Genomic DNA, 57,671 nt, shown 5'->3' with positions numbered 1-57,671 from the left:
GCTTTTTCACCGCATCATAATCTTCTACACTGAATTGATATTCCTCCAAATCCTCTTCATAAAGATAATCTACTAAACTGCGCTGAGCGCGCGCCCAGAAGCGATATAGCTTGAGTTCATCCGCTTGAGAGTCTTCGAGCCACTCATTAAACCAATGTTCCAGTATTTGCTGACGTGCTTTAGGATCATTAAAACCAAATAAATCTAAGTGGCTAAAAGGATGAATTTGCATCTCTGGACGCTCAGAAATAAATTTAAGTGTCCGAAGTGTACTCTCTGGAATTTGGGGTAACGCTTCAATTTGCTTCGATAATCGTTGAACCGATGGTGGAATAACCTTATTAACCGTTTCAGTGATACGTCTTACTGGCTCAGGAATAGGGCTATTAACAGCATCGATAGACTGCTGTAATCTATCAAAAGAAGATAACTCAATCTCTTCTTCCTCCAGTTTAATGCCAAATAGATCCAACTCTCCACTAAAGGCTTTTTGGCTTAACGCGTTATAAAGCTCTTCTAAGTCTGAAAGGCTACTTTGGTATTGATTTTTTATGTTGTCTACTTTCTTATAAATCTCAGAAAAACTATTTTGTAATTCTATTGGAGGGCGCTTTAACTTCGTTTCTTTGATAATCCCAAGGTTCAATCCACTCATAATTGCTCCTCTATTCTTACTCTTAAATTGATTTAAAATATAAGGGCTAGAATGAATCGAATATGAAAGAAAAATTGGATTGGCAAGAGTCTTATCAAGTGTTATTGCTGCTAAATGCTTAGTGTTTATAGCTAATGGAATATCATTTGGAATAACTGCAGAACGACCTATTGTTCCCATAATGGTAACAATGACGTCCCCTGGATAAATACGATAATTCTGAAGCTCTTTATACTTTTCTTCGGTGATGTAACGTCGTTCATCCCATGAAAAAGTATTTTTAACAGCATTATCAATACCTAATACAGCCACAGAGCCATCTTGTGTAAATTCGCTGTGTAATAAGTTTGATCCAAAAGGACCTGTACGCATAGATCCTTTACGCTTTTCAGCAAGATCTTTTATGTCTACAAGCAACCAATCCTCATAACCTTCTGCTTGAGGGCCAAACCTATCTAGAAAAACACTTTTTAGTAGTTCATCCAGCTGCTTAAGATTCTGTTTACGTTCATTTATTAAACTTTCAACTTTACCAAGAAGATAAGCAATTCTTTTTTGCTTTTCAATTGAAGGAGGATTTATTTCTAAATTTCTAATAAATGTTGCGGATAAGTTTTTTAGAGCAGCACCACGACCTTGATTAAGAAGAGACTCTTTTTTGCTCTGAAACCAAAACTTTAAATAATTTATATCAATCTTTTCGTCTTTAGTCCTAATCCCAAGTATTGCCTGATTTGTCGATAACTCAACTCCTGAAATAGCAATTTTCCCAATTGAACCATACATCGCAAATAACAATGTTCCCTTAGGGAACAATTTATTACGGATATTTGCTAAACCATCTTCAGAAATTTTTTCCTCTGTACTGAAAATAATACCATTCTCAGCATTCTCTATATCAGATATTTTTGCCCAAGGAATTTCCCCAGAAAAAAAAGAAGAGTTTTTTCTGGAAGGCGTACCACCACTAGAAATATCACAATAATCTGATAGCTTTTTCACCCTATCATCCCCTTAAGCTCTAATAGCTCTTTGAGAATGCCGCCTTGAATAGTACTCAACTCTGCTTCAGATGTGTCGCCCACTTCCGCAGCAATCAAGCGTTCTAAAATATCGCTGGGATCAGCGTATTCTACATGGTCAAATACGTCTTTTTTATAACTTGAGATAGAAAGGTCATATTGGCTATCCTCGCCGACGATCTCTGCATAAGGCACCATGAAGCATTTACGTTCATCGGTAATGATGCGGTCAGCACTGTCTGTTTCAGGGTTGCGAGCATGGTATTGAGCAATGATATCTTGCAAATCACCATGGTTCTCTTGCTTTTGGCGCTTATCGTCTAGTGAATAGCCATCCGCCGTCATGTTATAAAACCAAGTATGCTTAGTCGCTGGCTCTAGCACCTTGTCTTGACGATCCCAAACCTTGGTGAAAATAAGTATCGCGGTACTGACGCCAGCGTAAGGTTTAAATACACCGCTGGGCATGGTGATCACAGCTTTTAGGTCACAACGATCTACTAGAATTTGACGTAACTCTTTAAAGGCTTTACCTGAGCCAAATAACACACCTTGAGGAATGACGACCCCTGCAGTGCCGCCTTTGCGTAACATGCGATAAATATTTTCCACAAACAGGAGTTCAGATTTCGTTGTGCCTAGCTTTAGACTTTCGTTGATATCGCCTTTATCTATGCTGCCAGTAAAAGGCGGATTCGCCATGATGATGTCATAGTCACCTTCTTGGTTGTAACTTTTGCTTAAGGTGTCTTTGTAATCAATATTAGGTTCATCAATGCCATGCATCATGAGGTTCATTAAGCCTAAACGCACCATAGTGCTGTCGATGTCGTAACCCCATAGGGATTTTTGCAACGTTTGCTTGGCACTTTCCGTTAATGAGCTCGAGACCGAGGTGCGGAAAAATCCATCCTCATCTGTTACTAATTTTCCTGAGTCTGACTGTTTGGCTAAATCGGTCACTATGTATTGATAGGCGCCTAGTAAAAAACCAGCGGAACCACAGGCTGGATCGGCAATTCTATGGCCCAACTTTGGCTGTAATAAATCTGCTATCAGCTTGATGATATGACGCGGCGTTCGGAATTGGCCATTCTTACCTGCGGAGGCTATGGCATTCAGTAGGAACTCATAAACATCCCCCTGAATATCCTGAAAGGCTTGACCGTTTTCCGCTGAGTCCTTTTCCATCACCTCGTATATTTCATCAATGGTTTTGACGGCTTCAACCAATAGCGATGATTTTGAAATAATGAGGGCAGCATTGCGCATATGATGAGTAAATTTGGATTCAGAACCGTTGAGGTCTTTTAAAAAAGGGAAGACCTTGTCACGAACATGAACCAACATGTCTTCCGCTGGCCTATGTTTAAATTCGCTCCAACGTAGTGTGCTTTTCTCGATCTCGTATTTCTTTTCATCTTCAAGCTTTTTTTGCCAGTCTGCTTCGGTGTCTGATTCGGCTTTTCTTGCTCGATACTCTGGCGGAATCCAAGTGCCAACGAATTTAGAAGTATAAGATTCTTCACTCCATTCCGCATTGGCTTGTTGCTGAAGGTCCAAATCATCCATCCGTTTCATAAACAGCAAGTAGGTAATTTGCTCTATGGCGGTTAGCGGATTAGAAATACCACCACTCCAGAACTTGTTCCAAAGTTGGTCTATTTTACTTTTCAGTTCTTGGTTATTTTGTAGCATGAGGTTCTCTTATTTATTCGTTTACATCTTTCAGTAAAATAAAGTGTTCAGCCAAACGAATCATGATATCTTTTTGTTCTGGTTTGCTTTCGGCGATAAGTAACGCCAAGGCAACTAAGGTATTGTCATTAATCAGTTGTTCTACGGATTTCCCTAATAGGTGCTCATTTACCCGTAGGTACCATAGAAACAAGAATGAGCCAGTACGTTTGTTACCATCCGCGAACGGATGATTTTTAATCACAAAATAGAGTAAATTGGCAGCACGGCTGGCGATGTTAGGATAAAACCATTCACCACCAAAACCTTGCTCTATGGTATCTAATGCCGATGCTAAGCCATTGCCACGTAATTGCCCAAATAGTGGCGTGGCTTCATCTTTGTTAATGAGGTCTCGTTTTAATTCCTCTATGGCTTTTAGCACATCTTCCATAGCCAAGGTCTGCATATGATCTTGCTGGCTTGTTCGAGACAACAGACTTTGCTCATCATAAGCTTGTAAAAGACTCCAGCTGCGCGCGTAATCATGAATCACCTTAACGACCGCCTCGCCTTGTTGTGTAACCAGCTGCTGATTGGTTAACGTTTGTGATAATAGATCTAATACGCGCTCAACTTCGATACCTCGTTCCTTAAGCCTTTGCTGATTTAAGGTATAGCCTTTTACAAGGTGCTCTTTTAAGGTACTGGTTGCCCATTGCCGGAATTGTACGCCTCTTTGGGATTTCACACGATAACCAACCGAAATAATCACATCCAATGAATACAAAACAACAGGCTTATCCGAGAAAGCAATTTGCATTTTTTGCAAATTGCTTTCTTTTGGTAACTCACCTTCTTTGAATACGTTGCTTATATGACGCGATATAACCGATCTATCTCGTTCAAATAAATCCACCATTTGACTTTGAGTCAACCAAGCTGTGTCTTTGTCTAGTGAGACCTCTAAGCTGACAACACCGTCATTTGAGCTATAAAGCTTTATTGTCATATCAATTTCCTTCTGATTAAGCCACCAGCTGTTCCGTCAGCTGGAGTATTTCGTTTATTTCAGCTGTATTAAATACGCCACGTATTCCTTGCGGGTGAATCACAGTAAAAGGCGCATAAATAAGATCTTTCTTAGCAACCGTTTCTCGCTCTAAAATGAAACCTTTTAGAAGACCTAAAAATTCCATTTGGCGGCTATTTAAATAGGTATGTTGTTGGATAAACTGCTCAAACGCTTCGCTTACTTTTTCTGGGAAGCTTGCCAATGACTCAAGACCTAAAATATGACGAATAAACTCAATAAATCTTGCTTTACGGTTTTTATAAACCAAACGCAGCAAATCCTCAGTGATATGCGGATGCTCGGCATAAAGCATATCGGCCAATGATTGGGTTTCCTCTTCGCTGATGTCTTTACCATTTTTTAGTTGCTTCAAAATCGAGTTAGATTCAGTCAGCTCTATAATCAGAGACTCCACCATTTCTCGGTAACGACTGATGCTTACAGATTCATTCTCTGGGCCAAATTCAACTTTTTCTTTATGAATCACTTCGTCTTTAAAGTTAAATGCTGTGGTTGAGGTTTTCGTTATATCAGCATCCCGAAATTTCATTAATGGGCCAAGCTTATTCATCAACGTGTCTAGTGCATCATTGAGGCTCAACTGGCTCGAATGTTGCCAAAATTGAGGTGTTTTTACATTATCAATCAGGACTTTTTCTGCATTAACAAAATGAATCGTCAAAGGCAGATCAGACACTTGCTCTATTAGGCTATTTTTAATCACATCCGCTTGGCTTTTTTCACCTGATAAAACAGCAATCGAATACGTGAGTACATCACGCTCAAAACGCATTGCTTTGAAATCAACATCAGATATTGTGCGGAATAACGGTTTTATTTCAGATCTTAGTAGCTCTATTTTTGCACTATCAACACTCTGCCAAAAGATATCATTTAGACTTGCAAGTACAGCAGACGCTTCTTTAATAACGATAGATTGAATTGGTAATTGCTGAATACTGAGACGTATTTTTTCAAACTCAAGACGAGCAATCTCTTCTTCATTTACCTCAAGCGCCTTCTCTATTTTGTCTAATCGTAACCCCGCTACTTTAACTGGTAAGGCAATTTGTGGCTTCGTTTCTTTTCCTTTCGGCGTGAGCTTGAAATACTCAAAATTATCCCAGCAATCGAGTATCAAGAACTCACTTTTCTCCATACACCAAGGTTTTATTTTACTTGGTTCAAGCAAACGAGTACCACGACCAATCATTTGCCAAAATTTGGTATACGAATAAACTGGTTTCGCAAATACCAAATTCACAATTTCTCTTACATCAATACCTGTATCGAGCATATCAACACTAATAGCAATACGAGGAAAATCATTATTGGTAAATTGCTCTAAAAGCCCACCTTTTCCATACACTCTGGGATCATCAGATACGATAACTTTCGCCAGCTCACCTTTATGATGAGGATAAAGCTCATCAAACAATGTTTCTATGCGGCGGGCATGAGATTTTGAAAGGCAAAAGAAGATAGTTTTTCCAGGAAGACCATTTTGATCTTTAATCGATTCTTCCATGAACTCTCTTACGATCAAAGAGTTAGTATCTTTATTCGTTACCTGCTTTTCAAGCTGAGTCCCTTCAAAGTTAATTTCTTCTATTTCTTTGCCTTCAAATATGAGCTTTTTCTGATCTTCTAGTGAGATGGTACGTTTACTAATGCCTTCTTTCTGAAATTTGGTTTGAATTTTCATCACCTGAAAATCACACAAATACGGAGGCGTATTATTAATAGCTTCTTCATAAGAATAAGCAAAGGATGGAATCCCATCAGCACAATGAAAAAGCTGAAATGTATTATGGTCTATAATATCTGTGGGTGTTGCTGTTAAACCCAATGTTGTGGTTTTAAAGTAATCCAACACCTCTTTATAAGTGTTGTAAATTGAACGATGGCTTTCATCAACAATAATGAAATCAAAGAAATGTGGTGATAACGACTGCGACTCTTCTCGAATAATGTTCAACATGCTTGGATAGGTTGAAACATAAACCCTTCTATCTTTGGCTATGATCTTTTCCGCTACATTTGGCCAGCGAGGTTCATTCGGTAAATATTCTTTAAATGCATCTAAAGCCTGCTCTCTTAAGGCAATTCGATCAACTAAGAATAGAACTTTCTCAGCATGGCCTGATCGCATAAGTGCATCCACCAAAGCAATACAAGTTCGAGTTTTACCAGTCCCTGTTGCCATTACTAAAAGGAAGTCACGCTGTTTTTTTGTGATGCCATCCAATACAGATCTTATCGCGCGAATTTGATAATCACGTCCTGCAATATTGGTGTTTATTAATTCATTTGTTAATGCTTTACGGTTACGACGAATATATTGAAATCGCTCTAAATCATCTCGCGTTGGAAACCCCATTACTTTACGAGGCGGGTAATTTTCCAAATCCCAAAAATAGAGATCATGACCGTTTGTGTAAAAACAAAAAGGCAACTCTCCCTTTGTTTGTTCTCGAATTCGGTAATAATATTGCTTGGCTTGCTCTCGCCCAATTTCTGCATCACTACTGGATTTTTTTGCTTCAACAACAGCAAGTGGTTTTCCATCTTTACCAAGCAAAACATAATCACTGTATTGTTGAGTTTGATAATTAGCAGAAGACTCTGAAACACGGTCGGTAAGATTGGAGGCTATAAAGTATTCTTTGGCTACTTTTGTTTGGTCATCAACATTCCAACCAGAATTAAAAAGCTGCTTATCAATAAGCTCTATTCGTGTTTCTTCTTCCGGTTTCATCAACTCATCCCTACTTTAAAATGAACAACTCTATATCCCATACTATTTTTGGTTTTAACTTAAGTCCACTATCTATTTAGCCAACTTCTCCAAGACTCTAGAAACCGCAACAAACCCAAAAGTAGCGGTCACCGCTGTACTGGCGCCAAAGCCTGTATCACAGTTCATTTTTGTTTCTGTATCTCCTTTTAATCGCTGTTTAGATACAGTTCCATCTCCTTGTGGGTAGCTAAGCTGTTCCATGGAATAAACACATTCAATATCAAAACGACGTTTCGTATTACGGCTAAAGTTATAATAACGACGAAGAAAATTACGGAGCTTTGACGCCAGTGGGTCTTTTTCTGTTCGAGATAAATCGGCGATTTGAATTTGGGTTGGATCCGTTTGACCACCAGCACCGCCGACTGTGATGAGTTTGCGCTTGTTACGCTTACACCAAGCCACCAGAGCCGCTTTTGGTTTAATACTGTCAATGCAATCAATAATGTAGTCAAACGGCTCAGACAGAAGATCAGATAGGTTATCCGGGGTGATAAAGTCTTCTATGCAATCAACCTGACAATGTGGATTGATTAACTGAATGCGCTCTTTCATTGCATCCACTTTAGCCTTACCAATATTGCCATCCAAAGCATGGATTTGGCGGTTGGTATTGGTAATGCACACATCGTCCATATCCACTAAGGTAATGGTGCCAATACCAGAACGAGCGAGCGCTTCGGCAGCCCATGAACCGACGCCACCAATACCAATCACACAGACATTTGCTTGAGAAAAAAGCTCATAAGCAGCGTCTCCGTATAACCTACGAATGCCACCAAATCGTTGTTCATCTGTCACTTTTCTCTCCTCATGAGCCGTTTTGCGATTTTTTCTTTCAATAAGTGTATTCTTTAACATCATTAATATGACCCGACATCTGAATATGTGAGCCTTATGATTCAACAAGCCTTCGAACAACTTGGTTTAACGCCACGAGAAGCTCAGCTTTACCAAACTTTGTTAAAACTTGGCCCTTCTTCCATTCGAGACATTGCTGAACACAGTGGTATTAACCGAGGAACGGCTTATGAGTCGCTTAAGCAACTGCAAAGTAAAGGCGTTGTTAGTTACTTCCCAAAAGGGAAACGTCGTTTTTTTACAGCGGAAAACCCTGATATTTTACTCAACCTAGCAGAAGAAAAACGCACTCGCCTTGATAAGACCATTGAATCATTAAAGAACACAATCATTCCCAACCTACACCAGCAGCAGCCAGATTATCACCACACAAATGTGCGTTACTATGAAGGCGATGACGGTATTGAATGGGTATTGCGGGATATTTTAAACGTGGTTTCAGCGCAAGACCATAAAGAATATTGCGTGTTCTCTTCTAAGCCCATTCGACCTTACTTGTATCGCCCTTTTCCAAACTATACAAAGCAGCGAGTGAAGCTCGGCATCAATGTAAAAGTCATTGCCTTGGGTGATGGTGGTGAAGAAGCGGAATTATCTGAGCGTAAGTGGATTAAAACCGAAGGCTCTGTTGATGCCAGCTACATTGCGATTTACCCACCAAAGTGTGCCATCATTTCCTTGGCCAGTAATAACTTCCCTTCGGCGGTTGTATTAGAGTCAAAAGACATCGCCAAAGCCCAACAGATTATTTTCGATACTCTATGGAAGATGCTTTAAGCCTTTTTATCTAAAACCCTCAAATAACAGACAATAAAAAAGCAGCCATCAGGCTGCTTTTTTTAACTCTTCATTCTAAGTAACCGTTAGTTATGCTCACGGAACTGTTGAATAGTACGCAAGCGGGCCATAGCTTCGGCTAATTCCGCTGTCGCACGCGTGTAGTCGACGTCAGGTTTTTGCTCAGCTAAAAGCTCAAGAGCATGCTTTTTCGCTTGTTGCGCTGCGTCTTCGTCCAGATCTCTTGCACGAATAGCTGTATTAGCTAAAACAGTGATACGGTGAGGTTGAACTTCTAGGAAGCCACCTGACACGAAGATATTCTCTTCATCACCATTTTCTTTAATCACACGAACAGGACCTGGTTGCAGAGTTGTTAACAACTGAGCGTGGCCAGGCATAATACCTAGGTCACCATAGCTGCCTGCAGCCACAAGAGATTGAACTGCACCAGAAAAAATCTCTTGTTCAGCGCTTACGATATCGCAGTGTACTGTGATAGCCATAAGTTGCCTCTCTTAAGTCATACTTAGCAAAGCGTTTTTCAACGCCTTGCTATGCGTGATGGTTAAAGTTTCTTAGCTTTCTCGACAGCTTCGTCGATGCTACCAATCATGTAGAACGCTTGCTCTGGAAGATCGTCATACTCGCCATCCAAGATGCCTTTAAAGCCACGAATGGTTTCTTTTAAAGGAACATATTTACCTGGAGCGCCTGTGAAGACTTCAGCTACGAAGAAAGGTTGAGACAAGAAACGCTGGATTTTACGAGAACGGTTAACCGTTTGCTTATCTTCTTCAGATAACTCGTCCATACCCAAGATTGCGATGATGTCTTTCAATTCTTTGTAACGCTGCAATACCATTTGTACGCCACGTGCTACGTCGTAGTGCTCTTGACCGATAACAAGAGGGTCAAGCTGACGTGAAGTAGAGTCAAGCGGGTCGATCGCTGGGTAGATACCCAAAGATGCGATGTCACGAGACAATACAACGGTTGCGTCCAAGTGGGAGAAAGTCGTTGCTGGAGAAGGGTCAGTCAAGTCATCTGCTGGTACGTATACCGCTTGTACAGATGTGATAGAACCTGTCTTAGTAGAGGTGATACGTTCTTGAAGAACACCCATCTCTTCAGCAAGTGTAGGCTGGTAACCTACCGCAGATGGCATACGACCTAGCAATGCAGATACTTCTGTACCCGCAAGCGTGTAACGGTAGATGTTATCTACGAAGAAAAGTACGTCACGACCTTCGTCACGGAATTTTTCTGCCATAGTCAAACCAGTCAAAGCAACACGTAGACGGTTACCTGGTGGCTCATTCATCTGACCGTATACAAGAGATACTTTGTCGATTACGTTCGAGTCAGTCATCTCATGGTAGAAGTCATTACCTTCACGAGTACGCTCACCAACACCAGCGAATACAGAGTAACCACTGTGTTCGATAGCGATGTTACGGATAAGCTCCATCATGTTTACGGTTTTACCTACACCAGCACCACCAAACAGACCTACTTTACCACCCTTAGCGAAAGGACAAACAAGGTCGATTACCTTAATGCCTGTTTCTAGCAATTCATTACTAGAAGACTGCTCAGAGTAAGAAGGTGCTGAACGGTGAATAGACCAGCTTTCTTCAGCGCCGATTGGGCCTTTTTCATCAATTGGGTTACCTAGAACGTCCATAATACGTCCTAGAGTTTTAGTACCAACTGGTACAGAAACTGGGTTGTTTGTGTTTTCTACAGCCAAACCACGCTTCATACCATCAGTAGAACCCATGGCGATGGTACGAACGATACCGTCACCTAGTTGCTGTTGAACTTCCAACACCAACTCTTTACCCTCGATGGTCAGGGCATCATATACTTTTGGCACATTATCACGTGGGAATTCCACGTCGATAACAGCGCCGATAATTTGTACGATGTGTCCGCTACTCATGTTCGGATCCTCTTAAAAACCTAAATACCTTAAACCGCTGCCGCGCCGCTTACTATCTCAGAAATTTCCTGAGTAATCGCTGCTTGACGAGCCTTGTTGTACACCAACTGCAATTCATCAATGATATCACCAGCGTTGTCCGTTGCGTTCTTCATAGCAAGCATACGAGCTGCTTGTTCACACGCAATGTTCTCAACAACTGCTTGATATACTTGAGATTCAATATAACGAACCAATAACTCGTCTAAAATTTCGACAGGTTCAGGCTCATAAATGTAATCCCAGTGGTGCTTTAATTTTGCATTCTCTTCTGCTTTTAATGGCAAAAGTTGCTCAATCGCTGGTTTCTGAGTCATGGTGTTCACGAACTCATTTGAAACCACAAAAAGACGATCGATACGACCTTCGTCAAACGCATCTAGCATCACCTTTACACTACCGACTAAGTCGTCTGCTTGAGGTGCATCACCTAAACCAGTAAAAGCTGATGTTACATTTCCGCCGTAGTTTTTGAAGAAAGAAACCGCTTTAGAACCGATAGTACAGATGTCGATTTCAACACCATCATCAGCAAACTGCTTCATTTCTTTGATGGCTTTTTTGAACACGTTAACGTTCAAACCACCACATAAACCACGATCAGAAGAGATCACGATATAACCAACACGCTTCGCCTCACGCTCGGTAAGGTAACGGTGTTTATACTCAGGATTCGCGTTGGCCAAATGGCCAACTACTTGGCGAATTCGTTCCGCATACGGACGAGAAGCGGCCATACGATCCTGAGCTTTACGCGTCTTACTTGCGGCTACTTTTTCCATAGCACGAGTAATTTTACGCGTATTGTTAATGCTCGAAATCTGAGTACGTATCTCTTTTCCGACTGCCATAATAGAACTGCCCTTGTGAGAATGTTATTTCACAAACTGCAAGAAAATAATGACAAACTAGGTAACCCTAGTCTGTCATCAAACTCATTACCAAGTTTGCGTCGCTTTGAACTTCTCGATTGCCGCTTTAAATGTCGCTTCAATCTCGCCGTTAAAATTACCAGTTTTGTTAATGTCGGCCATTAGATCAGTGTGTTCACTGTTCATATAGCTCAACAAAGACGTTTCAAAACTGCCAATTTTGCTTGTTTCAACATCTTCAAGGAAGCCATCATTAGCAGCGTAAAGAACTACGCCCATATCAGCTACAGACATAGGAGAGAACTGCTTCTGTTTCATCAGTTCAGTAACCTGTTTACCGTGCTCTAGCTGTTTACGAGTCGCTTCGTCTAGGTCAGATGCGAACTGAGCGAAAGCCGCCAATTCACGATACTGAGCCAATGCAAGACGAATACCACCGCCAAGTTTTTTGACAATCTTAGTTTGTGCTGCACCACCAACACGAGAAACGGAAATACCCGCATTCATCGCTGGACGAATACCAGAGTTAAATGCGCTCGTTTCTAGGAATATCTGACCATCTGTGATGGAGATAACGTTAGTTGGTACGAATGCAGATACATCGCCACCTTGAGTTTCGATGATAGGTAGAGCAGTCAAAGAACCAGTCTTACCTTTCACTTCACCGTTAGTGAATTTTTCTACATAGTCAACGTTTACACGAGACGCACGCTCTAGAAGACGAGAGTGAAGGTAGAAAACGTCACCTGGGTAAGCTTCACGACCTGGTGGACGACGAAGAAGCAAAGAGATCTGACGGTAAGCCCAAGCTTGTTTCGTCAAATCATCATAAATGATCAAAGCGTCTTCACCGCGGTCACGGAAATATTCACCCATAGTACAACCAGTGTATGGCGCTAGGTAAAGCATAGACGCTGGATCAGATGCACCCGCAACAACAACTGTGGTGTATTCCATCGCGCCAGCTTCTTCAAGCTTACGTACTACGTTTGCAATTGTAGATTGCTTCTGGCCAATCGCTACGTATACACACTTAATACCACTGCTTTTTTGAGCAATGATAGTGTCTATCGCCAACGCCGTTTTACCAATCTGACGGTCACCGATGATCAACTCACGCTGACCACGACCGATTGGAACCATGGAGTCGATTGCTTTATAACCAGTTTGAATCGGCTGATCAACTGACTGACGTTCGATAACGCCTGGAGCCACTTTCTCAACTTTATCAGTTAGTTTTGCGTTGATGTCGCCTTTGCCGTCAACTGGGTTACCCAATGCGTCAACAACACGACCAAGCAATTCAGGACCGATTGGAACTTCCAAAATACGGCCTGTACATTTTACTTTTTGACCTTCTACAAGGTCTTGGTAGTTACCTAATACAACCGCACCAACAGAGTCACGCTCTAGGTTAAGGGCCATACCGTAAACACCACCAGGGAATTCAATCATTTCCCCGTACATAACATCTGCCAAGCCATGGATCAGAACGATACCGTCTGCCACGCTGACAATTGTGCCCTCATTCTGGGCATCAGAAGTAACATCGAGGTTGTCGATGCGCTTCTTAATAATCTCGCTGATCTCAGATGGATTCAGTTGCTGCATGCTAAATTCCTCAACCCTGGTTTCGATTTAACGAAACGCTAGGAGTTTATCGCCTCGGACAGTTTCGCTAATTTACCGCGTACCGAACCGTCGATGATTAAGTCACCTGTACGTATAACCACGCCACCAATCAGGCTCGCGTCAGTTTCATTGGTCAAGTTAACCTTGCGGTCCAACTTTTTACTCAATGAATCGGCTAATGCTTGTGCTTGCTCAGCTGATAATTCGAATGCAGACGTAAAGTTTACATTTACGGCTTTTTCAAAGTTCAGTTTAAACTGTAAAAACAAATCAGAGATTGCTGGAATAAGTGATAAACGCTTATTTTCAGCAAGGGTCAGCAAAAAAGCTTTCCCTTGTTCTGTTGTTGTTTCTGCACAGACATCAGCCAGAGCGTTTGCCTTCTCTTCCGCACTAAAAGCTGGGTTCTCAAGCGCTTTCTTAAGTTTAGGTTCTAAAGTAACAGCGGCTAATGTGCTTAACATCTCAGCCCATTCTGCTATTTGACCTTTATCTCGAGCAACTTCGAAAACCGCTTTCGCATACGGTCGCGCGACTGTTTTTAATTCAGCCATTAGACCCTCGCTTAAAGCTCTTTGGCGAGCTGTTCAACGATCTCGCTATGTGCTTTCTCGTCAATGGTGGTTCCCAAGATTTTCTCGGCGCCAGCAAATGCAAGAACGGAAACTTGAGCACGCAATGCTTCTTTAGCACGCAATACATCTTGTTCAATTTCTGCTTGAGCTGCTTGACGCAAGCGTTTGCCATCAGCAATCACTTGTTCTTTCGCCTCTTCAATCATTTGGTTCGCACGTTTATTGGCTTGTTCAATTATATCGGCCGCATTATCTTTGCTTTCACGTAGTAATTGATTGGCTTGTTCTTGTGCCAATTCAAGATCACGTGAAGCACGATTTGCTGCTTCTAAACCGTCTGCGATTTTTTTGCTACGCTCTTCGAGCGCAGCAATCACTGGTGGCCACACGAATTTCATGCAGAACCAGACAAAGATCGCAAACGAAATAGCTTGGCCTATAAGTGTGAGATTCAAATTCACGCTAATATCCTCGCTCTAAGTCGTTTAAAAAAGCTTTCAATTTCAATAGAAATCTTAGCCTGCAACCTGAGCAATAAAAGGATTCGCGAATGTAAAGAACAAAGCGATACCTACACCGATCATAGAAACAGCGTCCAAAAGACCCGCTACGATAAACATTTTAGTTTGCAGCATAGGTGCAAGCTCTGGTTGGCGAGCACTTGCTTCTAGAAATTTACCACCTAAGATGGCAAAACCAATGGCTGTACCTAATGCAGCAAAGCCAATTAGCATTGCTACTGCGATAGCCGTCATACTTACTACTAGTTCCATTTTAACTCCTAACTTTAAGTTTTAATTTACAAGGTTTAAAAAAACAAGGGTATTACAAAATCATTAGTGTTCTTCGTGCGCCATACTTAGGTAAACAATGGTCAGCATCATAAAGATAAATGCTTGCAGTGTAATAACTAAGATATGGAATATTGCCCATGGTACCGACAAAACCCATTGTGCGAACCAAGGTAAAACAGCAATTAGTATAAAGATCAATTCACCTGCATAAAGGTTACCAAATAGACGCAATGCTAATGAAACCGGTTTAGCAAGCAAACCTACCATTTCCAACACAAAGTTGAATGGGATCATAATAGGTGTATTAAAAGGCTGTAGCGTTAACTCTTTAACAAATCCACCGAAACCTTTCATGCTGATGCTGTAGAAAATAATCAAGAAAAACACAGACAAAGACATGCCTAATGTAGCATTAATGTCTGTTGTCGGAACTATTTTGAAATAATCCAAGCCGAATACGTCATGCGCGATACGAGGCACGAAGTCTACAGGGATTAAGTCCATCAAGTTCATCAAAAAGATCCAGACAAAAATCGTCAGCGCCAATGGTGCTATGACTTTACTTTTGCCATGAAAACTCTCTTTAACTGAGTTATCAACAAATTCAACCATAAGCTCTACAAAGTTTTGTAAGCCTGATGGTGTTTCAGTTGAAGCCTTTTTAGCCGCCATACGGAATAGCCAAAGGAACAATATACCTAGACCAATAGAAAAACCCATAGTGTCTAAATGAATTGCCCAAAAGCCCATTTCAGCTGCTTCTTGAGATGTTTCCGCAATACCCCAGCTACCGTCAGGATGCTGACCAAAGGTCAAATTCTGAAGGTGATGTTTTATGTATTCGGAAGCATTTGGATTTTCACTTGCCATATTTACATCCACGCTCTCTTAATGATTAAACCTGTATTCCCTCATTGCTAACAATTATTTTAGCAAGATGGGACTGAGCCAATGACTCAAAACTGCAAAACCAAAGCCTGCGAAAAAAGCTCCAACAGACAAAGGCTTTATCAAGAGAAAAACCAGCGACAATAAAACCGCTGTCATTACCAACTTACCGGCTTCCCCTCGATAGAATGATCTAACGACACTTTTTGCTGAACGAACGCCTTTATACCCAAAAACACGCCATGCCATATAAAGGCTAGGTAAAACGCTACACAAACTTCCGAGTAAAAAAGAGTAGCCTTTCAGACCGTCCGTTATGTAAAAAATTCCCAAAGATATAAAAATAGTGAGTAAAAATTGCAATAACACAAAGCGGAATATAGCTCGCTTTCTTGCGCTTAAAATTGCGCTTGCACTGAGCGGCTTATTTGCTTCCATTATCTGACTCTCTATCTCGCACCGTAAAAGTGCAATCAATGTGATAATTTATAAAATTCGAGGCATTATATGGGTAATAGCTGTCGTGTTCAACTTAAAGTGAGTGGCAAAATGACTTTCTAGCAATCTCTTAAAGATACAAAAAATAACTTGTGAAAATGATTTATTTTCCTTCTAAAAGCTCGCTAATCAAGAGTTCTAGATGTTCTGGGTTTCGATACTCAATCACCAGCTTACCTTTTCCTTTGGCTGAAGGTTGGATCTTTACCGCAGCATTGATCTTCTGACTGATCTTTTCAGCCTCTGCACTTAAATCAGGCAGAGAAGGTTTATTATTCTCAACTTTATCAGTGACTTGAAAGTTCTTAACAAGCCTTTCGGTTTCACGAACAGATAAGGATTTCGTCACCACTTGAGAAGCGGCTTGGATTTGTTTGTCATGCTCCAAAGGCAAAAGTGCTCTGGCGTGCCCCATTTCAATATCACCATGCTCTAACAAACGTCGAACTTCTGGGGTTAAACCTAATAAACGCAACAAATTCGCTACTGTAGAGCGGGATTTACCCACTGTATCAGCGACTTCTTGCTGAGTTAAATTAAAGTCTTCAATCAATCTTTGTAGCGCTAATGCTTCTTCAACAGGGTTTAGATCTTCCCTTTGAATGTTTTCGATTAGCGCCAATACCACGGCGTCTGCGTCTTCAACATGACGAATAATAACGGGAACTTGTGTTAAATCGGCTAATTTTGCCGCGCGCCAACGTCGTTCACCAGCAATAATTTCATACTGATTATGACCATTTGGGCGCACCACAATAGGCTGCATAATGCCTTGAGTTCGAATAGAAGATGCTAAATCTTCTAATTGTGCGGAATTCATATCACGACGAGGTTGAAACTTACCTTTTGACAACCAATCAACAGGCAAATAGGTTAAGCCTTTAATTTGATCGTCAGAACCATTCTCCACTTCTTTTGTAGCAGTGGCTTGTGGTGCTAATAAGGCATCTAAACCGCGGCCTAGACCTCTTTTTTTCATCGTCATTTCATTAACCTTAATTGATATGAAAATATGCCTTTAAGGCAATCATCAAACTACACACTTTCTGATAAATTCACCGGCTAATGCTAAGTAAGCAATTGCACCACGAGATTGTTTTTCGTAATGCAAAACAGGTAAACCGTAACTTGGGGACTCAGCTAAGCGAATGTTTCTTGGTATGACTGTGTCATATACTTTGTCGCCAAAATATTTATGAAGCTGACTAGAAACATCGTGAGTCAGACTAGGGCGAGGATCATACATGGTTCGTAAAATACCTTCGACCTCTAATGATGGATTTAATGCTTGAGTAATGCGTTCAATGGTTTGTAATAGCGCGGTTAAACCTTCCAAAGCGTAATATTCACACTGAACAGGGATCAATACCCCTTGAGATGCCGCTAAGGCATTAACCGTCAACATATTCAAAGATGGCGGGCAATCGAGCAGAATGTAGTCAAAGTCATTATCAACTTCATAAAGCCCTGCTCTCAAGCGCGTTTCCTTACTTGGTAGATCTAATAAAGCCACTTCTGCGCCAGTTAAATCACCATTTGCAGGCAGTACCCAATATTCACCTGGAGTACTTTTTTTCATCACTTCTTTTACGCCGTGCGTACCAACTAAGACATCAAATACACTTGTCTCTAACTCTTCTTTTGTTAGTCCACTTCCGGTCGTAGCGTTACCTTGAGGATCGAGATCAATAAGCAAAACTCGACGCTTCATTGCGGCAAGAGAAGCCGCCAAATTAACACAGGTAGTGGTTTTTCCCACACCACCTTTTTGATTGGTAACTGCGATGATCTTAGCCATTCTTTATCCTTTACGTGTCATCACTACCATATGACGCTCCGCTTGAATATTTGGCACATTGAGAGGTTCTGTCAAAATAACATCAACCTCTTTTGGTAATGCCGCGATTTCATCACTAGGATAAACCCCTTTCATGGCTAAAAAATTACCAGTTTCTTTAGGCAGGGGTAAAGTCCAGTTAATCATATCTTGTAACGAAGCAAAGGCTCGCGAAATGACGTGATCATACTCGCCTTGATGAGCATGTTTTTCAACTCTTTCATTCGCTACTGTGACGTTATTGATGCCCAACTCCATTTTCACTTGAGTTAAGAAACGCGTCTTTTTTCCGTTACTGTCTAACAAGGTAAATTGTTTGTCGGGATAACATATTGCAAGGACCATACCGGGTAAACCAGGTCCAGTGCCAACATCGATGATTTTTTCACCTGTTATGTAGGGTAAAGTCGCCAAACTATCCAGTAGATGCAATGTGATCATTTGCTCGACATCACGAATCGCGGTTAGATTGTAAGCCTTATTCCACTTTTCAAGCATGGCCAAATAATGAACAAGTGTCTGAATTGTTTCATCAGATAAAGAAGCGCCCATTTCTAGGGCGCCTTTTTTGATGGTGTCAAAATGTGTCACTGTCGATCCATTTCTATAAATTATTAACGGACGATGATTCTAGGCAGTTTTTTGTGCAATGGCACGTTTTTTCAAATGAATCAAAAGTAAAGAAACCGCAGCTGGGGTGACACCCTGAATACGAGATGCCGCTGCTAGCGTTTCAGGTCGAATTTGGTTCAGCTTCTGCTTCACTTCATTCGATAAGCCTTCCATGCTGCTGTAATCCAAATCAGCAGGCAAAGGTGTGCTTTCTTGTCGACGTAAACGCTCAATATCTTCTGCTTGGCGGGCAATATAACCTGCGTATTTCACGGCAATTTGAACTTGTTCAGAAACTTGCTCATCAACGGCTTCTTCAGGTGCATTTTTCAAATTAGCCACATCGGAATAAACAATGTTTGGACGCTTAAGCAAATCCAACAAGCTGTATTCGTGAGTAATAGGCGTTTCAAGTTTTGGATTGATAATCTCTGCTTCTGGTGATTTAGGCACAATCCAGCTAGATTTAAGACGCTGAGTTTCAACTTCTATTGCTTCACGTTTTTTGCAAAACGCAGCCCAACGCTCATCAGAAACCAAGCCAAGCTCACGTCCCTTTTCAGTTAAACGCATGTCGGCATTGTCTTCTCGAAGAATCAAACGATATTCCGCACGGCTGGTAAACATACGGTAAGGTTCTTTCGTTCCCATCGTAATTAGATCATCCACCAGCACGCCAAGATACGCTTCATCACGTCTAGGTGTCCAAGCGTCTTTATCTTGAGCCAGTAATGCAGCGTTCATTCCAGCTAATAAGCCTTGAGCGCCTGCTTCTTCATAACCTGTTGTGCCGTTAATTTGTCCCGCAAAGAACAAACCAGGCATGTGTTTGGTTTCTAAAGAATATTTGAGATCTTGAGGGTTGAAATAATCGTACTCAATAGCGTATCCAGGACGGATAATATGAGCATTTTCCATCCCTTTCATTGAGCGAACAAGTTCAATTTGAACGTCAAACGGCAAAGATGTCGAGATACCATTTGGGTAAAGTTCGTGTGTGGTTAACCCTTCCGGTTCAATGAAGATTTGATGTGAGTTTTTGTCGGCAAAGCGAACAATTTTATCTTCAATTGAAGGACAGTAACGAGGGCCAACACCTTCAATCACACCTGTATACATAGGAGATCGATCCATACCAGAACGAATAATGTCATGAGTACGTTCATTGGTATGAGTGATAAAACATTCGATTTGGCGCGGGTGCATTGCACGGTTGCCCATGTAAGACATTACTGGCGTTATATCATCACCTGGTTGTGCCTGCATTTGAGAAAAATCAACAGAACGAGCATCAATTCGAGGTGGTGTACCTGTTTTTAAACGATCAACTCGAAATGGTAAAGCGCGTAGTTTTTCTGCTAAACCAATAGATGGAGGATCACCAGCTCGGCCACCAGAATGATTTTCTAAACCTATGTGAATAATGCCGCCCAAAAATGTGCCAGCTGTTAATACAACTGTTTTACTGTTAAAGCGTATTCCAGTTTGAGTAATAACACCACGAGCAGCGCCGTCTTCAACAATCAGATCTTCAGCAGATTGTTGGAAAAGCCATAAATTTTCTTGGTTCTCTAATTTATGACGAATCGCGGCTTTATATAAAATACGGTCAGCTTGAGCACGAGTTGCTCGAACGGCAGGGCCTTTTCGGGAGTTTAAGGTTCTAAATTGAATACCAGCTTGATCTGTTGCTAAAGCCATAGCGCCATCTAATGCATCTATTTCTTTTACAAGATGTGATTTCCCTATACCACCAATTGCAGGGTTACAGGACATTTGTCCTAACGTTTCAATGTTGTGGGAAAGTAATAATGTTTTGACACCCATGCGAGCAGCAGCTAAAGCCGCTTCTGTACCAGCATGTCCGCCACCAACCACAATTACATCAAAACGACTTGGGAAATCCACAGGAACCTCGGTATTACTATATAAACAGGAAATGAATAAAAAACGATCAACGCTTGATTAGGCCGCTTAGTATATAGGCAAATTTTTAAAAAGAAAGCGATCGAATCTCTAAACTCCGGTCATCAATATTAATATATATAAGTAAGTATATAAGATCTTTTATGTCTGTTATGTTTATATAGCAAGACAAAATCTGTATATAACTCTTATTTTCTCTTATATATCATCACTCTATGTGAATAACATCTTGTTAATCACACCCTTCTCTTCCTGTGCTGTGGATAACCTATTCCTGTGCATAAAAGTGCTACTTATACACTGTGTGAATTTTCTTTCTAAGTTGTTAAAAACTGTGCAAAACTTCTTATCAACCTATTACCGTACTTATCAACAGATAGAGAAAAACAAATTGAAAATTTTAACTATCTGTTTTTTATATGTTTTATGTCTATTTTGTGAGGTTTAACTGGGGTTTCTTCAAAAAAATAATCCACAAGCAAAAAAATAAAAAAGTTTGCTCTTGGAACAAAGTAAGTAACTTTATGAAAGTGGATAATGTTAAGAAGCGCTGATTTATATGGCTTTTTCGCCATGTGTGTAAAAAGAGAGATTATTTCCACTGTCTTCTTTTATTGTGAGTAACTTTGAGCGTAATGGGCGAATGCTAAAAAATAGATTGGGCACACATGGTGTAGTCAGCATTTTTCAATAAAGCGAGATCCAAATTTGATTTTATTAGACGACTGGTCTAAATTCTTTAGATCTAACTTTTTCCCGATAGGTTATTTCATTGTCCAATTTAGTTGACGAGACACAGACCATGAGTGGTTTGCCAAGTAAACCGCGCCGTGGTCGTCCAAAAAAGCAATCAAGCGATACATTTGATACTCGCGAGTCTTTACTGCGAGCTGGTATGCAAATTTTGACTGAAACAGGTTTTATGAACAGTGGGATTGATCCCATTCTAAAATCAGTTGGTGTTCCAAAAGGTTCTTTTTACCACTACTTTTCCAGTAAAGAAGCTTTCGGTATTGCTGTGCTTGAACGATACAGCCGCTATTTTGAAAACAAGTTAGATAAATTTTTACTGGATGATGCTTTTACGCCTTTGGAGCGGCTACGAAATTTTGCTCAAGACGCTGAAAATGGGATTATTCGTCATGATTTTAAGCGAGGGTGCTTAGTCGGAAATTTAGAGCAAGAATCCATTTTATTGTCGGACATTTTTCGTCAGCGCTTACAAGAAACCTATTTAAGTTGGCAAAATCGCGTTGCAGACTGCTTGGCAGAAGGTCAAAAGCAAAAAGAAGTGACGAGTGAGCAGACTACAGAAGATATGTCACAAATTTTCTGGATTGGTTGGGAAGGTGCCGTTCATCGTGCTCGATTGGTGAAAAGTACTCAGCCGTTATCCGCTTTCTTAGATTTTTTCATATATACAATACAGCAAGACAAGTAACACTTTTTAGAAGCTAAGTTCTCACTTAGTTTTTTTAGCTAATTAAATAGACGATCGGTCTAAAATTGGAGGTTTTTATGTTTAAAGGTTTATTAATAACTCAAAAAGACAAACAACAATCAGCTCAAGTTGTTGATATAAATGAAGATCAACTACCTGAAGGGGATGTATTAGTCGATGTTCATTACAGCACATTAAATTATAAAGATGGTTTGGCAATCACAGGTAAAGCACCTGTTGTACGCTCTTTTCCTATGGTTCCTGGTATTGATTTGGTTGGTCAGGTTAACCACTGTGATTCTACTGCCTTTGAGCAAGGCGATTGGGTTTTGTTAAATGGTTTTGGTGTCGGTGAAGCTCATTGGGGTGGATTGGCTGAAAAAGCCAAACTCAAAAGCGATTGGTTGATTCCTTTACCTAAAGGTATAGATCCAAAGCAAGCTATGACGATAGGTACAGCAGGTTATACTGCTATGCTTTCTGTCTTAGCGCTTGAAAAACAAGGTGTTACACCTGATTCAGGTGAAATATTAGTCACGGGAGCTAATGGCGGAGTGGGAAGTTTTGCGATTCGCTTATTACATAGGCTAGGTTATCGCGTTGTCGCTTCTACTGGGCGAATGGAACAAACGGATTATTTGACGTCTTTAGGAGCCAGCGAAATCATCGATAGAGCGACGTTATCTGAACCGGGTAAACCGCTGCAAAAAGAGCGTTGGGCTGGGGTTATTGATTGTGTTGGTAGTCATACTCTTGCTAATGCTTGTGCGAGCACCAAATATGGTGGTGTTGTTACCTCTTGCGGACTGGCACAAGGAATGGATTTCCCTGCTTCTGTTGCGCCTTTTATTCTTCGAGGCGTGCGTTTAATTGGTATCGACAGTGTTATGCGTCCAAAAGCTGACCGTATTGAAGCATGGCAAAGATTAAGCGAATTACTGACAGCACAGGATTATGATGCCATCAGTACAGAGATCGAATTGGACGATGTTGTAGAAACGGCCTATAAATTGCTTGATGGTAAAGTACGTGGCCGAGTTTTAGTAAAGGTTAAAAATCAATAAACCGCTTGGCCTCTTCTCTTTAATTGCCGAGAAAAGGACGAATATGAAAATTATTATTGCGCCAGACTCTTTTAAAGAAAGCCTAACCGCTTTAGAAGTTGCTAAGGCTATTGAAATCGGCTTTCGCTATATTTTCCCGGATGGAGAATACATTAAAGTCCCCATGGCTGACGGTGGTGAAGGAACCGTTCAATCTATGGTTGATGCTACTCAAGGTCATTTTGTTGACCTTGAAGTGACTGGACCATTGGGTAATAAAGTCATGGCGCAATACGGTATTTTAGGGGTCAAAGAAGGAGAATTGGCAACCACAGCCGTGATTGAAATGGCTTCGGCTTCTGGTTTGCACTTGGTACCAAGAGAGCAAAGAAATCCTCTTTACACCACCAGCTTTGGCACAGGTGAACTGATCAAAGACGCGTTAGACCGAGGGATTAAACACATTGTTCTCGGGCTCGGTGGTAGTGCAACGAATGATGCTGGTGCAGGATTAGCACAAGCACTCGGTGTCCAGTTTAAAGATGATAAAGGGCAAGAACTTGCTTTTGGTGGTGAAGCGCTTGCCCAACTCAAGACCATTGATATGTCCCAAATTCATCCTTTACTTTCCCAATGTCAGATAGATGTTGCTTGTGATGTAGATAACCCTTTATGTGGCGAGCGTGGCGCGTCGGCTATTTTTGGCCCTCAAAAAGGTGCTACGCCAGAAATAGTCGCTTTGTTAGATAATACTTTGGGATATGTTGCTGATGTTATCGCGGAGTCCGGCTTTGAGGATCATCGTTTAGAGCCTGGTGCTGGTGCAGCAGGCGGCATGGGATTAGGTGTAAAAACCTTCTTAAATGCCACCTTAAAACCTGGCATCGAAATCGTCATGGAAACCGTTGGATTCGCGGATACATTAGAAGGCGCAGATTTAGTAATTACAGGTGAAGGACGAATCGATGGTCAAACAGTTTTTGGTAAAACCCCAATGGGTGTTTTAAAACAAGCCAACCTGAAAAACGTCGCGACTATTGGGATTGCAGGTAGTTTAGGTAAAGACGCTGATGCTATTTTGAGTCATGGAATGAAGGCAATATTTCCGATTATTCCCGCTCTAGACAGTCTAGATAATGTGTTGGCTCAAGCTGAAGTAAACTTGATTAACTCATCACGAAATATTGCATCCATGCTAAAACTAGGACAAAACCTCAGTTAATGCTCATTAACTGAGGTTTTCTAAATTACTTCCCGATACAGAATGAACCAAAGATGCGGCCAAGCAAGTCGTCACTGGTGAATGCACCGGTGATTTCGCTTAATGCTTGTTGCGCTTCTTTTAGGTCTTCAGCCAGTAATTCCCCTGCTCCGTAGCCATGTAATTGCTCATCACCAGCATCAAGGAATCGCTTCGCTTTGTTAAGTGCTTCTATGTGTCGACGACGAGCAATAAAACCACCTTCTGTGGTGCTGTCGAAGCCCATAACGGCTTTTAAATGTTCCGTCAGGTCAGAAACACCCTCACCTGTTTTTGCTGACAGAGAGACCACAGAGACGCCTTGAACAGTTTCTATACCAGTGCTTTCTTTGGTCAAATCCACTTTATTGCGTACCAGTGTTAAATGACTGGTATCACCCAGTTTTTCCATAAACTCAGGCCAGATTTCACTTGGGTCTTTTGAATCAATTGATTGGCTGTCGACCATCATTAAAATACGATCGGCTTTATTGATTTCGTCCCATGCGCGCTGAATACCAATACGCTCTACTTCGTCTGGACTATCTCGTAAACCTGCAGTATCTATGATGTGCAAAGGCATGCCATCAAGGTGAATATGCTCCCGTAAAACATCGCGGGTTGTCCCTTCAATATTAGTCACAATGGCGGATTCTTTACCCGATAAAGCATTCAATAAACTGGATTTACCAGCATTTGGGCGACCAGCGATAACGACGTTCATACCTTCACGGATCAAAGCGCCTTGATTGGCTTCTTTCAGGACGGTTTGCAACTTGGCTTGAATACCAGAAAGTTCGCTGGCAACTTTACCATCGCCAATAAAGTCGATTTCCTCTTCAGGAAAATCAATTGCCGCTTCTACGTAAATTCGTAGATGGATCAAGGCTTCAACCAATTCTTCGACACGCTTAGAAAAGGCACCTTGTAAAGAGCGTAAGGCACATTTTGCGGCTTGCTCTGAAGTACTGTCGATTAAATCTGCAATGGCTTCAGCTTGGGTTAAGTCCATTTTGTCGTTCATGAAAGCTCGTTCAGAGAATTCACCTGGACGCGCCAAACGGGCACCAAGCGCCACACAATGGCTTAACAGCATGTCCATAATAACGGGTCCGCCATGACCTTGAAGTTCAAAAACGTCTTCACCCGTAAAGGAGTTTGGCCCTGGGAAGTACAAAGCCAATCCCATATCAAGCTGCTCGCTATTTGCGTCTTTAAACGGCACATAATGGGCGTAGCGAGGTGTAGGCTCAAAGCCAACAATTTGTTTTGCGATTGCTAGGCTTTTCGGGCCTGATAAACGAATTATCCCTACGCCACCTCGGCCAGGAGCAGTGGCTTGCGCGGCAATAGTGTCTTGGTCTGTGGCGTATTGGAAATCAGTCATAATTAAACTCTGTGCGGTAAAACAGGAATATTAGCCATTGTCCGTTAGCAAGGAAGTGATGGCAATCTAAACGTAAAAAAGGCCTCCCAAGGGAAGCCTTTTCTTATCGAAACTTAACGTCGCTCTTTGGCGTGTTAGGCTTCTTTTTCAATGCGTTTGGTAATGATGTACTGCTGTACAATCGACAAGGTGTTATTACATACCCAGTATAGAACCAAACCAGATGGGAACCATAAGAAGAAGAAAGTAAATGCGATCGGCATGATCTTCATGATTCTAGCTTGCATTGGATCTGGCGGTGTTGGGTTCAGCATTTGTTGTCCCAACATACTCACACCCATCAAAATAGGCAGTACAAAGAATGGGTCCATTGCTGACAAGTCATTAATCCATAAGAAGAATGGTGCATGACGTAACTCAACCGACTCCATTAATACCCAGTATAGAGAAAGGAAAACTGGCATTTGTACCAAAATAGGTAAACAGCCGCCCAAGGGGTTAATTTTTTCTTTCTTATACAAAGACATCATTTCTTGCGACATCTTCTGACGGTCATCGCCATACTGTTCTTTCAGCTTAGCAATTTCAGGCCCGAATTTACGCATTTTAGCCATAGAACGGTAACTTGCCGCAGAAAGCTTGAAGAAGATGGCTTTCACACACACTACGATCAAGATGATAGCCACACCCCAGTTGATCACAACAGATTGAATTGCTGTTAGTAACCAGAATAAAGGCTTAGCCAACCACCATAACCAACCGTAATCTACGGTTAAGTCTAGGTTTGCAGCTGTTTCTTCAAGTTGATCTTGTAGTTTTGGACCAACGTAAAACGTAGATGCCAAAGTACCTTGTTTGCCTGGTGCAACTTCAACCGCTGAGCCTGTAAAGCCAATAATGTTGAAACCATTATTTGTACGAGCTTGCAGTGTTACTTTTTTGCCTTGCTCAGGAATCCAAGCAGAAACAAAGTAATGTTGTAAGATAGCTACCCAACCTTGAGTGGTTGATTTCTTAACAGGATCTTCTTCCATATCGGAAAAAGAGATCTTGTTGTACTTATTCTCTTCATCAGAAATCGCGCCACCAAGGTAAGGCTGTAAGCCCATACCACTTGCTTGGCTTGGATCTTCTGAATTGTCACGTTTAATTTGCGCAAATAAGTTACCAATCCAAACATCGGAAGAAGCATTATCAACGGTAATTAGCTGACGAATACTGTATTTACCTTTCGTGAAACGGAAGGTTTTGGTGTATTTCACGCCTTTTGCGTCTGTGTAATACAGGTTCACATCAAGGGAATCTTCGCCATCCATCAAGCTATAGGATGTTTGTTCTGATTGATAAACCGGACGACCTTCTACTGAAGCGTCTGGACCGTTTTTACCGATCAAACCACTTTGCGTAATATAAGTACGTTCAGTGTTGTCTTCTAAGATGACGAAAGAGTCAGGCTGGCCTAATTCTTTTTTGTAATTCAGCAATGCTGCTTTAACAAGGTCACCACCAACAGGGTTAATAGCAACACGAAGTGTATCGGTTGTTACTTCAATGAGTTTTCCTGGTGCAACAGTGGTTACATTCTGAGGAATTTCGGCATTGGCGTCGGTTGTGCTTTGAGATGCTAAAGGCAAATCATCGCTAACTTGAGAGTTTGTTTCGGTTTGAGTGCTTTGAGCTACGCTTTGAGTCGACTGAGGACCATAATCTTGGCTCCACTGTAAAAACAGCAGGTAGCCACTGATAAAAAGCGCACCCCATAAAAAGTAACGTCTGAAATCCATGGTATTCAACTAATTTGTTTGGTTGGACAATAGGTTCAGAGAACCCTGATTAAAATCACGCGTTATTAAAACAGCCTTTGGCAGTTTTTTCAGCCTATTTTTGCTTAGAGTGCTCGCGTTTTTTATTTTGAGATGGTTTTAGCGCTTTTTTTGCCAGTTGGCTCCATGCTTTATCGAGTCGACTGTGCAAATTAGGGTTATCCAGCTCTTTGATTCCTTGGCGCGCCAAGAAAACAATATCGAGACCTGCAAGAGGGGTTTTGTGGTGACGAAAGGAATCACGCACCAAACGTTTGATACGATTCCTGCCTACAGCACGTTTATCCGTTTTTTTAGACACAATAAGACCTAACCGAGTTTGGTTATCATCTCTTTTTCGTGCCAATAAAAGGAATTCGCCTGCAAAGACTTTTGCGGAGGTGTTGTTAAAGACTGATTGATAATCCCCGGCATTCAGAAGTCTGACATGCCGGGGAAAACAATAATCATCGGTCATCAGCGTGTTTATGCGCTTAATACCTTACGGCCGCGAGCACGACGACGAGCGACGATTTGACGTCCGCTTTTAGTAGCCATACGAGCACGGAATCCGTGGTTACGTTTGCGTTTTAAAACGCTAGGTTGGAAAGTTCTTTTCATCGTTTTTCTCTCACTGAAGCAGTGTTTCAGTTTTGAGGGTTAGCGGTCGCCAAGCCTCTACATTTGATTGTTAAATCAGGGCGCGGATTTTAGAGCCTTTCCCCAGTAAATTCAATGCTTAACCTCGTTATTTTGTTAAATAAATAGACACACAATCCATTACATGCTTATACACAGACTTTTACCCCTTTAGTGGATAAAAATTTTTAATAATTTAATTTATATCCACAGGTTCCGTTTTTTTTGAATTAATGTGTATAAAAATCAGAGAGTTATTTTTAATATTTTTTGTGAGTAAGTTAAAAATAACAAATTTTTAAGTGTGTATAACCTAGTGTTTTATACACAAAATATATTTTTTATCTACTGTTGTGTATAACTTTAGGTGTTATAAACATTTTCTCGTGGAAGAAGTGTTTTGCTTTTATTCTATTTATGTGTGGATAACTTAAATCGTCCGATGTAAAATCCGCTTCTTATCTGCCATTCAACTCAAGGAGTACGTCTACAGTGTCTTTGGAGCATTGGGATCTTTGTCTGCAGCGTTTGCAGGGGGAGTTTTCCACATCTCAGTTCAACACCTGGATTCGTCCATTACAGGCTGAAATGATGCCTAACGGAGAGTTGTGCCTAAGTGCACCGAACCGATTTGTGTTGGATTGGGTGAGCAATAAATATCAAACGCGCATTAAAGAGCTATTGTCCGAATTTGCTGGCGATGGTCTTGCCCCTACATTAAAGCTTGAAGTCAAAGCGCAAAGTTTTGCACAAGCGGGCTCTATGTCACCGCCTCCTCCACCTGTTTCGAATGAGCCCAGCCCTAGTCCTTTAAATAATGAAGTGGCGAGAGAATCTGGCTATCGTCCTGGTTTTGGTTTAATGGATGATGAAGAAGGTACGCCTCATGCGGATCTTGAGTTTGAAGCGCCGCTCACTCTTTCGCCAACAGGCAAAGGACTCAGTGGTGATCTTGAACCTTACGAACAAGGACAACTGCCTTTGTCAGCGCCGAAGCGTAAGGTACAAGTAGAAGGTGGTATTAATCACGGAGCCAACCTGAATAACTCATTTACCTTTGATAACTTCGTCGAAGGTAAATCGAACCAACTAGCTCATGCTGCCGCATTGCAAGTAGCAGAAAATCCAGGCGGTGCTTATAACCCACTCTTTATTTACGGTGGCGTTGGTCTGGGTAAAACTCACTTAATGCAAGCCGTTGGTACTGAGCTAATGCGCCATAATCCGAATGCGAAAGTGGTTTATCTGCATTCAGAGCGTTTTGTGGCGGACATGGTTAAAGCGTTGCAATTAAACGCCATTAATGACTTTAAACGTTACTATCGTTCAGTTGATGCTTTATTGATTGACGATATTCAGTTTTTTGCCGGTAAAGATCGAACACAAGAAGAGTTTTTCCACACCTTCAACGCTTTGCTAGAAGGTGGTCAGCAAATGATTCTGACTTGTGACCGCTACCCGAAAGAGATTCAAGGTTTAGAAGACCGTTTGAAATCCCGCTTCGGCTGGGGATTAACGGTTGCCATTGAACCGCCAGAACTGGAAACACGAGTCGCAATCTTAATGCGCAAAGCGGATGAAAGTGGTATTAAGTTATCCTATGATTCTGCTTTCTTTATCGCGCAGAAAATACGCTCCAATGTGCGAGAATTAGAAGGTGCTTTGAAACGCGTTATTGCTAATTCTCATTTTACGGGAAGAGCAATTACGCCAGATTTCGTCCGTGAATCATTAAAAGATCTTTTGGCCTTGCAAGATAAGTTGGTGAACATTGATAATATCCAACGAATTGTGGCGGAATATTACAAAATTAAGATCAGTGACTTGCTGTCTAAACGTCGAAGTCGTTCAGTTGCTCGCCCTCGCCAAGTGGCCATGTCATTAGCGAAAGAGCTTACGAATCACAGTTTGCCAGAAATTGGTGATGCATTTGGTGGTCGTGACCATACGACAGCCTTGCATGCGATTCGTAAAATTAAAGAACTGCAAGATACCGATTCCGATATCCGTGAAGATTACAAACAATTAATGCGAATTCTGACCACTTGATGGTCTAAGACTTTGAGTTTACGAGGAAAATAATGAAATTTTCAGTCGTCCGCGAGACACTTCTCAAGCCACTACAACTCGTAGCTGGCGTGGTAGAGCGCAAACAAACAATGCCAGTCTTGGCCAATGTTTTGGTAGAAGTTAAAGACCAAGTACTGACTTTAACTGGCTCAGATTTAGAAGTAGAGTTGATTGGCCATGTGCCACTAGATGAGTGTGAAGAAGGTCGTATTACGGTTCCTGCTCGTAAGCTAATGGATATTTGTAAAAGCCTACCAGACAGCGCTGTGATTGAGTTCACATTAGATGACCAAAAAGCCGTCATTCGTTCTGGCCGTTCACGCTTTAGCTTATCCACATTGCCTGCCGATGAATTCCCGAACATCCAAGACATGCAAGGTGACTTAACGGTTGCGATTGCACAAAACAGCGTACGCCGTTTAATCGACCGTACGGGCTTTGCCATGGCGAACCAAGACGTTCGTTATTACCTAAATGGTATGTTGCTAGAAGTCGCTGATGGCCAATTGCGTGTTGTTGCAACTGACGGACACCGTTTAGCAACAGCGGTTGAAGATGCTCAAGTATCTGGTGATTTGACGCAAGTTATTATGCCTCGTAAAGGCGTTCTAGAATTGAATCGCTTACTAAGCGATACAGATGACGTTGTTGAGTTATCAATAGGTACAAATCACATTCGTGCAAAAGTAGCGGATTACATTTTCACTTCTAAGCTGGTGGACGGTAAATTCCCTGATTATCATCGAGTGATTCCACGTAATAACGAGAAGATCGTCATTGCGGATCGTTTAGAGCTTCGCCAAGTATTCTTACGTGCTTCTATCTTGTCGAACGAAAAATACCGTGGCGTTCGTCTGATTCTTTCTAATGGCATGTTGCAAGTCTTTGCGAACAACCCAGAGCAAGAAGAAGCAGAAGAATCCGTATTGGTTCAATATCAAGGCGATAACATTGAAGTAGGCTTTAACGTCGGTTACTTGCTTGATGTTCTTGGTGTTGTTGATACGCAAGAAGTACGTTTGTCATTAAACGATGCAAACAGCAGTGCTTTGATCGAAGAAGCTCAAAGCCATGCAGCACAATACGTTGTGATGCCAATGCGTCTCTAATGAGATGAATGAGAACCCCCCCGTTTGGCGTTTTATCGCGTTAAAAGCCAAACGGGTCTTCCCTACCCTGATTAAGGTTTAAGCGTTATGCCACTGGTGCGTCTGGACATTTCTCATGTTCGCAACCTTTCAAGTGTGCGTTTTGAACCTTCACCCCAAGTGAATGTGATTGTTGGCAAAAATGGCAGCGGAAAAACGTCCATATTAGAAGCGATTCACTTGTTATCTTTTGGCCGTTCTTTTCGTAGCCACAAACATAAAACCTACATTCAGCATGAAATAGAGCATTGTTTGGTGTTTGCTCAATTACATCAAGAGCATGGCAGTCCCATTCCCGTCGGTTTGCAGCGTCACCGTGATGGCCAAATTGATGTGCGTATTCAAGGTCAACGGGCGCAATCGGTTGTTGAGCTTGCTGAACGTCTTCCAGTACAGCTAATTAACCCTGATACTTTCCAATTATTAGAAGGTTCACCCAGCATCCGACGCCAATTTATCGACTGGGGAGCCTTCCATTTCGATAAAGACTTCATTCAGGCGTGGCGAGGCTGGCAAAAAGCATTAAAACAGCGGAATACCTTGCTCAGACGTGGTAAAATGTCTGACAGTTTATTAGCGGCATTCGATCAAGAATTAATTCGTCTTGGCGAGCAAGTGAACGAGTCTCGAAAAGCCTATGTTGAAAAGCTAATACCGCATTTTGTTCAGGTATTATCTTTGTTAACAACGGAGCTTTCGGTGGATTTACAGTTTTTTCAAGGCTGGGATTCGCAGAAAAGCTTACAAATGGCGGTTGAGGCTGGGCGTAGCCGAGATATTGAACTTGGTTACACTCATACTGGCCCGCAAAGAGCAGATTTAAGAGTAAAAACAGCAACGGGTGATGCGTTAGATACGCTGTCTCGTGGACAGCTCAAACTTGTAGTTTCAGCACTCAAAATTGCCCAAGGGCAACTGCTGATCGACATGGGGCGTCCTTTGGTGTTTTTGGTGGATGATTTACCCGCTGAGTTAGACGCTAACCACAGACAGAAACTCTGTCAGTTGTTGGAGTCGTTAGAAAGTCAAATTTTTATTACCAGTGTTGAGCCTGATACAACCGATTTTACTTGGGCCAACACAACAGACGTTCGCCAGTTTTCAATGAATAATGGCGAGCTGTCTTTATTGAGCAATGGTTTGCAGGAGAGTTAAATGAGTGAAAATAATTACGATTCGTCCAGTATCAAGGTGCTCAAAGGGCTAGATGCCGTACGTAAACGTCCAGGAATGTACATTGGTGATACAGACGATGGTACTGGTTTGCACCACATGGTATTCGAAGTGGTCGATAATTCCATTGACGAAGCGTTAGCAGGTCACTGTGACACCATTACTGTCCTCATTCACCCTGACGAATCGATTTCTGTATCAGATAACGGTCGTGGTATCCCAGTCGATATGCACGAAGAAGAAGGCGTTTCTGCTGCCGAAGTTATCATGACGGTATTGCATGCCGGCGGTAAATTTGACGATAACTCTTATAAAGTATCTGGCGGTTTGCATGGTGTGGGGGTTTCGGTTGTAAACGCCCTATCTGAAAGTTTGACTCTAACCATTCGTAAGAATGGCAAAATTTACGAACAAGATTATGTACATGGTGTGCCACAAGCACCATTGGCGATCGTTGGCGATACTGACGGCGCAGGTACAACGGTTCATTTCAAGCCTTCTGCTGAAACCTTCAGCAACATTCTTTTCATCTACGATATTTTGGCGAAACGTCTTCGTGAGCTGTCATTCCTAAACTCTGGTGTGGCGATTCACTTGAAAGATGAGCGCAGCGGCAAAGAAGAATTTTTTAACTATGAAGGTGGTTTGCGTTCTTTTGTTGAGCATTTGAACACCAACAAAACGCCGATCAATGACATTTTCCACTTCATTTGCCAGCGTGATGACTTAGAAGACGGCATCGCAGTAGAAGTAGCATTGCAGTGGAACGAAGGCTTCCAAGAAAACATTTACTGTTACACCAACAACATCCCTCAGCGTGATGGTGGAACACACTTAGCCGGTTTCCGTGGCGCTTTAACGCGAACTCTAAACAACTTCATTGAAAGTGAAGGCTTGGCGAAGAAACAAAAAGTCGCAACAACAGGCGATGACAGCCGAGAAGGTCTAACTGCCATTGTGTCTGTGAAAGTGCCAGACCCTAAATTCTCTTCTCAAACCAAAGACAAGCTGGTTTCTTCTGAAGTGAAAACAGCCGTTGAGCAAGAAATGGCAAAACGCTTTGCTGAATATCTGCTTGAAAAACCAAACGAAGCGAAAATCATCGTTAACAAAATGATCGATGCCGCTCGTGCTCGTGAAGCAGCGCGTCGTGCCCGTGATATGACACGTCGTAAAGGTGCATTAGACATCGCAGGCTTGCCAGGTAAATTGGCCGATTGTCAGGAAAAAGACCCAGCGCTTTCTGAAATCTACCTAGTGGAGGGAGATTCCGCTGGTGGTTCTGCTAAGCAAGGTCGCGACCGTCGTACACAAGCGATTTTGCCGCTTAAAGGTAAAATCCTAAACGTCGAGAAAGCGCGCTTTGACAAGATGCTTTCTTCAGCGGAAGTAGGCACTCTGATCACCGCATTAGGTTGCGGTATCGGCCGTGACGAATTCAACGCTGATAAATTGCGTTACCACAGCATCGTTATCATGACCGATGCCGACGTGGATGGATCACACATTCGTACCCTGCTTTTGACTTTCTTCTTCCGTCAAATGCCAGAGATCATCGAACGTGGTCATATCTTCATTGCTCAACCGCCTTTGTTCAAAATCAAACGTGGTAAGCAAGAGCAATACATCAAAGACGAAGCGGCTTTGGATCAACACTTGATCGAAGTGGCTTTGGATGGCGCTCACATGCACGTAAACGAAGATGCTCCAGGCATTCAAGGCGAACCATTAGCGAAACTGGTTCGTGATTACATCAAAATTGAAGCAGACCTAGAACGTTTGGCTCGTGTGTATCCAAAAGATGTTATGAGCAAACTTCTGTACTGCAAACCACTGACTCAAGAAGATTTAGTGAAAGAAGACTTTGTAGCTGAATGGGTTGAAGCGATTCGTAGCCAAATGCCACAAGATGCCCGTACAGGTTTCCGTTTTGACTTCTCTGTTGAGAAAGACGAAGAGCGTAATATCTTCTTACCTGTTGTCGATATCATGTCTCACGGCGTATCAAACCGTTACCGCTTTGAAGGCACTTTCTTCAACTCGCCTGAGTACAAGCGCATTGTGACTATGGCAGAAACTGTTGAAGAATTGTTTGGTGATGAGTCTTACATTCAACGTGGCGAGCGTCGCGAGCCAGTCAGCACGATCAGTGACATGAAAGCCTGGTTGATGAAAGAAGCCTCTCGTGGCATGACCATCCAGCGATACAAAGGATTGGGTGAGATGAACCCAGAGCAACTTTGGGAAACCACAATGGACCCAGATGCGCGTCGTATGCTTCGCGTTACCATTGACGATGCCGTTGCCGCTGACCAAATGTTCACCACTTTAATGGGTGACGAAGTGGAACCACGCCGTAACTTCATCCAAGACAACGCCTTAAGCGTCGCCAACCTAGACGTTTAATCGCCTTAAGTGTGGGATCCCGTATTTCGTGAACTGGGATCCCGCAATCATGAACTGACGTCCCGTAATTCGTGAACTGAAGTTTCTAAGTGTTATTAATTAAAAAGCCGCTATTAAAGCGGCTTTTTAATTAATAACTTATATTTTAAATATCGAGTTCGATATTTGTAGTTATCCTAGGCTCAATTTCAGTAAGAATGTCTGAATATGTTTCCAAAATATCAGTAAATATAGACTTATGCTTAGGTGCTTCTAATGTCACTACGAAAGCATATTTGATAATTTCTGCAGCGGATGCATTTATATCTGCACCAGAATTCCTAGCCATGTAATGTAATTCAAATGCTGGTTCATCCAGTAAACTACCATTTTTTCTTTTTTCGGCATGTAGAACAGTTTCCCATTTAGCTGCATCTCTTCTTAACTCAGCCTCCGTAGCTTTTTTTACTTGCATAAAGAATGACTCTGACTTTTGTCCTTTTTTAGGCTTCCAGCCTATTTCAACTCCTGCTTTTGTATACATTGAAGTATCTTGAGGGTCTACTTGAGTTGAAAAGCAGCAGGTAGCTTTAATCTTGACCATTCCCATAATCCCACTCTTTGGCAATGGAAGAGGGACTCTTAAATATTTTCCTGGTGTTAGCTCTCCTTGATAGACAATTTTAGCTACTCCTGGGGGGGATTGTATTAAGCTATCGACTTCATCTATCACTTTCCCCCATCCAATTTCCTGTGTTTTTTGTTGATTTTGTTGAGCGGAGTTGATCAGAAGGGCTTTGATTACAAGAGGGCTAATGTTATGTCCAAATAAGGCTCGAATTCCAACTGCTTTCCTTAATAAATATGGTGAGGCAAAGCTTGTTCCTTGTTGAGGAGTTATTGTGGGGGAATCTAAATCGGCACTTAAAACATGGAAATATTCTTGTTGAGATCCTCCGAAAGCTAGGAGATCAGGCTTAATTCTGCCTGGTGCTCTACCTGGACCAATAGCGCTATATGCAGCTTTTTTCCAATTGGCAGATATACTGTCGGAGGCCCCAACTGCAATAGCGTTTACACTATCTGATGGGACTTGGATCCTATTTAAACCAAGCTGATTGTCTCCTTGTCCATTATTTCCAGCTGCAATTGTCAAAAAGGTTTCTCCATCAGCTAGATAAGAGTCTAGTAATGAAGTCCATGGATGAATGTCATCATCATCTATAGGTAAATCTGGGCCAAGGCTAATATTGATAAATTCATATTGTCTAGAGATTAAGATATCTTCTATATGCGTTAAAGTTCTATAAAGCTCAAGAGGATCTTCATTATTTATTTTACTATCTAAAACTCTATGATGATCAACAAATGAGTATGGTCTTGAGGCTTCAACTGAACTACTTAGTGGTCCGAATAAGAATGCTGATGTAACTGCTAAACCATGGTCTGTTCCCCCTTCGCAATCATTTGATGATGGGTCTGATAAGTGGTAATTATTTAACCAAGGAGATATTGAGTGATTGATTGGTAGCCCACCATCTAGGATTGCAACATTTACATCTGAAGCTAAAGGAGGAGTTAATGGTAGCTTTGCCTTAGATGAACCAGGCGTAGATCTTACTAGAGGTCGAAATGACCTCAGAGGAGCTATCGGCCTAATTACTCTTACAAAAGAGTGTTTGGCAAGTTTTTCTAAATTTTTATAGCTTCCAATAATAGGAATAAACCATAGATTTGAGACTTCTAGAGATAGTTCATCTTTAGTTGTGAAGTCAAGATCAGTAGCGTATTCAAGGAAAGACTGTTTTATAAAATCTGATGTTCCTCCAGGTATAAACTGTATTCCTACTTCAAAATAGCCTGGTTTGGATGATTGGTTCTTTCGTAATTTTGAAGGTGCTGGTATATTTTCAAAACTCCATATTTTCATTAGATCCTTGGCGGCATAAGAGTCTTCCGTAAAATTTTGTAGTTTTTTTTCAAACTCTTCAAAGTTCTTTATTTTTCCAGCGATAAAAAAACTTGTAGAAGGAGAGAGTTTAGGCTCTCCTTTTCGCATCCATTTATCCGGTTTTACTTCTGACGCCAAACTACCTATAGCTCTAACGCCCATTTCCCTAAGTAATTGTTTAGGAAAATGCCCTTTTGCCAAGAAAGATGGGTGAAGAGTCATTTTTGTGACAGAATACCCTCTAGGGCACAAACTACTATCTAGTGAAGATAACTCTTTATTTACTTGGTGTATCTGAGGCTTTAGCCTTTGAACCACCTCCTCAACAGTATAAAGGTCTCTACTTTGAGGGTCCATTTTTGGTGGAGGGGTTATTCTGGCTAGCTCTTCTGCTTTGCCTATTAGGTAGTTTGTTTTTTGCATAACAAGTCCTTATGTGTGAGAGGCAGCAATTTTTTTTCTAATAGTGTCTCTACTAACTCCAAGCAATTTCGCTGCTGTCTGCTTTGGAAATGAAAAGTCTGAGACTAGTTTAGTTGCAAAGGCAATTCTTTCTTGTCTTGATAAAGTCTCTAAGTTGGGTATTAGGTACTTTATTCCTGATGATTCGAATTCAGTAGGGTTTAATATTTTTAGTTTTCTTAACCTATTGATTGTCCTTTTTATATTACTATATGACTCACCTTTTTGGCTGTCGACCAGTAACTCTATTAAATGATTAAAGTCTTTTAAATCGGAGCCTAAAAACTCAATGATAGAGGATCTTATATTAGACTCATCTGGTAAGTTAAAAGCGATATCCAAATCAAACCGTCTCCATAATGCAGGATCTACTAGCTCTGGATGGTTTGTTGCTGCGATTAATAGCCCTGTTTCTGGCCAATCTTCAATTTCTTGCAGTAAAATATTTACTAGCCGTTTAAGTTCCCCTACATCGGACTCATCACTACGCTTTTTTGCTATTGCATCTATTTCATCAAGAAATAGGACACATGGCTGATTTTTTGCAAAATCAAGAACTCGCTTAAGATTGTTTCCCGTTTTTCCAAGTAAGCTACTCATTACAGATGTAAGGTCTAAAATATATAGAGGTAGTTCTAATTTAGATGCTAACCAATTAGCAGTCATAGTTTTTCCCACACCAGGTGGGCCTTGAAATACTACAGAGCTAGTTGCCTTTAAACCTTTTTGCTTTAGTTGTTGCGTATGTTCTCTCTCAGATAATATTTGATCAAGTTGTGCCTTTAATTCTTGGCTCAGGAGAGGCTCTTGATTTGTTGGGTTAGAGGTAGAGTGTAAAATAGATAGGTCTTCATTTTGGCTGAGCTCCTCATTGATATGTTTTGTTTCATTTTTTCGAAGAACTCGATTTGATCTAGCAGGGTCAATTCTTAGTAGTGTTTCAATTTGTTCTGCTAGTTTAGGGTTGTCCTTACGCTCTTTTCTAACAAGCTTTGCTAAGTATAGCCTTACATCTGAAGTCTTACCTTCTAATGCTAGTCTTGCGATTTCAAGTGTTTCATCAGATTGCATTACCGTAACCCATTAATAGTGACCATTTGATGTTTGTTTGGTGTATTTTAGTCACTGACTCCACTGAAAGTCTATAGAATAATGAAATATATGAATATTAATTAGTGACTATTAATTCATATAAAATTCATTTTAGTCATTTTTGGTTTTTAAAACTTTTATAAATCATAAGGAAGGGAACCTGAAAATTACATATTTTGATTTATCAAAGTAAAAAAAATGATACATCAAAAAATATAACTATTTGATTTTTATTGATTTTTTTATAAAAAAACATTGAAAATAGTTTAAGTAATTCTTAATCTGAAATAAATCATGCTGCTTTTAGAATAATACTTAAAGCCTTTGAGCTTAGAGAGGTTCTACCTGATGACACCATTTGGACTATATCTTGAGTCTTTAAGGCGAAATCGCCATTTGCAACAAGTCCAGTTGGCTGATCGACTCGGAGTGAACTCATGCTATGTCAGTGCTATTGAAAATGGCAAGAAAGGCCCACCATCTAAATTTGTCTTAGAAAAACTTATCAATGAATTGAACCTAGACGCCCAAGAGCAGGAATTGCTTTGGGACTATGTTGATCAATCTAAAAGAACCATACGGCTTCCTGAAGATGCAACACCTGAAGAATATACCCTAATGAGAGATATACGTAGACATCTAGGAGCTTTAAGTATCGAGCAGATAGATATTATTCGAAATACGCTGAAACTCAGTGGAAAGGCTCATACGAAGCCAAGAATAGAAATTAGGAGTATTTGAATGGTTTGAAAACACAACGGGACGCCCCGTAAGGTTTGCCCCGCCCTGTCTGGATAAGAAGATACTTATCACCTGAGAATGAGCAGTATCCCCCTTCCCTACTTGGCACGTCAAGACCTCAGAACATACCTAACCAAAAACAGTAAATTTTATTGCCAATATAGGTAAGGGATTTTTATGTCTTCAAAAAATATCGTAGTTCCTATTGGAGCTAGACGAGGTACTCGGCTGAATCTAAATATTGCTTCTCAGCCACCTATTGCAAGAGTTCGAGAGCCTGTAAGACCAACAGCGGGTAAAGTTGTCGGCTTCTTTCCATCAACAAAGATGAATAGCCAAATTGCTTGGGAGTCACAATTAGAAAAGCGAGCTTGTTTCTTATTTGAATTCTCTTCTTGTGTTATTAGCTATAGAGAACAACCACTGACTATCTATTTTCCTAGTGATGGCTATTTCAGGAGATACACCCCTGACTTCGAGTTGATTTTAAGTGGTGGTGAGCGTGTTTACGTTGAGATCAAACCAGCCTCTAAACTAAAAAATGATTCTTTGAAGATGAAATTACGAGATATATCTGAGTTTTTTCATAAACAAGATTGTCAATTCATTGTGATAACCGATGAAGAGCTTAATCAACCTACTCGACAAAGTAATCTTGCGCTCTTAAGGCCATATCTATCACTCAAATTTAACCCTGAGTTAGTTAATGCTGCGACCACATTCATACAGCAGAGCGATTGCGTAGATATAAGCGACCTGTCTGAGTTCACTGGCTCTCTCAATACAGCCTATTCATTGATTGCCCAAGGCCACATTAGGATCAATCTTGATCAATTACTTTGCCTCAATACCCTACTAACTGTTCCTAAGGAGTTTAATGATGAAACTTGCCTCTTTAAATACCGGACTGCGCCTAACTTTGAACGAAATCCCATTCACAGTTAGTCGTATTCTTGAAGGTGGTGAATGTTATCTTGAGCGACGATCTGATTTAGCTATCGTTATGAAAACAAAAGAGGAATTGATCAGTGCTTTTTATGATGGTGATCTGGTTTTAGATGGGAAAAATGTTACTCCGTCTTCTGCACTCAGAAGTGAGATAGATCTAAGTGGTGTTTCTGAAAAAAGTCAGCAGCAGATCATGCGTAAATACCTATATGTTAAAACTGCTAGAGATTTACTTGGTAACGCACCTCAAAAAGACAAGCTTCAAAAGGTGATAGATAAGGTATCAGATCAATTAGCGGATACTACAAGCCCAAGTGTATCTAGTGTTTATCGGTGGTGGAGAGACTGGCGCAATGCTGATTACAATATTCGTGTTTTGGCTAATAAACCCTCAGGCTCCACAGGTATAAGGAAATTTAAAGGGGTAGTTTATCAGGAGCTAGAGAAAGTGGTTGAAGATGTATTTCTCACACGGCAGAAGCTTACTAAACAAGCAACTTATGATGCATTAGTTGCTCGCCTTACCCTATTAAATAAAGCACGGGAAATACCTTTGCCTATATTGAGCAGGTCTTCATTTTATCGAATGCTGGCGAGTTTTGATAAGTATGATGCAATGGCTGCGCGAGAGGGGAAACGAGCCGCAGATAAAGCATTCAGAGCGACAGGAATGGGTGCTCAACCAAAGAATATTTTGGAAAGAATAGAAGTTGACCATACTCCAATGGACGTTCATATCTTGAACCCAGAAACCGGTGTTGCCGATGGGCGTCCATATTTAACACTTCTTCTTGATAGGTTTTCAAGAATGCCTTTAGGGCTAGAAATTGGGTTTGAACCTCCTTCTGAAATATCTGTGATGCGTGCGCTGCGCAATTCGATAATGCCAAAGAGTTACATTAAGAAAATATATCCAGATATCAAGTATTCGTGGCCTGCGTATGGTAAGCCAGCCATGTTGATTTGTGATAACGGCTTGGAATTTCACTCGCTTCAATTGAGACGCATGTGTGGAGAATTGGATATAGATTTACAATTCTGCCCAAAAGCAATGCCAGAATATAAAGGAGCTGTTGAGAGATTCTTAGGTACTTTGAATCGAGATGTGTGTCATCGTTTGCCAGGAACCTCATTTTCAAATATCAACCTTCGTGGTGACTATGATTCTGTCCGAGAAGCTAGAATCACACTTGATGATTTAAAGGAGCTTGTTCATGAATGGATTGTGAACATTTATAACCAGAAAACTCATAAAGTTACTCAAAGAACGCCCTTCGCACTTTGGAATGCAGGATTACAAAGAATTGAACCAATGTTGCCAGCAAGCAAAGAACAATTAGACCTGATTCTTACAACAGAAGACGAGAGAGTGTTAAGTCACCGTGGTATTGAATTTAAAGGACTGTTTTTTAACTCAGCAGACCTTCGGCTATTTAGATGTCGTGGTGGAGAGTCTATAAAGGTTAAGTTCAGATTTGACAAAGAAAACTTAGGCTTTATATGGGTTTATGATGAATTTGAAGGTGACTATTTAAAGGTTCCGTGTATAGATCATGAGTATTCAGAAGGGCTAACATTACGACAACATCTCCAGATTAGAGCTGAAGCTCGTGCTCAAGGTGCATCTGATCAAGATAACGAATCTTTAATGCATAGCAAGGAACGGTTTAGGCAAAAAATTGAGCAGAAGAGCAAACATAAGTTACTGAGAGAGCGTAGAAAAGCCGCTAGAGATAATTCTGAAACATTACAAAAACACCCTCAGAGCCTTGCTTGGACTCCAAATCAAATGAAGGTCTCCAGTCATGAAAACAGCATAGATGACTGGGATATTGATGAAATCCCTTCTTTTTCTGTAACAGAAAGGAAGGGGTAGCCAATGAACTTTTCAATAGAGCAATATCAGAAGCTAGCTTCACTTAGAAAGTTGGTTATTAATCACCCTCAGTTTGATAAGGCTTATCAAGCAATTGTTGATTCTTATCAAATGAAAACTTACGTTGATACTCCTCAAAATATTATTTGTGTGGGGCAATCTGGTACTGGAAAATCGACACTTAAAGAAAAAATGAAGCTTACCTACCCTAGAGTGAGAGGCAGTGAAAAGTTAGTTATACCTATTTTGGTTGTAGATACACCATCTGTACCAACGGTCAAAAATATAGCGGAAGAAATGCTGATTCAACTCGGTGACCCTCAATTTAATAAAGGTTCAGCAATAGAAAAAACCAACCGAATATTAAACTACCTAGAAATGTGTGAAGTGAAAATGGTGATCTTCGATGAATTACAACATTTCATAGATCAAGGTAAACGTCGAACACCCTATGAAGTATCTGATTGGTTAAAAACGGTTATTGATAAAGCTAAAGTATCGACCGTCTTGATGGGATTAGATCGCAGTGAAGAAATTCTAAAGGTTAATGAGCAGCTAAGAAGGCGGTTTAGTCGAAGGATTGATATACGGCCTTTTGATATTAATGAAAAAGAGTCTCGTGAAAGCCTTATTGGCGTAATACGTATACTGGATGAAAAAATAGGGCTACCTGAAAGTATTGATCTAAGGGATAAGAGCTTAATTAAGTCTCTTTATTTCGCGACTAACGGAATCATTGATTACTTAGTGAAGCTCTTTATTGGTGCCTATGAACAGACCGCAAAAATGAATTACAACGGCTTGAAAAAAGAATGCTTTCAGGTCGCTTTTACTGAATGTATCTGGGTTGAGGGTGTTGGGAAACTGAATCCATTTAATGAAAACTTTGTACATCACAAACTAGACAGAATAGGTATGCCCTTTCACCGAATGTCAGTCTCTTCAGAAGAGAGGCTTACATTATGAAGCCGATAGTTTCCTTTTTAATTGAACCTCTTATACATCCAGCTATGAAGGCAGATGAAGACCCATTTGGTTACCTTATTAGAATTGCGGAACTGAATGAGTATACGTTTTTTCATTGGCTCAATGCTAGGGGTAGTAAAACACTCAGTGTTAGTTCACCCCATAACCTTTATCCTGTATTGGCTAATACTAAGTGGGCTAGGTGTGACCTTAATAATCCTGTTGTGAAAGAAGTATTAGCTCTAAAGGTTGGCTATTTTGTACCTCAAAAATTGCGGTTTTGTCCTTTATGTATCCGAGATTATGGCTACTTTAAAGTCCATTGGCGCTACAAAACATCAGTAGCGTGTTTAGAGCATAAAATATGGCTTCATGATCATTGTTATTTATGTGGTAAGGCAGTATCTACTAAAAGTTCAAAGGTTAGGTTTTGTAGTTGTGGTGCTGATATTACAGAAACTGATGTTGAGAAAGTCTCTAGGGATGTTCTATCTATGCAATTATTCTTTGAAGGAGCCTTACAGCCTAGAGGTACGAACTTATCCTTGTTTAATGGCCATGAAGTATTGAACAAGGAAGATCGAATAGTTCTTCTTAATTTCTTTTCTAAATGGCTTCGTAATAGGATGATTTCTAGATCAGGGATTAGTACTAGTTTACGAGATATGCAGACCGCTAAAGACAATATGAAAGATGTCGCCGAAGCCTTATTTTCGGGGCATGCAGGTTACCATAACTTTCTAAAGCGGTTGCATGCTTTGGGTTGTAGCTCTGACGGAACTGACCTATTTATCAAATTTTACCGATCTTTTTATTTGAGTTTTCCTCAAGCATGTTTTCAGCCTTATAAAGACTATCTTGAGCGGTACATAAATAAATATTGGGAAAAACCACTGACGAAAAAAAATCATCATTTTGATAAGAAAACTTTAGATTCTCATCCATGGATCCCCTTCCAAACAGCTTGTCGTGACTATGATCTCAATAAGAGCGAGCTTAGTAGTGCAATAAAGCAAAACCTTGTCTGTAGTAAAGTGACTGTAATAGAAAGTAGGCAGTTCACGTTGATCTATAAACCAGATTTGGAAGCTAGGCTTTATAGAATTAAAGACCTCATTTGTGCCAAGCAATCAGCTTCTATCCTTGGTGTCACAAAACTTCAGTTTTATAAGTTACAGGAAAGCGGATGCTTCGATGTGATGATTAAACCGAATACTTACGGGAAATCCATTTGGCAGTTTTCAAAGGATGAAATTCTTAGATATAGGAGCTTATTTCTTCAAGATCTTACGGAGTTGTCTGGAGATTATTGGACGTTCTCTGAATTGCTTAAATACTTTGGCGGTCAAATAGAAAACTCGCTAATAACTTTGTTGAGAGCGATTGAGGCAAAAGATTTAAAAGTATCTGCTAGGTTAAAAGGTGCATCTGGTTTACCGTCTATGTTGTTCGATAAGAGTGATTTTAAAGAGTGGTATGAAGGTTATAAGGCTGTCGATAATTTACTGAGCATACCAGTAACAGCGAAATTGCTTGGCCTTCAACAGCAATTCACCTATCAATTAGTTGATACTGGGTTGATTGAAACTCAATCGAAAAATGGTACTACTTTGAAGTGGGTGTCTCAGAAAGGTATTGATGACTTCCGAGAGCGATACGTTTTGCTAGCGAAGTTAGCTAAGCGGGCTCAAATCAGCTCAAAAGCGTTAATGAAGCATTTAGCTGATCGAGAAATTTACCCTATTGATGAGCAATGGAAAGTACCACTTCGACAGAAAGTATATGAAAGACAATATCTAGCTAATGTGCAGCTTATAGCTGATCACCTTTCCGCTCTGTCCAATTAGTTCATTACCTAGTTCAACATGGCAAAATTATGTTTCTGAACTAATATCAATCAGCTGGCAATTGTAATTCGACAATTGCCTTTTACAGGGAGAACGTAATGGGTATTAGTGATCATGATTATGTTAATTTTTCTGAAGATTATGAGCTGAACCATAGGCTTAAATCAGTAGACAAACGCCAAACACAGGGAAACAGGGATATTCTTGTCTTAATGGGCATTGAGTTGAAGACTTCGCTAGGTAAAGTAAGGCTACTGCATAGTGAGTTTCATCCATACGTAGTGAAGCAGAAAGCAAGACTAGAGTAATCTCTCTAGTTCTCAAATTACGGGATTCCTTGTGGTTTAGGCTAAGGATTACAGGATTTTAAGTAAATTGAAAATTCCATAATCCTTGAACTCGTCAGCAATTACGTGAGCAACTGAGTTCTCGAATTACGGGATCCCACATTAAGGTTGAATCAAAAAAAGCGGTTAGAGTGAAAACTCTAACCGCTTTTTTTTATCTGTGTATTTAGCTCAGACAAAATGGTGTATTCACCATTTTTAGGGTCAGGTAAGGAGGATAAGTCACTAAGTGGTGTGGATTTATAATAGGCGACAGCGGCTTTGATGGCGATCCAATGGGACACTATCAATATGTTCTTCCCCTTCTCTTTTGAAAAAATCGCCTGTAATTCGGAGACGACTCGATCCTGTAGTTGTTGGTAGGTTTCCGCGCCAGCTAAATTGAATTTGTCTTGTTCTTGCCAAAAGTAATGGTATTGCTGAGGATCAGATAATAAGGTTTCCGGTTTTGTTTTTCCTTCCCAAGGTCCAAGGTTAATTTCTTTTAAGTTGTTTGAAATAACAACATCTATATCTCGTTGATCAATGATGAGTTCGAGAGTGTCTTGAGCCCGCTGCAAAGGGCTGACATAGGCTTTATGTATTTCATAACCTTGCAAAGCGTGTTTGGTGTTTAGAGCTTGTTCTTTGCCCTTTTGTGTCAGGGGTGAGTTTTTATGGCCTTGTAGCCGGTGTTCTTTATTCCACTCGGTTTGGCCGTGTCTAACTAAGAATAGATTGGTTACGGATGACATGTAGGTTCCCTATTGGATCGACACTGTGCTGCTTGTTCATAATACATCTTACTGAGCGGAGGTTGTATTAAGGTTACAGCCTTTATATCAGTAATTAAGCTAGGAGCTGCTATCGAAAAGCTAGCGATTAAGACTTCTACGATTCCTAAGTAGGATGAGAGTAAAATACGCCCCACCGATAATCGCCACCATGGTTCCTGCTGCCAATTGATTAGGGTGGATAAGGGTTTGTCCTAGCCAATCAGAGAATTGCAGTAAGCTGGCACCAAGCAAAGCAGAAACAGACAGTTGTGATAACACAGTTCGAGCACCTAACAGGCTCGCTAAGTGTGGAGCCACAATGCTGATAAACACAATAGGGCCAAGTAAGGCAGTAACAGATGCACATAAAGCGGCGGCCAGCATGAGTAATAATACAAAGTTTGGTCGTACCGCAACGCCACGAGCGGCGGCCGTTACTTTCCCCATAGACATAAGGGTGAGTACTTTGTGCAAACTAAGACTGAGCAATATCAACACGCTACTGACCACACATAAGAGTACGGCTTGATCGGGTGTCACTCGATAAGTAGAACCTGCGAGCCAACGCAAAATGTCGTAAACTTCATCTGTACCTTTCATTAGACTAAATTGAACCAGTGTTTCTATTAAGGCAGACAAGGCCACACCAGTAAGTATCATTGGCGCGGCTGCGAAGCGGAAACGACGACCTAATAGAAGCAGAATAAACAGCACTGTCATACTACCAACAAAGGCAACCAGCGGGCCAAGTTGCCCCATACGAATGCCAAAGTAAGCACTGAATCCCACCATGGCTAATACGGCCCCAGCAGACAGACCAAGTAAATCTGGGCTCGCCAATGGGTTGTGAATCAGCCTTTGCATAATCACACCAGATACCGCCATGGCGGCTCCTGCAGATAAGGCGGATAATAAACGTGGCCACTTTAGTTCCCAGCTAAATTCATTGGGAAGGTGCAAAACAAAGTGATCGAGTTCAAAGTGAGAAAAGATGCCAAGCAGAATAATCATAATGAGTAAGGCAAAGACAAAACATAGGCCTTTTTGACTCAGGTGTGATTGCCCACGAATGGTCTGAAAGCTGGTATTCGTTTCTTGGTTTTTCTGGCGCAATATTAGCCAGATTAGCATTGGAGCACCGAGCAATGCGGTGGCGAGTCCCGTTGGTACGATATCGAAACTGAATGTACCAATAAACAAGGCCAAATTGTCCGCCATGATAAGAATTAATGCACCCAGTAAGCTTGACCAGTAAAGCTCTGAGGTGGCGGTTCGAGCACCAATTAATCGCGCCAGATTGGGTGACACCAAACCTAAGAAACCAATAACGCCCACCATGGTAATGGCGGCGGATAACATCCAAAGTCCACACAACATTAATATTAGAAAAAGAGCAGTGACATTTAGGCCACGGCCTTTCGCACCGCTTTGCCCTAGGCGTAATAAGGTCAGCGGTTTTCCTGCATAGAGTAATATGGCAATACCAACCAAGCAGTGTGGCCATAACCAATGAAATTTGTCCCAGCCATTTTGGCTAAGATCCCCTGCTCCCCAAATAAATAAGTTCTGCGCGTATTCTTCATTTAAGAGAATGAGCGCAGTGGTTATAGCGCCAAATAGAAGGTTCACCGCCATTCCAGAGAGAACAATGGATAAACCTGTGAGCTGGCGAATACCACTGATTAATAACACCAAAGAAAGCGCCAAGATGGAGCCTGTCATAGCTGCCATGGCTTGATAATGAGTTTGGCCTTCTGGCCAAGCAATAGATAAAACAATCAAACCTAACCAAGCACCACTGGATGTTCCGAGTGTGGTGGGTGATAGCAGAGGATTACGAGTGAGTTGCTGAATAACACTGCCGATCAAGCCAATACAAGCGCCTACTAGCAATGCCATTGCCAATCGCGGTAAGCGTGAAAATGCCCAATCAATTTGGTCGAAATCTTGTTCTACATGACCTTGGAGTATTTGCCATTGGGTCATTAGGCTGAGGTTTGAGTCAATTTGCAAAAAGCTAAAAGCAAACAAACACAGGGCGATCATCGCCCCGTATTGTAATCTATTACTCATGGTGTTCATTATTTACCAGTGTTGTTTTCATTAGGAAGTGACAACAGTGCGTCTGTCATAGCTTCGGCTAAGTATTGTAGTGACATAGCGCCACCGTATGTCCAAGTGGAGGCGATAGGTGCCACTTTGCCTTGCTGAACAAATGGCATGGCTTTCCATAATGGGGACGCATTCAGTTTCTCTTCTTCATAGAAAGGTTGGAAGTAGAGCAACACATTGTCATCAACGGAACGTAAGAATTTAATTTTCTTTTGAGTTACGCCCCATTGGGTGTTTTTAAGTGACAAAGCATTGTCGATGCCGAGCGCATTAAGTGCGTATTCAGGCATGGCGTTTTTGCCATAGACGTAAGCAGATGTGGTGTTAGCAAATCGCATACTGGCGACTTTTGGCATGCCTTCTGGGTATTTTGCTTCCAGTTTGGCTTTAAGCTGATTGAGTACTTTTGCTCGGTTTGTTAGCTTTTCGGTGGCAATGTCTTGTTTATCCAATAAGGTGGCGATGGTTAGGAAAACTCGATCGGCGGCTTCTGCGTTGTTGTGGTCTTTCTGGTAGGTATTGAAAAAGACAACCGGCGCGATTTTTTCTAGTCTTGATTTTATTCCTTCTAATGCCGCACCAATTAGAATCACATCCGGCTTGAGTTGGGCGAGTTTTTCTAAATTAGGCTCTGCTCTATCACCTATGTCTTGGCTGGAAGCTGGTAAAGCTGGTCGTGTTACCCATTCTTCATAGCCTTTCATATCCGCCACAGCAATAGGCTCAACACCCAGTTCAATGACGTTTTCTGTCAGCTCCCAGTTTAAGCTGGCGACTCGTGTTGGTGCTTCGGCAAAGACTTTCTCACCAAGGCTGTCTTCAATGCGGATGTCAGCGTATAACGCGCTGCTAGCACAACATAGAATTGCAATAATCCCTTTCTTTATGTGGGGTAATTTAGAAGTAAGTACTAACATACAATGGCCACCTTAGAATCATGTTGAGGGTGTGGAATGAGAGACATTGGTACGCCGTATAAGGCTTCCAATTGTTTGGCTTCCATCAATGCATCTGGTGCACCTTGGAAAAGAACCTTGCCTTGTTTCATGGCTAATATGTGATCGGCGTAACGGGCTGCAAGATTGATATCATGAAGAATGAGGATCATCCCTTGGCCTGTTTCACGGTTTAGAGTTTGTAGCAAATTCATTAATTCATATTGATGAGCCACGTCCAATGCGGAAGTCGGTTCGTCTAATAACAACACTGGCGACTGCTGAGCAAGTAACATAGCAATCCAAGCACGCTGACGTTCTCCACCAGATAAGTCTTCTATAAATTGATTGCTATAGCTTTCGATACCCACTTGTTGAATGGCGTTGCGTACTATTTCGGTATCTTCTTGCTGATGTTTTCCCCATGTTCCGCGCCAAGGGAAGCGTCCTAATTGAACAAGTTCTTCTACGGTGAGGCCGGACGAACTGGGTAAATGCTGAGGTAAAAAAGCAATCTGCTGAGCCAAGGTTCTCTGTGAAAAATCCGTCAAGGCTTGGTTATTGAAATGAATCTGTCCGTTGTCGGCTGTCATTTGACGGGCTAAACATTGCATTAAGGTGGTTTTGCCTGAGCCATTATGCCCTAGGATGACGGTAACCTTGTCGCTGGGAAGCATTAATTGAGGAATGTCCAAAATTCGTCTTTGGTTTCTTTCTATCAAAATCTTGGTTAATTCAAACATAGGGTTTCCTGAGACTTTTTATGTTGTCGAGGACAGTTAGCACAGATTTCGCCATCGTCACGGCGAAAATGCAAACAGCAGGTTCGTCGTATGAAACTCACCTTCTCAGCGTCTTGCTGTAATCTGTTTAGTGGCGCTAAAGGTAAATCTAAATGCTTGGCCCAAAGTGCGTATTCATGGCGCATGGCCTCTATCGAAGCGGAAGGATCCGCCAGCACTACGGTATCCATAATTTGATCGGCCAATAATGCTCGATACAGAGTTTGCCGGCCTCCATGAAGAGCCAAATGTGCTGTTTCATAGGCATTAAAAAGAATGGCTAATTTTCCGGCCGTATAAGCGACCAGTTCATGATGCTCAGCATGGAACCAATCACCTTCTGGTAACGCGTATCCTGCGATGTAATTGTGTTGCTGATATTGGTGTAACTGGTCTAGGTTTTTCGGTGTTTTCTTTAAATGATAAACACAAATCAGCGCCAAATAGATTGGCTGCCAACAGGATAATCCCCAAGATCTTACACGCCAATAAGGCGCACCCGTTTCCGGATGCGCCTCTTGTAGTGTGAGAGATAAATTTTTCAGGAAAGCTTGAGAAGATGAAACAGATAATAAGTTATCAGTTTCATCAAGTTCTTCTAATCGTTTTCCTTCTAAAGCGGCTATGTAGCCCTTACTCTCAATGAAAAGGTCGTCTAAATACCCTTTCATATTATTGCTCTAGCCTTTTAGAACTCATAACGCCCCTTCAACTCGAAAGAACGATCTGCGCCGTACCAGCAGTTATCTGTGTCGTAGCATGAGTAGTAAACTTCATCGAAAACATTTGATACGGAAAACTGGACACTTGCGCCTTTAAAGTCTGCAGATAATTGAGCCAAATCATACCCAACAGATAAATCTACAAGAGTATAAGAAGGTACAGTATCTGAGTTTGCTGCGTCGATTTGCATTTCACCAACATAACGCAAACCTGCTCCAAAAGAGGCACCTTGTTCAGGTTTGTAATTTAGCCAAGCGCTGAACTGCTGCTCAGGTGTCCAAATCGGTGTATTTCCTTCGATACCACTATTATCTTTCGTGATTTCAACATCTTGGAAAGTATAAGCTAGGCTAAGGTTTACCTCTTTAGAAAATGCTTTTGCGAGTTCTAGCTCAAAGCCTTTCGAGGTCACTTCACCTACTTGGATTAAATCATAAGCCGTACCATCTGGATCGGTTGTGGTGACATTGCTTTTCACAATATGGAAAGCGGTTGCCGTCGCTAACAAGTCTCTTTGTTGGTATTTGATGCCTGCTTCTATTTGATCTGCTGTCGAAGTATCAAATTCGTTACCGTCTTTATCCGATCCACTGACAGGCTCAAAGCTTTGAGCAAAGTTAATGAAGGGAGAAATACCGTTATCGAATTGGTATAAAGCACCGATTCGGCCACTTAGCTGGTTTTGATCTATTTCTGTCGTGGCTTCTGAACCGTATTTGGTTCCAGTTTCTTTATAGTCGTATTGATCGTAACGAGCGCCAGCTAAGAAAACCCAATTGTTGAATCGAACTTGGTCTTGTACATACAAACCTGTTTGCTCTTTGTCGATTGTGAAATCACTGTTGTAATAAGCCAAAGCTGTCGCTGTTTCTAGATCCAAGGTGTCTGGATCAATTTGATCGTAATCAGGGTCATAAATGTCAATGCTAGCAATTGAGACTGCATCTTTATAAATAATGTCTGATTCCAGTTTTAGATAGTCCACACCGAATAAAACGTTGTGCTCCATCTCACCTAGATCAAAAATAGTTGAAAGCTGGTTATCTATATTGAAGCCTTTAGATGATTCATCTGTTAAATAGGCACTTCGATAAAGTGTACTTCCGTCTGCATCTAAGCCTAAATTATAGGTATTCTCTTGGTAAGCTTCAGCGACGGTCACACGGGCGTTTTGTAAGAAGCTCCAATTGTTATTAATCTTATGATCTAGCTTGTAGCCAAAAAGAAGCACTTCTCGCTCATATGTTTCCCAATTGATATCGCCTGCATAAGCATCATTACTTAATTGACCATCTGTGTTGTTGTAATAAACGGTTCCTGTTGATGGTAAAGAGGAATATGCACCTGCACTTGGATCGTTTTGGTAGTACATATTTACATTTAGCAGAGTGTCTTCAGACAGTTTGATGTCCAATGATGGCGCAATCATGATGCGCTCTTCTTTAGTTGTCGTTGCCTGTCCGTCTTTCTGACGAGCTAAGCCAACAACACGATAGTTTACGGAATCACTAATTGCCCCAGTACTATCAATTTGGATCTGTTTTTTATTATCGCTACCAACGGCTACTTCAATGCTGTTTTGCGATTCTTCTTGTGGAGATTTGGTTATGATGTTGACCATGCCTCCGGGAGGCATTTCACCGTAGAGAGTCGATGTAGGCCCTTTGAATATCTCAATTTGTTTGATTGCTGCAACATCGATTTGCGGCTGAAGGTTCCAGTCGTTGTATAGCAATGGTAAGCCGTCTAGTAAAACTGTATCGTTATCAAAACCTCGGATATTGAAAAGGTCGAGACGTGTGACGGCTCCCCCACGTAGCTCGGTATTTACACCGGCACTATAACGAACCGCTTCTGATATAGTATCCAACCCTTTCTCTTCTAGCTCTTCACTGTCAATAATCGAAATTGCTTGTGGTGTCTCTTCTGGATCAAGCTGAGTTTTGGTCGCTGTGTTACGGTACGTTTGGCCTTTTACTTCAAGTGTATCTAGCGTATCAAGGCTTTCAGTATCTGTACTTGTTTCTTCTGAGTAAGCCAAGGAAGTAGATGCAGCAATCGCTACAGCCAGCAAAGTCGGTCTAAATGGTAATGAAGGTTTCATTTTTGCTCCAATAATGAGAAACATTGGTGAGAATGATTGTCATTTTATTGCTGTGTGTGGAGTAAAACTTAACCTTTTGGTGCATAGTCACTTAATGCTTACGTGATTTTGACGTATTACGAGGTGCAACAGGCAGCCAATATTCCATATAACTGTTTTTGCAGTCTGGTTTGTAGTTAGGTGAATAGACTTCCAGTTCAAAGCCTGGAACATTGCGGTAATTTGATTCTGGTAACCAGTGAAAGAAGAACCACTCTACTGCGGATTCTAAAGCACTGACTTCACCATGAACTGGGATTACGGCATATTCCTGTTCAGGAATGAAAAGCGTGTTGTCTTGTAGCGCTTCATCCGTTGGATAACCTGCCCAATATAAGAGCTCATCTGGACGATCGGCTCTTTCTCTTGTATCGATCACGCCCATTGGCTTTTGAATCAGTTGGTCGATATGAGAAGGATGTTTTTCTGCGAACCCTTTCCAAACGGTTGGCACTTGCTCTATGAAGTTTGGAGCATTTGAGAACGGCCCGAATATCCAATCACAATGCCCCATTAGCGTGAATGCAGGACGAGTTTCAATGCGAATCTGGGTGAAAGGCGTTGGCGCTACCCAGCTGCGTTTTGGGGTGCAGTATTTAAGCGGTGTTCGCAGCCCGACTCTTTTTCCTCGTTGGCGATACTCACGAGGTGAGCATTGGAACATTTGTTTGAATGCTCGGCTGAAGCTAATTTCAGATTCGAAGCCGCACAGAATCGCAATATCAATATGCTTATTTTGTGTATTAAGCAGTAGCTCAGCCGCGTTGCTCAAACGTAATTCCCTAACATACTGGGCAACCGTAAGCCCTGTTGCACTTCCAAAAACTCGCTGAAACTGCCAACGAGACCAGCAGCTTTTTTCAGCTAAATTGATGACATTGATCGGTTCATCAAGGTGCTCATGAATGTAGTCGAGCACTTTTTCAATGCGAGTTAATGTAGTGGAGTTTGGCATAAAAGGTAACTTTTCATTTAACAATGATTATCATTTGATTGTAGCATGATTGATTCTGATATTTGACTACTAAGATCACTTTTTAACCAAAATAATGAGCAATGTGTTTTCATTGTGAGGAAGGTTTTTTTATTAATAAATTTGTAAAAGGTACTGGGTAAGTCATTTGTTAGTAAGCAGACACATCGAATGTGTGTACTTACTAACTTTATTTTCTTGTTCTTGAATTATGTATACTTAAACAAGGTTGCAATACTGAAGGCGGCTAAGTCTGTATAAACCGTGAATGGGAAATCTATTTTCTTATATTGAGTTTCACGGCCTTTTCCGGTTAACACCAACACAGGCGCACAACCACGAGCTTCGCCTGCTTGAAGATCCCTCAGAGAGTCTCCAACCATAATCGCTGGGTGTTCTTGAAAAGATAACCCAAGCTGCATTTCGATTGCTTCTATCATGCCGCTTTTGGGTTTACGACAAGCACAATTGTCATCTGGGCCATGAGGACAATATTCTACCCCTGAGATTTTGCCGCCCTCTTTTTCCACCAAACTGATCATCTTATCGTGCATGGCGTGTAATGTTGCTTCGTCATAATAACCACGAGCAATACCAGACTGATTTGTGACAACAAATATTTGAAAGCCAGCTTTTGATAACGCCGCGATGGATTTAATGCTGCCAGGAAGAGGTAGCCACTCTTCAACAGATTTTACATATTGATCTGAATCTTGGTTAATCACACCATCTCGGTCTAGCAGAATAATGGGCTTAGTTTGTGCCATGAGAAATTGCCTTGCTATAAATATGAATGAAATAGAGAGCAGCTTGTTGAGAGATTAAGCTTGGCCAATGTCAGCGAATATTGCATTACGGCAAGTTTTACTGAGATCTTGAGGTGACAAGCCTATATCCAATCCTCGTTGTCCTCCACTCACATAGATTGTTGAAATGTTTTGCGCACTTTGGTCTATGCAAGTAATAAGGCTTTTCTTTTGTCCTATTGGACTGATTCCACCAACCAAATATCCCGTTAAACGTTCTGCTTCTTTCACATCGGCCATACGTAACTTTTTTACCTTGAAGGCACTAGCGGCGCGTTTCAAATTCAAGGTGCCGGTAACGGGAACAATGGCGACAAAGAATTGTTTGTCGTCAGTAACTAATAAGGTTTTAAACACAGACGCCGGATCAAGGCCAAGTTTCTGAGCGGCCTCTTCTCCAAAATTTGAGCAGTTAGCATCGTGCTCATATTCATGAATACTGAATGGTACTTTTTGCTTCTTCAGTTGGTTTATTGCTGGCGTCATGTGTTCTCTTTCACTCCTTAGAGACTATCTTTGTTGTGTTTACTTTTGCCAAAACATTGGGGTAAATAATACCAACAAAGTGAATACTTCTAGACGACCTAACAGCATAGAGAAACACAACATCCACTTTGCAGGGTCGCCAATGCTCTCAAAACTTGCCGCAACGTCCCCCAAACCAGGGCCAAGGTTATTTAGCGTGGCTGCCACCGCTGACCAAGCTGTTACTTGGTCTAATCCTGTTGCCATCAAGCCTATCATCAAAATGATATAGACCAGTAAGTAAGCAGAGAAAAAGCCCCATACAGCAGAAACGACTCGTTCTTGAATGGCCTTGCCTCCGACCTTAACTGGAATGACTGCGTTAGGGTGGATCAATCGTTGAATTTCACGCATGCCCTGTTTAAGAATTAACAGAATACGAATAACCTTCATACCGCCACCAGTTGAGCTGGCACAACCGCCAACAAAGGAGGTAACGATTAATAAGAAAGGTAAAAAGTGTGGCCAGCTTGAGAAGTCGGATGTGCTGAATCCAGAGGTTGTTGCAATGGAAACACTTTCAAATACCGCGTAGCGTAAAGAAGTTCCCCAATCAAAAGTGGCTGTCATTGCCAATACTAAAGTAGACAGCAAGACTGTGCTTGATAGAAGGAATAAGAAGAATCGTGCTTCAGGGTCTTTGAAATAATGCCAAACGCTCTTATGTCTCCAAGCGAAGAAATGCAGTGCGAAATTAAACGCGGAAACAATCATGAAGAATGTACAAATAAGCTCAATAGCGACGCTATCAAAGTAACCGATACTGGCATCGTGGGTTGAGAAACCACCAATCGCCACCGTTGAAAAACTGTGGCAAATAGCATCAAACAAGCTCATTCCAGCAATCCAATAACCTAAAGCACATACGCTAGTGAGAGTTGCGTAAATGTACCAAAGGGCTTTTGCGGTTTCTGCAATGCGTGGTGTGAGCTTAGTGTCTTTTACTGGGCCAGGTGTTTCTGCTCGGTAAAGCTGCATACCACCGATACCTAACATTGGCATGATAGCCACGGCTAGAACGATGATACCCATACCGCCTAACCAAGTAATCCACTGGCGATAAAACAGGATAGATTTCGGTAAATCATCAATCCCTGTCAAAATGGTCGCCCCCGTTGTTGTGAAGCCAGACATGGATTCAAACAAGGAGTCAGTGAAAGAAAGGTCTGGGTTTTCAGATAGGAAAAACGGCACTGAGCCGAAAAGACCAAGCACTGTCCAGAAAAGAACGGTGACCAAGAAGCCATCTCGAATCTTTAATTCCCCTCTCGCCTTTCGAACAGGGAACCAAAGTAAAAAACCACCTAATAAGTTGACTGCCAGTGCATACAAAAAAGCATCTAGCACGCCGTCGTTATAAATCAGAGAAACAATAATGGGAGGAATCAGCGAAATACTGAAAACCATAACCAATAAACCAATGACACGGGTGATGACACTAAAATGCATACTTGTTTCCTAGAGCCTAATAACATTGACTGATTAGGCGTCTGTTAAAATTCCAACAAACTTTGGCTTCCTACTCTTCTTCCGACAGAAAAAGAATGTACTTAAATATCACTTAAAAGAAAGTTAACCCTACTTGGAAAAGTTGTTCTACAGCAGGGATTTGCTTTTTATTGGTGACGAAAAGAATAACGTGATCCTCTGCTTGAATAACCAACTCGCTGGTGGCAATAATAAGGTCGTCTTCACGAACGATAGCACCAATGGTTGCACCTTCAGGAAGGTTAAGATTCGCGATGCTTCGCCCTACTACTTTAGAAGAACGATAGTCTCCATGAGCAACGGCCTCTAATGCTTCCGCAGCACCTTTACGCATAGAGTGAACGTTCACAACGTCACCACGGCGAATGTAACTTAAAAGAGAGCTGATCGTCGTTTGCTGAGGTGAAATGGCGATATCTATCATGCCTTCTTGAACAATATCCACGTACGCTGGGTTATTGATAATCGTCATAACCGTTCTAACGCCCAAAACCTTAGCCAACATAGAAGACATGATATTGGCTTCATCGTTGTTGGTCAGAGCACAGAACACATCCGTTGATTCAATGTTCTCCTCAAGTAACAGTTCTTGCTTAGAAGCGTCTCCGTTTAACACGATCGTGTTGTCTAATGTTTCTGATAGATAGCGACAACGCTCGGCATCTCGTTCAATGATCTTAACGCGATATTCTTTTTCTAGGCTCTGAGCTAAACGCTCACCGATGTTACCACCGCCTGCGATAATGATTCGACGATAAGGAATATCAAGCGGGCGTAGTTCACTCATAACATCAAGAACATCGCGCTGAGCCGTAAGAAAGAAAACCTCATCATTTGCGCGAATGTAGGTATTGCCGTCAGGAGAAATAGATTTTCCGTCTCGATAGATTGCGGCGATTCGTGTTTGAATCGATGGCATGTGCTCTTTTAAAAAGCTAATTTGCTGGTCAATCAGAGGACCGCCTTTTTCTGCTTTTACAACCACGAGCTGAACTTTACCTTCTGCAAACTCCATTACTTGCAATGCGCCAGGGTAACGAATCAATCTGCTTAAATGCTTGGTTACTTCTTTTTCTGGACTGATACGAACATCCATTGGCATTGCTTGGTCGCAGAATAACTCAGGGTATTTTGAATAAGCACTGGAGCGGATACGGCCAATCTTTGTTGGCGTTTTAAATAGAGTGTGAGCAACCTGACATGCCACCATATTGGTTTCATCTTGGTTACTAACGGCAATGAGCATATCGGCATCATTACAGCCTGCTTGATCAAGCACGTCTGGGTGTGATCCATTGCCTTGTACTGTTTGAATATCTAGCCTGTCTTGTAGCTCTCTAAGGCGATCTAAATCTTTATCAACAACTGTAATGTCGTTATCTTCAC

The 57,671-nt window shown here is 41.4% G+C and carries 49 protein-coding genes (2 of these 49 running past the window's edge); 14 read left to right on the top strand and 35 right to left on the bottom strand.

Annotated features, from left to right (window positions below; all coding sequences use genetic code 11):
* The 5 genes from ACMUMQ_RS08725 to tcdA form a co-directional block, all read right to left on the bottom strand.
* Nucleotides 1-1,657, bottom strand: partial view of a restriction endonuclease subunit S gene (locus ACMUMQ_RS08725; RefSeq protein WP_414681601.1) — the 5' portion only. Its footprint begins 107 nt before the window's first position; 1,657 of the gene's 1,764 nt are visible here — the first part of the coding sequence; the start codon lies at nt 1,655-1,657; its stop codon lies off the left edge, out of view.
* Nucleotides 1,654-3,375 (bottom strand): type I restriction-modification system subunit M, encoded by a 1,722-nt coding sequence (locus ACMUMQ_RS08720; protein WP_414681600.1) that lies wholly within the window; start codon nt 3,373-3,375, stop codon nt 1,654-1,656. The genes ACMUMQ_RS08725 and ACMUMQ_RS08720 overlap by 4 nt, the downstream gene beginning before the upstream one ends.
* A gap of 13 nt (nt 3,376-3,388) precedes the next feature.
* Nucleotides 3,389-4,366: a virulence RhuM family protein/type II toxin-antitoxin system death-on-curing family toxin gene (locus ACMUMQ_RS08715; RefSeq protein WP_414681599.1), complete on the bottom strand. Its 978-nt coding sequence runs from the start codon at nt 4,364-4,366 to the stop codon at nt 3,389-3,391.
* A 16-nt stretch (nt 4,367-4,382) separates the two neighbouring features.
* On the bottom strand, nt 4,383-7,187 hold the full coding sequence (locus ACMUMQ_RS08710; protein ID WP_414681598.1) for a type I restriction endonuclease subunit R: 2,805 nt from the start codon (nt 7,185-7,187) through the stop codon (nt 4,383-4,385).
* Nucleotides 7,188-7,259: 72 nt separating this feature from the next.
* Nucleotides 7,260-8,030 carry a tRNA cyclic N6-threonylcarbamoyladenosine(37) synthase TcdA gene (gene tcdA, locus ACMUMQ_RS08705; protein ID WP_414681596.1) on the bottom strand — a complete coding sequence of 257 codons (771 nt, stop codon included), beginning with the start codon at nt 8,028-8,030 and terminating at the stop codon, nt 7,260-7,262.
* Between the two features lie 96 nt (nt 8,031-8,126).
* Between tcdA and ACMUMQ_RS08700 the strand changes: the two genes are divergently transcribed.
* Nucleotides 8,127-8,867 carry a TrmB family transcriptional regulator gene (locus ACMUMQ_RS08700; protein ID WP_414681595.1) on the top strand — a complete coding sequence of 247 codons (741 nt, stop codon included), beginning with the start codon at nt 8,127-8,129 and terminating at the stop codon, nt 8,865-8,867.
* Between the two features lie 86 nt (nt 8,868-8,953).
* Here the strand turns inward: ACMUMQ_RS08700 and ACMUMQ_RS08695 are convergent, their stop codons facing one another.
* The 13 genes from ACMUMQ_RS08695 to mnmG form a co-directional block, all read right to left on the bottom strand.
* Complete coding sequence (locus ACMUMQ_RS08695) at nt 8,954-9,373, bottom strand: F0F1 ATP synthase subunit epsilon (protein WP_414681594.1); 420 nt, start codon at nt 9,371-9,373, stop codon at nt 8,954-8,956.
* 62 nt (nt 9,374-9,435) lie between these two features.
* Nucleotides 9,436-10,812, bottom strand: a complete 1,377-nt coding sequence (gene atpD, locus ACMUMQ_RS08690; protein WP_414681593.1) for a F0F1 ATP synthase subunit beta — start codon at nt 10,810-10,812, stop codon at nt 9,436-9,438.
* A 29-nt stretch (nt 10,813-10,841) separates the two neighbouring features.
* Nucleotides 10,842-11,702, bottom strand: a complete 861-nt coding sequence (atpG, locus tag ACMUMQ_RS08685; protein ID WP_414681592.1) for a F0F1 ATP synthase subunit gamma — start codon at nt 11,700-11,702, stop codon at nt 10,842-10,844.
* An 87-nt stretch (nt 11,703-11,789) separates the two neighbouring features.
* The gene (gene atpA / locus ACMUMQ_RS08680) at nt 11,790-13,334 is read right to left on the bottom strand and encodes a F0F1 ATP synthase subunit alpha (protein ID WP_414681591.1); all 1,545 of its coding nucleotides are present in this window, start codon (nt 13,332-13,334) and stop codon (nt 11,790-11,792) included.
* 38 nt (nt 13,335-13,372) lie between these two features.
* Nucleotides 13,373-13,909 (bottom strand): F0F1 ATP synthase subunit delta, encoded by a 537-nt coding sequence (locus ACMUMQ_RS08675; protein WP_414681590.1) that lies wholly within the window; start codon nt 13,907-13,909, stop codon nt 13,373-13,375.
* Between the two features lie 11 nt (nt 13,910-13,920).
* Nucleotides 13,921-14,391: a F0F1 ATP synthase subunit B gene (locus tag ACMUMQ_RS08670; RefSeq protein WP_317005559.1), complete on the bottom strand. Its 471-nt coding sequence runs from the start codon at nt 14,389-14,391 to the stop codon at nt 13,921-13,923.
* Between the two features lie 54 nt (nt 14,392-14,445).
* Nucleotides 14,446-14,703 carry a F0F1 ATP synthase subunit C gene (gene atpE / locus ACMUMQ_RS08665; RefSeq protein ID WP_036157682.1) on the bottom strand — a complete coding sequence of 86 codons (258 nt, stop codon included), beginning with the start codon at nt 14,701-14,703 and terminating at the stop codon, nt 14,446-14,448.
* Nucleotides 14,704-14,766: 63 nt separating this feature from the next.
* Nucleotides 14,767-15,594, bottom strand: a complete 828-nt coding sequence (gene atpB, locus ACMUMQ_RS08660; protein ID WP_414681589.1) for a F0F1 ATP synthase subunit A — start codon at nt 15,592-15,594, stop codon at nt 14,767-14,769.
* A 54-nt stretch (nt 15,595-15,648) separates the two neighbouring features.
* Complete coding sequence (locus ACMUMQ_RS08655; protein ID WP_414681588.1) at nt 15,649-16,050, bottom strand: ATP synthase subunit I; 402 nt, start codon at nt 16,048-16,050, stop codon at nt 15,649-15,651.
* 163 nt (nt 16,051-16,213) lie between these two features.
* Entirely contained in the window at nt 16,214-17,095 is an 882-nt protein-coding gene (locus ACMUMQ_RS08650) for a ParB/RepB/Spo0J family partition protein (protein ID WP_414681587.1), read from the bottom strand.
* 45 nt (nt 17,096-17,140) lie between these two features.
* Complete coding sequence (locus ACMUMQ_RS08645) at nt 17,141-17,908, bottom strand: ParA family protein (protein WP_414681586.1); 768 nt, start codon at nt 17,906-17,908, stop codon at nt 17,141-17,143.
* A gap of 3 nt (nt 17,909-17,911) precedes the next feature.
* Nucleotides 17,912-18,538: a 16S rRNA (guanine(527)-N(7))-methyltransferase RsmG gene (gene rsmG / locus ACMUMQ_RS08640; RefSeq protein ID WP_414681585.1), complete on the bottom strand. Its 627-nt coding sequence runs from the start codon at nt 18,536-18,538 to the stop codon at nt 17,912-17,914.
* A gap of 39 nt (nt 18,539-18,577) precedes the next feature.
* Nucleotides 18,578-20,467 carry a tRNA uridine-5-carboxymethylaminomethyl(34) synthesis enzyme MnmG gene (gene mnmG, locus ACMUMQ_RS08635; protein WP_414681584.1) on the bottom strand — a complete coding sequence of 630 codons (1,890 nt, stop codon included), beginning with the start codon at nt 20,465-20,467 and terminating at the stop codon, nt 18,578-18,580.
* 790 nt (nt 20,468-21,257) lie between these two features.
* Between mnmG and acuR the strand changes: the two genes are divergently transcribed.
* The 3 genes from acuR (at nt 21,258) to ACMUMQ_RS08620 (ending at nt 24,191) form a co-directional block, all read left to right on the top strand.
* A complete protein-coding gene (acuR, locus tag ACMUMQ_RS08630; protein WP_414681583.1) occupies nt 21,258-21,926 on the top strand; it encodes an acrylate utilization transcriptional regulator AcuR in 669 nt (222 codons plus the stop codon).
* Nucleotides 21,927-22,003: 77 nt separating this feature from the next.
* Entirely contained in the window at nt 22,004-22,990 is a 987-nt protein-coding gene (gene acuI / locus ACMUMQ_RS08625; protein ID WP_414681582.1) for an acrylyl-CoA reductase (NADPH), read from the top strand.
* Between the two features lie 43 nt (nt 22,991-23,033).
* Nucleotides 23,034-24,191 (top strand): glycerate kinase family protein, encoded by a 1,158-nt coding sequence (locus ACMUMQ_RS08620; protein ID WP_414681581.1) that lies wholly within the window; start codon nt 23,034-23,036, stop codon nt 24,189-24,191.
* A 25-nt stretch (nt 24,192-24,216) separates the two neighbouring features.
* Here the strand turns inward: ACMUMQ_RS08620 and mnmE are convergent, their stop codons facing one another.
* From mnmE to rpmH, 4 genes are all read right to left on the bottom strand, one after another.
* Nucleotides 24,217-25,596, bottom strand: coding sequence for a tRNA uridine-5-carboxymethylaminomethyl(34) synthesis GTPase MnmE (gene mnmE / locus ACMUMQ_RS08615; protein WP_414681580.1), 1,380 nt, complete (start codon nt 25,594-25,596; stop codon nt 24,217-24,219).
* Nucleotides 25,597-25,730: 134 nt separating this feature from the next.
* On the bottom strand, nt 25,731-27,380 hold the full coding sequence (yidC, locus tag ACMUMQ_RS08610; RefSeq protein ID WP_414681579.1) for a membrane protein insertase YidC: 1,650 nt from the start codon (nt 27,378-27,380) through the stop codon (nt 25,731-25,733).
* 94 nt (nt 27,381-27,474) lie between these two features.
* Nucleotides 27,475-27,876, bottom strand: coding sequence for a ribonuclease P protein component (gene rnpA, locus ACMUMQ_RS08605; RefSeq protein ID WP_317005567.1), 402 nt, complete (start codon nt 27,874-27,876; stop codon nt 27,475-27,477).
* An 8-nt stretch (nt 27,877-27,884) separates the two neighbouring features.
* Nucleotides 27,885-28,019 (bottom strand): 50S ribosomal protein L34, encoded by a 135-nt coding sequence (gene rpmH, locus ACMUMQ_RS08600; protein ID WP_084035504.1) that lies wholly within the window; start codon nt 28,017-28,019, stop codon nt 27,885-27,887.
* Nucleotides 28,020-28,529: 510 nt separating this feature from the next.
* Here rpmH and dnaA point away from each other — a divergent pair.
* The 4 genes from dnaA (at nt 28,530) to gyrB (ending at nt 34,834) form a co-directional block, all read left to right on the top strand.
* On the top strand, nt 28,530-30,086 hold the full coding sequence (dnaA, locus tag ACMUMQ_RS08595) for a chromosomal replication initiator protein DnaA (protein WP_414681578.1): 1,557 nt from the start codon (nt 28,530-28,532) through the stop codon (nt 30,084-30,086).
* A gap of 32 nt (nt 30,087-30,118) precedes the next feature.
* Nucleotides 30,119-31,216, top strand: coding sequence for a DNA polymerase III subunit beta (gene dnaN / locus ACMUMQ_RS08590; protein WP_347983668.1), 1,098 nt, complete (start codon nt 30,119-30,121; stop codon nt 31,214-31,216).
* A gap of 87 nt (nt 31,217-31,303) precedes the next feature.
* The gene (gene recF, locus ACMUMQ_RS08585) at nt 31,304-32,410 is read left to right on the top strand and encodes a DNA replication/repair protein RecF (protein WP_414681577.1); all 1,107 of its coding nucleotides are present in this window, start codon (nt 31,304-31,306) and stop codon (nt 32,408-32,410) included.
* Nucleotides 32,411-34,834 carry a DNA topoisomerase (ATP-hydrolyzing) subunit B gene (gene gyrB / locus ACMUMQ_RS08580; RefSeq protein ID WP_414681576.1) on the top strand — a complete coding sequence of 808 codons (2,424 nt, stop codon included), beginning with the start codon at nt 32,411-32,413 and terminating at the stop codon, nt 34,832-34,834. It abuts the gene before it with no gap.
* A 145-nt stretch (nt 34,835-34,979) separates the two neighbouring features.
* Here the strand turns inward: gyrB and ACMUMQ_RS08575 are convergent, their stop codons facing one another.
* Nucleotides 34,980-37,187, bottom strand: coding sequence for a S8 family peptidase (locus tag ACMUMQ_RS08575; RefSeq protein ID WP_414681575.1), 2,208 nt, complete (start codon nt 37,185-37,187; stop codon nt 34,980-34,982).
* A gap of 9 nt (nt 37,188-37,196) precedes the next feature.
* A complete protein-coding gene (locus tag ACMUMQ_RS08570; RefSeq protein WP_414681574.1) occupies nt 37,197-38,297 on the bottom strand; it encodes an AAA family ATPase in 1,101 nt (366 codons plus the stop codon).
* 369 nt (nt 38,298-38,666) lie between these two features.
* On the opposite strand from ACMUMQ_RS08570, the gene relB reads away from it, so the two are divergent.
* The 6 genes from relB (at nt 38,667) to ACMUMQ_RS08540 (ending at nt 45,004) form a co-directional block, all read left to right on the top strand.
* Nucleotides 38,667-39,059 carry a type II toxin-antitoxin system RelB family anti-toxin gene (gene relB, locus ACMUMQ_RS08565; protein WP_414681573.1) on the top strand — a complete coding sequence of 131 codons (393 nt, stop codon included), beginning with the start codon at nt 38,667-38,669 and terminating at the stop codon, nt 39,057-39,059.
* 177 nt (nt 39,060-39,236) lie between these two features.
* Nucleotides 39,237-40,004 (top strand): TnsA endonuclease N-terminal domain-containing protein, encoded by a 768-nt coding sequence (locus ACMUMQ_RS08560; protein WP_414681572.1) that lies wholly within the window; start codon nt 39,237-39,239, stop codon nt 40,002-40,004.
* Nucleotides 39,937-41,883, top strand: a complete 1,947-nt coding sequence (locus ACMUMQ_RS08555; RefSeq protein WP_414681571.1) for a TnsB C-terminal domain-containing protein — start codon at nt 39,937-39,939, stop codon at nt 41,881-41,883. The genes ACMUMQ_RS08560 and ACMUMQ_RS08555 overlap by 68 nt, the downstream gene beginning before the upstream one ends.
* A gap of 3 nt (nt 41,884-41,886) precedes the next feature.
* Entirely contained in the window at nt 41,887-42,849 is a 963-nt protein-coding gene (locus ACMUMQ_RS08550) for a TniB family NTP-binding protein (protein WP_414681570.1), read from the top strand.
* Complete coding sequence (locus tag ACMUMQ_RS08545; RefSeq protein WP_414681569.1) at nt 42,846-44,696, top strand: TniQ family protein; 1,851 nt, start codon at nt 42,846-42,848, stop codon at nt 44,694-44,696. Before ACMUMQ_RS08550 ends, ACMUMQ_RS08545 begins: the two co-directional genes overlap by 4 nt.
* A 98-nt stretch (nt 44,697-44,794) precedes the next feature.
* The gene (locus tag ACMUMQ_RS08540; RefSeq protein ID WP_414681568.1) at nt 44,795-45,004 is read left to right on the top strand and encodes a hypothetical protein; all 210 of its coding nucleotides are present in this window, start codon (nt 44,795-44,797) and stop codon (nt 45,002-45,004) included.
* A gap of 179 nt (nt 45,005-45,183) precedes the next feature.
* Here the strand turns inward: ACMUMQ_RS08540 and ACMUMQ_RS08535 are convergent, their stop codons facing one another.
* The 11 genes from ACMUMQ_RS08535 to trkA form a co-directional block, all read right to left on the bottom strand.
* Nucleotides 45,184-45,777, bottom strand: coding sequence for a histidine phosphatase family protein (locus ACMUMQ_RS08535; RefSeq protein WP_414681567.1), 594 nt, complete (start codon nt 45,775-45,777; stop codon nt 45,184-45,186).
* A gap of 120 nt (nt 45,778-45,897) precedes the next feature.
* Nucleotides 45,898-47,871, bottom strand: coding sequence for a Fe(3+)-hydroxamate ABC transporter permease FhuB (gene fhuB, locus ACMUMQ_RS08530; protein ID WP_414681566.1), 1,974 nt, complete (start codon nt 47,869-47,871; stop codon nt 45,898-45,900).
* 8 nt (nt 47,872-47,879) lie between these two features.
* Entirely contained in the window at nt 47,880-48,827 is a 948-nt protein-coding gene (locus ACMUMQ_RS08525) for an iron-siderophore ABC transporter substrate-binding protein (RefSeq protein WP_414681565.1), read from the bottom strand.
* Entirely contained in the window at nt 48,821-49,588 is a 768-nt protein-coding gene (locus tag ACMUMQ_RS08520) for an ABC transporter ATP-binding protein (RefSeq protein ID WP_414681564.1), read from the bottom strand. The genes ACMUMQ_RS08525 and ACMUMQ_RS08520 overlap by 7 nt, the downstream gene beginning before the upstream one ends.
* Entirely contained in the window at nt 49,576-50,298 is a 723-nt protein-coding gene (locus ACMUMQ_RS08515; protein WP_414681563.1) for a siderophore ferric iron reductase, read from the bottom strand. The genes ACMUMQ_RS08520 and ACMUMQ_RS08515 overlap by 13 nt, the downstream gene beginning before the upstream one ends.
* A 17-nt stretch (nt 50,299-50,315) precedes the next feature.
* A complete protein-coding gene (locus tag ACMUMQ_RS08510) occupies nt 50,316-52,454 on the bottom strand; it encodes a TonB-dependent siderophore receptor (protein ID WP_414681562.1) in 2,139 nt (712 codons plus the stop codon).
* A 91-nt stretch (nt 52,455-52,545) separates the two neighbouring features.
* A complete protein-coding gene (locus ACMUMQ_RS08505; RefSeq protein WP_414681561.1) occupies nt 52,546-53,448 on the bottom strand; it encodes a helix-turn-helix domain-containing protein in 903 nt (300 codons plus the stop codon).
* 227 nt (nt 53,449-53,675) lie between these two features.
* Nucleotides 53,676-54,233: a D-glycero-beta-D-manno-heptose 1,7-bisphosphate 7-phosphatase gene (gene gmhB, locus ACMUMQ_RS08500; RefSeq protein WP_414681560.1), complete on the bottom strand. Its 558-nt coding sequence runs from the start codon at nt 54,231-54,233 to the stop codon at nt 53,676-53,678.
* A gap of 54 nt (nt 54,234-54,287) precedes the next feature.
* On the bottom strand, nt 54,288-54,758 hold the full coding sequence (gene ybaK, locus ACMUMQ_RS08495) for a Cys-tRNA(Pro) deacylase (protein ID WP_414681559.1): 471 nt from the start codon (nt 54,756-54,758) through the stop codon (nt 54,288-54,290).
* Between the two features lie 39 nt (nt 54,759-54,797).
* The gene (locus ACMUMQ_RS08490) at nt 54,798-56,246 is read right to left on the bottom strand and encodes a TrkH family potassium uptake protein (RefSeq protein ID WP_414681558.1); all 1,449 of its coding nucleotides are present in this window, start codon (nt 56,244-56,246) and stop codon (nt 54,798-54,800) included.
* Nucleotides 56,247-56,358: 112 nt separating this feature from the next.
* Nucleotides 56,359-57,671, bottom strand: the 3' portion of a protein-coding gene (gene trkA / locus ACMUMQ_RS08485) for a Trk system potassium transporter TrkA (protein ID WP_317005584.1). Its footprint extends 61 nt past the window's final position; only the last 1,313 of its 1,374 coding nucleotides appear in the window; the start codon falls outside the window, past its right edge; its stop codon occupies nt 56,359-56,361.

The sequence above is a fragment of the Marinomonas algae genome, from assembly GCF_047525555.1.
GTDB lineage: Bacteria > Pseudomonadota > Gammaproteobacteria > Pseudomonadales > Marinomonadaceae > Marinomonas.
This window is presented reverse-complemented; position numbering and strand designations above follow the sequence as displayed.

Excerpts from the sequence above, each read along its gene's own strand:
- ACMUMQ_RS08490 (WP_414681558.1), bottom strand. The coding sequence starts at position 56,246 with ATGCATTTTAGTGTCATCACCCGTGTCATTGGTTTATTGGTTATGGTT.
- ACMUMQ_RS08620 (WP_414681581.1), top strand. The coding sequence starts at position 23,034 with ATGAAAATTATTATTGCGCCAGACTCTTTTAAAGAAAGCCTAACCGCT.
- rnpA (WP_317005567.1), bottom strand. The coding sequence starts at position 27,876 with ATGACCGATGATTATTGTTTTCCCCGGCATGTCAGACTTCTGAATGCC.
- ACMUMQ_RS08650 (WP_414681587.1), bottom strand. The coding sequence starts at position 17,095 with ATGACGATGAAAAAAAGAGGTCTAGGCCGCGGTTTAGATGCCTTATTA.
- mnmE (WP_414681580.1), bottom strand. The coding sequence starts at position 25,596 with ATGACTGATTTCCAATACGCCACAGACCAAGACACTATTGCCGCGCAA.
- ybaK (WP_414681559.1), bottom strand. The coding sequence starts at position 54,758 with ATGACGCCAGCAATAAACCAACTGAAGAAGCAAAAAGTACCATTCAGT.
- gmhB (WP_414681560.1), bottom strand. The coding sequence starts at position 54,233 with ATGGCACAAACTAAGCCCATTATTCTGCTAGACCGAGATGGTGTGATT.
- atpG (WP_414681592.1), bottom strand. The coding sequence starts at position 11,702 with ATGGCAGTCGGAAAAGAGATACGTACTCAGATTTCGAGCATTAACAAT.
- rpmH (WP_084035504.1), bottom strand. The coding sequence starts at position 28,019 with ATGAAAAGAACTTTCCAACCTAGCGTTTTAAAACGCAAACGTAACCAC.
- gyrB (WP_414681576.1), top strand. The coding sequence starts at position 32,411 with ATGAGTGAAAATAATTACGATTCGTCCAGTATCAAGGTGCTCAAAGGG.
- ACMUMQ_RS08550 (WP_414681570.1), top strand. The coding sequence starts at position 41,887 with ATGAACTTTTCAATAGAGCAATATCAGAAGCTAGCTTCACTTAGAAAG.
- ACMUMQ_RS08645 (WP_414681586.1), bottom strand. The coding sequence starts at position 17,908 with ATGGCTAAGATCATCGCAGTTACCAATCAAAAAGGTGGTGTGGGAAAA.
- ACMUMQ_RS08535 (WP_414681567.1), bottom strand. The coding sequence starts at position 45,777 with ATGTCATCCGTAACCAATCTATTCTTAGTTAGACACGGCCAAACCGAG.
- dnaN (WP_347983668.1), top strand. The coding sequence starts at position 30,119 with ATGAAATTTTCAGTCGTCCGCGAGACACTTCTCAAGCCACTACAACTC.
- yidC (WP_414681579.1), bottom strand. The coding sequence starts at position 27,380 with ATGGATTTCAGACGTTACTTTTTATGGGGTGCGCTTTTTATCAGTGGC.
- ACMUMQ_RS08655 (WP_414681588.1), bottom strand. The coding sequence starts at position 16,050 with ATGGAAGCAAATAAGCCGCTCAGTGCAAGCGCAATTTTAAGCGCAAGA.
- ACMUMQ_RS08700 (WP_414681595.1), top strand. The coding sequence starts at position 8,127 with ATGATTCAACAAGCCTTCGAACAACTTGGTTTAACGCCACGAGAAGCT.
- ACMUMQ_RS08525 (WP_414681565.1), bottom strand. The coding sequence starts at position 48,827 with ATGTTAGTACTTACTTCTAAATTACCCCACATAAAGAAAGGGATTATT.
- atpA (WP_414681591.1), bottom strand. The coding sequence starts at position 13,334 with ATGCAGCAACTGAATCCATCTGAGATCAGCGAGATTATTAAGAAGCGC.
- ACMUMQ_RS08505 (WP_414681561.1), bottom strand. The coding sequence starts at position 53,448 with ATGCCAAACTCCACTACATTAACTCGCATTGAAAAAGTGCTCGACTAC.
- atpE (WP_036157682.1), bottom strand. The coding sequence starts at position 14,703 with ATGGAACTAGTAGTAAGTATGACGGCTATCGCAGTAGCAATGCTAATT.
- ACMUMQ_RS08570 (WP_414681574.1), bottom strand. The coding sequence starts at position 38,297 with ATGCAATCTGATGAAACACTTGAAATCGCAAGACTAGCATTAGAAGGT.
- ACMUMQ_RS08695 (WP_414681594.1), bottom strand. The coding sequence starts at position 9,373 with ATGGCTATCACAGTACACTGCGATATCGTAAGCGCTGAACAAGAGATT.
- ACMUMQ_RS08510 (WP_414681562.1), bottom strand. The coding sequence starts at position 52,454 with ATGAAACCTTCATTACCATTTAGACCGACTTTGCTGGCTGTAGCGATT.
- ACMUMQ_RS08710 (WP_414681598.1), bottom strand. The coding sequence starts at position 7,187 with ATGAAACCGGAAGAAGAAACACGAATAGAGCTTATTGATAAGCAGCTT.
- acuI (WP_414681582.1), top strand. The coding sequence starts at position 22,004 with ATGTTTAAAGGTTTATTAATAACTCAAAAAGACAAACAACAATCAGCT.
- recF (WP_414681577.1), top strand. The coding sequence starts at position 31,304 with ATGCCACTGGTGCGTCTGGACATTTCTCATGTTCGCAACCTTTCAAGT.
- ACMUMQ_RS08675 (WP_414681590.1), bottom strand. The coding sequence starts at position 13,909 with ATGGCTGAATTAAAAACAGTCGCGCGACCGTATGCGAAAGCGGTTTTC.
- ACMUMQ_RS08555 (WP_414681571.1), top strand. The coding sequence starts at position 39,937 with ATGATGAAACTTGCCTCTTTAAATACCGGACTGCGCCTAACTTTGAAC.
- ACMUMQ_RS08545 (WP_414681569.1), top strand. The coding sequence starts at position 42,846 with ATGAAGCCGATAGTTTCCTTTTTAATTGAACCTCTTATACATCCAGCT.
- atpD (WP_414681593.1), bottom strand. The coding sequence starts at position 10,812 with ATGAGTAGCGGACACATCGTACAAATTATCGGCGCTGTTATCGACGTG.
- ACMUMQ_RS08540 (WP_414681568.1), top strand. The coding sequence starts at position 44,795 with ATGGGTATTAGTGATCATGATTATGTTAATTTTTCTGAAGATTATGAG.
- fhuB (WP_414681566.1), bottom strand. The coding sequence starts at position 47,871 with ATGAGTAATAGATTACAATACGGGGCGATGATCGCCCTGTGTTTGTTT.
- relB (WP_414681573.1), top strand. The coding sequence starts at position 38,667 with ATGACACCATTTGGACTATATCTTGAGTCTTTAAGGCGAAATCGCCAT.
- ACMUMQ_RS08715 (WP_414681599.1), bottom strand. The coding sequence starts at position 4,366 with ATGACAATAAAGCTTTATAGCTCAAATGACGGTGTTGTCAGCTTAGAG.
- ACMUMQ_RS08520 (WP_414681564.1), bottom strand. The coding sequence starts at position 49,588 with ATGTTTGAATTAACCAAGATTTTGATAGAAAGAAACCAAAGACGAATT.
- ACMUMQ_RS08515 (WP_414681563.1), bottom strand. The coding sequence starts at position 50,298 with ATGAAAGGGTATTTAGACGACCTTTTCATTGAGAGTAAGGGCTACATA.
- ACMUMQ_RS08575 (WP_414681575.1), bottom strand. The coding sequence starts at position 37,187 with ATGCAAAAAACAAACTACCTAATAGGCAAAGCAGAAGAGCTAGCCAGA.
- ACMUMQ_RS08560 (WP_414681572.1), top strand. The coding sequence starts at position 39,237 with ATGTCTTCAAAAAATATCGTAGTTCCTATTGGAGCTAGACGAGGTACT.
- atpB (WP_414681589.1), bottom strand. The coding sequence starts at position 15,594 with ATGGCAAGTGAAAATCCAAATGCTTCCGAATACATAAAACATCACCTT.
- ACMUMQ_RS08720 (WP_414681600.1), bottom strand. The coding sequence starts at position 3,375 with ATGCTACAAAATAACCAAGAACTGAAAAGTAAAATAGACCAACTTTGG.